Genomic DNA, 57,671 nt, shown 5'->3' on the forward strand with positions numbered 1-57,671 from the left:
AATCACCAGACGGCTCTTCAGGTCTTTGTTCTCTGTCATCAGTGTCAGTGTGCAGGTGTCCACGTGGACACCTAGCTTCTGACCTTCTGCCCCTCGATGGAAGGGCGTCTTTTATTGACCGCTTACGGTACAGCACCCGGGCGTTGGCGAACTCCGGTTGTTGCGTCCCGCGCTGAGCGGGACAGGCAAGCGGCCCGTCGCATTCGTACAGCCGCCGCATACACCCGAGGGTCTCGGGCTCAGCTACATCGGCCTGTCGCTCGACCAAATGCTTTACGTCAAAGCACCGAAGACAGCGGACTCGCTCTGGTCGGTTGAACAGATTCTGCGGGCGGGAAGCTGCGGGGCGCTCGTTTTTTGGACCCAGTATGCTCAAGCGTCATCGTTGCGGCGTCTGCATCTGGCTGCGCAGTCGTCCGAGACACTTTTTATTATGGTGCGACCGCTCGCCGCTGCGCAGGACGCATCCCCAGCGTTGTTGCGGCTGGCGCTCAAACCATCGGCTGACGGATTGACGGTCGACATCGTCAAACGGCGGGGCCCCTCGTGCGCCGAGCCCCTGGCGATTGCCCTTCAGCCTACTCCCGTCCTGCTGTCGCGGCATGTGCGTCTTTCCCGCCAGTCTACGGTTCAGGTTGCCATTGAGCGTCGCCAAAGCGAGGCGGGGCGCGAGTTCACGACGGTAGTACCAAACTTGAACATCGTCCTGTAGAGCGGCCACGCCGGAAGTGCTTATCATGGCCACATCGAACGGAGGCATTCATGTGCTACTCGGCTCAGGTCGTCGCAGATTACCGGAAGTTTGTGCGCACCTTTGGCGCCGTGATGGATATCCACGAGTTCGCGCGCCTGTTCTTTGAGCGCACGGAGGGCGTCAGCAAGGCGAAAATACCAAAGGCTATGGAAGATGCCTTCGCCGAACCGCAGGATGAGGCAGAGCGCGAAATCCATGCTCTTATTGTCCGGTTCACCTCGGTGCAGGCGACAAAGCTCGAGCAGGAGCTGTTCAAACAGCGCAAGCGGTTGGCCGACGCCGAACGCACGTTGCAGACGAAGGTAACCAAAGCCGCAACGGAAAGTCAGCGAATCGCCACCGACAAAATCGCTTGGGCGAAGGGCAAACTCGAAGACCTGCAGCGAACCGAGCCACAAGCGCGCGACTCGCGCATCTTTCCTGGCAACTATGCTCCGGTGATGGTGATGGAAAACGGACAACGGGTAGTCAAACCGATGCCTTACCAGTGCCGCATCGCTGGAAAGCCCGCGTCTTACGATGTCAAATATCCGGGCACGTACAACGCGCGCCGGGATAGTCTCGAAGGTTTTTGGGCACCATGCTTTGGGCGCACGCATGCTGTCCTTCTCGTCGAAGTTTTCTACGAGAATGTGAGCAAGGCAAAGTTCGAGAACACGTTACTTGAAACTCACGAGCGTGATGAGAATGTCGTTCTCGAATTCCGTCCGAGCAACGGCGAGCTGATGCACGTGGCCTGTCTGTGGTCACGATGGAGCGCGCCGGGGGAACCGGACCTGCTTTCATTCGCCGCTATCACAGACGAACCTCCTCCAGAAGTCGCCGCAGCTGGTCATGACCGGTGCATCATTCCTATAAAGCCTGACAATATCGACACGTGGCTTAACCCGGATGCGTCCGACTTGGCCGCGATTTACGCCATACTTGATGACAGGGAGCGGCCGTATTACGAACATCGGTTGGCAGCTTGAGCCATCGAGAAAACAGCGTACAAACCGAGAGCTCGATTCACTTTACGCGCAATGTACCGCGCTCGCCAGAACTTGTGCGACGAGACTCACACGCCCGGCCGATAGATGTTCCCGTACCTGCCACTTGTTTCTCGGGTTTACTCTCCCACAGGCCGAACGACCGGGGAGTAAATTTCGGCACGGAACCGGAATTTCTTGAGCTAGCTACGGCAGGCAACCACGCTGCCATCCTTCGCTGCAGTCAGGAAACTGGACGTCACTGGCCGAGTGGTGATGTTGAGCTATCGAACCACCGGCCCCAAAATCCGATGAACACTGGAGGGACGGGACTCACCGCATGGACGTCTGACCAATTCCTTTCGAATACGAAAACGGCAAGCAAATCACCCGCGCCTCCTCTTCACTGATGTACTCTGAAGCGAATTTGAGCAACTTGATTTCATCAGTCACTTGCGAAAACGCGCCAAATTCCGCTCGAATCTCTTTAAGCACGCTATCCGGAATTTTTCGAACGATATCGAACGCCACTCGATAAGGATGAGCAACTCCTGCATGCGTCGGGCTGATAGCCGGTTCGCGACCCGTGTATGAGGTTATGAATCTTGCATACAAATCTTCAGCAAACTTTACGGCTACGCCTTCGTCCATTGAACTGACCGAGGTGGTCTCGATGTTGACTACAGGATTTAGAAGGTGGACAGACTCGTGACACAATTCGTAGAAAACTTGCTCCCAGGTCGTTACGTCAGCACCAATCCCCACACCGAAGGTCGTGTGGTCGCCACCTGCGGTGCCGATTTGAGACGCCTTTCCGTCTTTCCTGAACTGTGGTGTAGGGAAGATTTGCACGTTGCTGTTCCCGTATTTTTCCTCGACGAGTTCAAGAGTTAGCAAGAAAACCAGCTCTAGCATGCGAGTATTTTCACGACGTTCTTCTCGCGGGCATTCGCTTACATGTTCTCCATTTCTCGATAACTCCTCCGCGAATTGCTCTTTGGTAGGCACCGAGTTATTGGTCGTTTTAATCATCTCTATGACTGCATCGATGAATTTTGAATTTTTCATTTATGGTTTGACGAAAGTAGTCTTGAAAACTGGTTGAACTTGCTGCGTCTATAGTGGAGCGAGTGACTCATCGAGATTGCGCGCGCTACGCTACTGACCCCTCAGTTCGCCGGATTGAGAGTGTGGATGGGGCACAAAAGCGATTGTAAAAGTGCTCGATGACTCTGCGACTGCGGATTTACATAGTCATGCGCTTGCGAAGAGCATGTGTTTGCCATGTCTCGAAATCCAATGCTTTAACGCAGTCTGAAATCGCTCTCGACCAGTGCTGGTGGCCCGATGCCTATGCATGACATCGGGCAGATATCAGCTAGTTGGCTTCTAGGACGCCCGCGACAGAGGTCAAGGCTCGTCTGTTAGCTTCACGCAGGCCACGCTCGAATTCCTCGTCCCTCTAGCTCCTTGCCCGTTTTCTTCGGAGCAGTGTTTGGAACGCCTATGACTAGAAGGTCTTCCGCGCGAGTGACTGCAACGTAGCCGATACGCCCCTCTTCGGTGTGCATGCCTGCAAGGAGTTTCGTGAGGTCTGCCGTCCGGGCAACGAACAGAACTGCGGCGATGCCTTCCCCTTTAGCTTGATGAACTGTGTCCACCCGGATAGCGGCTTCATCGCCTTGCGCAAGGTCTGTTTTCCACAGTGGCTCGTCACCCAGCTTCGCGACGGTCAGATTGCTCGTCCAGGTTGGCGACCGCTTATAGCAGGTCCGGGCCTCCATCTCGTCCAACAGAAGCGCAAGGCGCTTCTTCAACTGTGGGTGCCACTTACCCTTGCCGGGCATTTGCGTATCAGGCAATCCGTTTGCAGCGCTACGTACGAAGCCCCAGAGCACCCGACGAAGAACTTTCACATCTCCTGTCGCTGACGTGTCAAGGATGTCACGATACAAAGTGTTTTCAGGCGAAGCCAGTAACTTCACCAGCCCAGCGGTCGCATTTTCAAATGAAGCCGCGATATCCCCATGCCGGTCCCGGGCCAGGGCGGACAGCGCAAAGCGTTCCGTGGCGCCTTGCCCCACGGCGTGTCCACCTCCTTTGAGCCTATCAACCGTCGACGCGCTCCGGCACAAGACTGCCGCCTCCGCGGCCGTGTATTTGTTGGCCTCAAGAATCGCCTTGAACGTTGTTACGAGCGCATCGACGTTGTCTTCGTCGTATTGAAGGTAAAAGACGCCGTGCGTGCGGTCACAAGCGGTGCGGTATGGCGTCGATTTGGTGACGGCAAAAGAGTTGGATGCATCGACTATAGTCGCGACTGAGCGTCTGTTCTCCGACAAGGGAAAGCAAGTAACACCTGCCGTCTTCGCATAGTCGCGAAGAAAACTTCCATCGGCTCCAGCGAAATCGTAGATGCCCTGATTCGGGTCCCCAACAAGGCTCACAATTGAACCTGCCTCTGAAAGCAACGATATAAGCAGCCCATGCAGAGGACCTATATCCTGCGCTTCATCAACAAGCAAGTGCGGGAAGCGTGTGGCCAAAGCCTTCAGAATTCGAGGCTCCTCGACTAGCGTCAGCAGTGACCAGTAGCGTGCGAGCTCATAGGTGTAGGCTCCCATCTTGCCTACCTTCCTGATTGCAGCCTGTGCCACTCCGCTGTCGACCACAATAGCGGCTCTTCCAGGTGGCTGGACGGCAAATTCGAATTGCCCTAATGACGGCAAGAATTTGATGCGTAGCTCACTGATGTCGTGGGGATAGGTGCCATCGGAGATTTTCGCGCCTCGAAGAAACGGCTCGTTGCCTGTGACAAGAAACGGCGCTCGCGACGCTTCCATCACACGCCCCCCGTGGGGACGCAGGATGTAGCTCGCAAGAAACGCATCAGCGGTTTCAATCAGAACCCGGTCCGCAAAAGGAGGGAGACCGGCGCTCAGCTCGCGGTATCGGCCTCGAAACGTCTCGACGGCAATGTTCGAATATGAGAACAGGGCTATGTAGCCGCGGGCATCCTGCAGCCTGGTCCGAATTTTCAGGAGGCGACGAACCGCGGTCGCCGTCTTTCCACTGCCGGGACACGCGATGACGCAATGGGGTGACAGGTCCGCATTGATAATGTCGGACTGCTCTTTCGTTGGTTGGAATTCCATCTCATTCCGCCACGACGAACTCGAGCGCTTTCACAATGTACCCCGGAACGACAATGTCGCAACCGTCTGAGATGACGGCGTGGGCGAGCGACTGAGCAAAGGCGCCCTTCTGGACTTTCGTCTTTCCTTCGCCACGCTCGAACATTCCCTTGAACAAAGCTTTCGCCCGCTCCTTTTCATCGGCGGCAAGAACTTCGGCCTCAAGCTCCTTTGAGATTACTGGATGGAGTTCCGCGAGGGCCTTGAGCATTGTGGACCGGCTGGTCGCATCAAACGCGATGTCATATTCCAACGTCTTCTGCGCGAAGAACGGTTTCACGAACTCGTCTTCCAGTGCTGCAATACCCTCGGCCGCGCCAGACTTCTTGACCACATCCTCAGGCTGCGGATAGCAATTTGTCGGGTCGCTATCAGTCAGAACGACCACCGGGATTTCCAGCTTGCCCTTGCCGAAAAGCGGAAGAAACGCATCAAAGTTGAGACCCTCCGTGCTGATAACACTCACGGCGTGCTTCTTCAGATTCACTTTGTGCTTCGTCGCGAACGCTTCGAACAAGAACAGCTCGGCCGCCCCCTCAACGAACACAATCCGGCGTGCAAAGAAGATTTCGGCGCGGGTGACGTTCAGATAGCGCTGCAGCTTCTCCTTCTTGGTTTTGTCGAACGCAACTTCCCGGGGAAAGAAGGCTGCCGGCCCGTTGGCAGTGTGATAAACACAGCCGATAGCGTCGATGTCGGCCAAGCTCGCAAAGTTGGGTGAATGGCTAGTGACGAAGACCTGGACCGGCTTCTCGCCAGCCGCTGGCGTCTGCACTGAACTCAGATAGTCCAGAAGCACTGCCTGCAACTGTGGATGAAGGTGCGCCTCCGGTTCTTCGACAATCAGAGCGCAGTACGCAGCCTCCTTGCTCAGGGAGAGCTCTGAGAGAACAACCGCCATGTAGATAAGGTTGTTGAACCCCAAGCCATTCTGCTCTACGTCAAAGCTCTCGACCGCGAGCGAAAGTCTTGCCGCCACACGCTGGAAATCACCGGGACTCAGGTTCAACGCGAGTTTTTGCCGAAGCACCTCGCCGAGCATCTCGCCGTGCCGCTTCGTTATTGCGCTCGCGGTGTCAGCAATCGGCTTGGTTTTCTGCAAATCTTTATCGAGCGTATCAAGCGCGTCGACGACCTCCTTCTGCGTCACGGGGTCGGATAGTCGACGCACCAACCTTGCCAGCTGGCTCGTGCGACTCGGCCTCAGCCCTTGCGCCGGGTCTCGCAGCGGCTGCAGGTAGACGGCACGAAGGTCTTCAAGCATTTCTGTGGTCACCGAGTTTTCCTCGTGAGCGCCACACCAACGTTTTATACGCAGCCGCCCTCCCATGTCCGCTGACGAGCAGCGGACACTGAGATGGGCTTCATACTCAGGGCCCGCGGCACCCTTGAACGGTCGCAGAGCAGTGAGAAAATCAGCTTCATCGTCGACGCTGAGCCCGCGGAAGACATACTCAAACGACGCTTCAGTTGCACGGGCTCCGGTCTTGTCAACGTGCAGGTCGTCCACTGTTAGCCGAAGCGCCCCGTCTTCGCCTGTCGACAGCAACACGCGTAGGGCATCAATGATGGCTGTTTTGCCCGCATTGTTCGGTCCCACCAGAACATTCAGACCTTCCTTAAATCGCACCTCGAGATGCTCGAGGCGCCTGAACCCTTTAATAATAATTTTGAACAGGTACAAGTTAAAGCTCCGTCGCAACGAAAATAGCTGCAATGATATGCAATTCACATATTCTTGAATGCATCGAGTTAAAAATTGGTGTGTACTAAAGTACTATGCAGTGAATGCCGATAATCCAAGGATAAGGTCACGCGAAGTGCCCAAGCATACACTGGATAAGACGAACTTCACCATGCAACTTGGTCGCAAAGGCAGCACGCTTCTACATAACCTTCGAAATCTCTTCGGTGGAAATAACGTCAACGCGGACGACATAGTCCCCACCAGCGAGTTGACGGAGCAGTATCTGGCTACCGCATTTGTCGTTTGGAGATTTGCGCACGAAGTCACCACCTCGACTTCGCACGGCAATGCCGCGATTGCGAATGGTCACTTTGGATACAAGACAGGCGACCATCAGAATCATGTGCGCCATCTGTGCGAGCAGGCGGTACGAAACAGGGATATACGCGGCGCTTTCATGCAGCGCATTGATAGCGCCCGGGCAGATTCTCTCCGGTGGTCGTCTACCGCTCAGCCCGTTCATGACTTCGGTTCGTATTCGGTCTTCAGAAAGTGCGCACCTTGCGTTGGAAGTGGCCGGGTTTCCTGTGGCGGGTGTTCTGGTGGAGGTAGGCGAACCTGCAGCGGATGCGGGGGCAGCGGTTCGCATAACCAGATGGTCACGCGTACGCGCTGGAACGGCCGAAACAACGAAACCTATTCGGAGAATATTCGACGCTCGTGTTCGTCGTGCGGCGGCGGTGGTCGGGTTGTGTGCACGAGTTGCGGGGGCTCTGGAAAGCAGACTTGTCGAGCGTGCTCGGGGCACGGATTTTTCACGGACATTTCCAACGTGCGCTCAGTTGCCACGCCGTGGTGGCACGTTCCCAGGCACAGTGGACTCGCTGCGGAAGCACTGGTCGCGGCACTAGAGCGTAGAGGCGCAGAGGCCGCGCGGGAACTGGTACCTTTTGACCTTGCGGGTACTGAATACAACGAAAGCGATAACTGGGTTGTGCGCTACACCGGTACGGCTGATGTCGTAGAGCTCGGCCTTGATGTCGCCAAAACTCCGTATGCTGTGGCTGCCGTCGGCTTGAACGTCATCCCAATCAAGACTCCGCCGATTTTCGACCAGCTTCTACGCGGCGAATTGAATGACATCGCTGCGACACTGGGGAACGGGACAGACGGCCGTTCCAATATCCGCCGACAGGCGAAACGGCTTTTTGCCGTCTTCCGAAGTGTTCCTGTGCTCGACCAAGCCATGCGGAGTGTTGCCAAGCTCGGGAAAGAGTCGAGGTCGAATCCTGCGCCAGTCGTGGTTCGTGTTGCAGAAGGCTTCATATCGGCCGAGTCTGCAGAGACCTTCGGTATAGTGTTCCTTCATACCCTCGACAAGGTCTCGCCAGCGAACTCACGGGCCGCCTGGGCATTGGTCGCGTTGCTTCCCACCGTTGCGGCGTTTGTCTCGGCTGCCCACAACTTCCTTAGATTCTCTCCGGCACACACATGGCAAGCCCTGCTGCCGCTTTGCGTTGGTATGGGGTTCGCCGGCGCTGTCATGGTCGTCGTTTCGCCAGTTGGTTGGGCATTGAGCGCCACAGTTAGCTCGCTACTGCGGCTCAAGGTACCGGCTGAATACCGGCAGCGCGGTCGTAACTGGGCGCCTCTCAAAACCGCTTGCCTCGTGACGATGTCAGCTTCCTTCACCGGGGCACTTTACGGAGCCGCCGGCGCGATGCATTGGGTTCCACCCATTACCAGTGCGACAACGCCTATTGCAAATTATGCGGTCACTCACACGGCCCAAGAAGGTGGCGTCAACCGGTTCTTCGCGAAATTCTTGGCATCGCGGCAGGCAGATGCAGCGCCCGTTGTCGAGTCGCCCCTCGATACGCGTCGCGAAGTGCAGCGATTTCTAATAGCGCACGGCTATCTTCGTGGGCAGGCAGATGGAACGCTTGGAACGCGTACTAACGCAGCAATTTTGAAGTATGAACGGCATGAGAAGCTTAGTGTCTCGACTCCGATGCCCGAGCTTCTGGCGCACATGAGAACTGACACAGCCACCTCATCCGGGCTGGTCGAGCCCGGCGGGCAGCTTCCCCAGCCAACAAGATGGAAGCCGGATTGAAGCCAGCAGGAATTGAACGGCCAGCTGCGCTGCAGAGCATTAAAGCAAACAATCCCGTAGTTGCGCCCCAGGCGACGTACAACGCTCCCAGCGTTCCGTGCAGTCAGGACGGAACGTATTTTGGCAGCAATGTTTGCAACAACGCCCTCTTGTCGAGCACATGCCAGCGGGAACTGCAGGCATACGAGGCAGCGCAGAGTCGGCTTGGTCACGTCGACAATGGAGTTCGCATCGAGCAGGAACGCTGGATGGACGCGGTCACGCACAGTTGCGGGGATGCGCAATGTCTGACAACAGCATTCGATAAACGAGCCACGGATTTGAATGCACGGTATCGTGGAGGCTAGTGGAGATACTTGCGAGTCGCGAGGCGCTCTGTAATCGGACTATCGAATGGACCTTTGGATTCAACCTTGTGCCCAGTGCGCGGACCTCCACGGCAAGCCGGCCGGCGAGCCGCCGCATCGTGACCTTGTCCTCAACGGCATCGGGACGGTTGAAGATTCGCGGCGAGAGGAGCACTACACTTGCTCGCAGTGCCGGGCGGTGTTTGCTCGCATTTTTGCCGGGCCATCGGCGCACCAAGTTTGGTTGTTGCTGAACGCAGGGCAGCATTAAGGAAGTGCTCGGTAACTGTTGGTGCGTACAGGAAGGCGTCCATCGGACAGCACGCTGGCAAGGCGGCGACGCCATGGCCAGCCGGCGCCTGGACACCCCCATCAACGTGGCCTATTCCAACCACCTTTCGTCGTCGTCCTCTCATGCCAGAGTTTCCCGCAGACCGACAGTCACCAACCCGCCTTGGCCAAGCCCGCCGCCTGCTGGCAATCGCGCAGACTGGGCTGCACTACGCTACCGGCTCCTTCGACAGGGAACGCTACGAGGAGATTGCGAGTATCGCTCACAACCAGATTGCCGAACTAGCGTCGATGGATACAGGCAAAGTCGCTGAGCTATTCTCGTTAGAATCAGGCTACGCGAATCCGAAGCTCGACGTCAGATGTGCAGTCTTTGACGAAGTCGGTCGCATTCTGCTTGTCCGCGAGGCTGCAGACGGACTGTGGTCAATTCCGGGTGGTTGGGCCGACGTAGGTTTGTCGCCGGCGGACAATGCAGCGAAGGAGGCTCGCGAAGAAAGCGGATACACGGTGCATATCGAACGTCTTCTGGCGGTCTGGGACATGAATAAGCATGCTCATCCGCCGTCCGCGTTTCACATTTGGAAATTGGTGTTCCTTGGCGCGACTGAGAAGGCCGGAGCGATAGTCGGCTCTGAGACGGATAGCGTTGATTTTTTCAGTCTCGAAGACCTCCCTCCGCTGTCGCTTGGTCGCATACTGCCCGAGCAGATTCGACGGTTAGCCGAGCTGTATCGCGCCGGGAATGTGGACTTCGACTAGCTCGGCGAATTCCAGCTCGTTTGGGCCGCGCCGTTAGACCATTGTGAGTCGCGGCAACTCGCATTTTGCACTTCGGGGAAAGTACATCTGTCGCTTTATTCTCCCGCGACCAATTCGACAGTCAGATTCGCACTCTTCTCCGATGCACTAGACAAGTTGCTGATAGCGAGCGCGAAGCTTACCGGGTTCCCAGTCTCGTCAGTAAGTCGAAAGCTTGATTTATCGCTTTCGACTTGCTTTCGGCTAGCTCCCGGAATTCGGGACCGAGGCTGTTCACCTTGTCGGGATGGTACTGAGACATGCGTTGACGATAAGCTGCACGGAGCTGCTCGGTAGTAAAAGGTCGGTTCAGTTGGAGGACTCGGCAAGCCTCCTCAACGGGGTCAACCTCTTGTGGTTCCGGGCTCGGTTCGGAATCAGGGCTGCCTGCGTTTGTGCGTGCGGAACCTCCCGTCGCCGGCGTCTTCTTCTGAAAGTGCTCGATGAAGGCGCCTACAACCCAAAAACCGATGAGCGCAAAGATTGCGAGAATGACAAGTTTCATTGCGAGTGCCCCGCGAGCCGAGTCTCGACGATGGCCTGAAGTTCCGTAATGAAAGCCAGTTCTTGCGCGTCGTTGCTTGTACTCCGAAGTTCCTGAATGTGCGACATAAGGTCTTGAAGGTCTGCAAAAGAGAGTGGCGCCTGGGAACGGAGAACGTCGATGAGAGGCACCGAAAGGCCATAGCGTTCGCTCAGCTTCCGGCAAAGATGCGCTCCGTAGGGCAGGCACAGCAACGGCTCCAATAGCGTCTTCCACTGTTCGCCGATTCGATGGCGGTCTGCTCGCTTTCCCGAACGCAGTAGCAAACCTACTGCGGCGGCGTAAAGCGCATAGCCGACTCCGGCTAAGGCAATGAATATCAGGTCGGCTCCGCGCGTTAATACCCAAATGGGAATGACGATGACGACGACTGCCGTTGCAACGAACAAAAGCGGGCGAGCACGCCGCATCGAACGCGCCAATTGGTGTGCGGACACGACGAGGTTGTTCATCGCGCCCTCCTGACTCGGTGCGAACAACTGTACATCCGCCATTGGCCAAAACGACTGAATCGGATTGACGAGGAGCGCGAGGCGTCGACCGAAGGCCGCTCTCCATGACGGGAACCGCAGCCGCATTTCCCTAGGGCCGAGGTACGCGACCCCGTGCCCGGGGCTCTTGAACACTAGAAGTCCGCTTGCAAAGAATAGCCAGATGGAGAGCGCAAGCAGGCGGTTGTAGTCGCCGAGCAGCGTACTCACGCGCCGCGCCGCTTAAAGAGGGACTTAACGCTCGCGAGCATTGCAAGAACCGCAGCAGCGACGAACTTCCACCCGGCAGCAAGGATGCCCACCACCCATTTCCAAGCGCCGGTTTTTACGGCCGCAGCTGCCGCACCGCCAACAATCAATCCGGTGAGACCGTATTCTGCGATTTTGTCGCCGCTCCGGAACTCGGCGTAGGTCTGGTCCGGGTTGAACGCGAAACCATCCAGTTGTGCTTTCAGTTCGGCGACCGATTGGTCCAGGCGCCCCGGGTCGGTCACCAACACCACAGTCGCAACACCTGTCCGCGACAGGACCTTGGTGGTGTAGTTTACGGCTTGCGTTCCGTTGGATTCGTTAAGCGTCGCCCATGACAATCGTTTAGTATCCGGCTCGTAGTGCGGCTCAACTTGCCACCCTATGATGTGCAACTCGGGCCATCCTCGGTTTCGCCGTTCTTCGTTTGAGTGTGCGGTATTTTGCTTGAGTTGCTCAAGAATCGTCTCTGGGTCGATTTTCTCATCGTCGCTTACATGACCGGTATTCTGGTAGCTGACCACGGCAAACCAGCCCTTCATGCCGTCTGGCGCGTACAGGTACGAATTGGTGATGCCGGGGTTATGCATCGCTTCCATCAAACTCGTGGTGTCTGCTGGGTCTAGCGAGACAAAGCCTTGTTTCACTGTCCACGACCCGACCGACGCGATTTGCTGGCTATAAGGACCGTAATGAGGGTTCTTAACTACCGGCTCATCTGCATTCACCGCTGTGATGCATAACAGTAACGACACGGCCAGTATGGCTTGTCTCGCGCCTCGCGCTACCAACGGCATTCTGAACTCCCCTTCGACTAGGCCCTTCATTTCGCTCTCGCTCTTTTGCTCATGGGTTGAAGCAGGCAACTCAGTGCGATGTACGCACTTCGACTCGGCCGGTCAGCACCTCAAGAGAGGCACTTTTTTGGCTCACCTCACGCTGACTGACGGCACGGTCGACGAAAAACTTTAGCCCTGTGGTCTTCCACAAACTTGCATTTCGGTGGCAAACGTTTTCCGCAGTCTCAAACCGCGTACTTACCCGCGGGGTTTTTCCGATAGCGTCGGGAACAACGAGCTGCATTAGAATTCGGGAACTCACGACAGACATATGCCGGCAGCGCCGGTACGGCACCGCAAACGGGGAAGCAGAAACATGAAGAAGAATCGGCTGTTGTTATCGGCGGCGATTGCTGTGCTGGCTGGATGCAGCAGCGTTGGACCGGGATTCGCTAATCACCCGGCGGATTGCGCGCTGGGTATCGCCTGGGCGGATTGTCTTCCGGGAACCAAGGGATATGCGAACGGCGGCGGCAGCCTGCATCGCCAGGAGGCTGCAGATGCGGCAAAGGCGCAGCATGATGCCATAGCGGCACAGTATGAGACCGTACACAAGCAGTGCGAGACCGACATGGCCATCCCGGAGCTGAACCTGCTGCGGGAGAAGGTCGAGTTTTCACGCAAGCTGGACGCCCCGCCGCCGTTCCAGTATGCGTCGCTTGACTCCTTCCCCAGTGCCACCGAGAGGCCGCTCGTCGCGAAGTGGGCTACGCTGCGCGACGCGTGTATCGCGCGCGAGCGCGCGGTTAATCCGGCGCGCGCCAACGCCACCGCGCTGGATGAGTCGTTCATCAGACAGCAGATGTCGTTTGGTTCAGAGGCTGAAGGAAAGGTCAGCGAACTGATTGTCGCGCTGTACCAACAGAAGCTTACCTACGGCGAGTTCGCGCAGCGCCGGTATTCAATCGGAAAAGCCGCCGTCGACGCGGCCCAGCAGTACCGGGAGGCGCGCCTCGTTGAAAACCAGGAGCGACAGCTACAGGCTCAGCAGATTGCCAATCAGCAGTTTGCAAACAGCATGTCGGCGTGGGCGACCTACATGCAGGCGGTCAACGCACGGCAACCGCAGACCGTGCATCTGACGAGCGCACCCGTCCACTGCACGACGATGAACCTCGGCGGCGGCATGGCAAGCACTAACTGCAACTGACCCCTGGAGAAGGGTTGCCCCTCGGTTCTATAGAACTTATGGGGCGAAAATCGTTGTACATCGTCACAAGCACAAAAATACAAATGAAAGAATTGCTAAAAAAGATTTCTGAATCAAAGGCGCTCGCACTTGCCCAGATGACTGGGGTTAGTGTTGTGAGAGTTGAGAAATTGCTTCGCGTAGATATCGATGAGTCAGCAACTCCGTACGAAAAATCGACGGACAAAGATTATTCGCTGTTTGAACAGGTGCATTTTTCGGATGAGTACACAAAGCTGTACAGAGCTACGCTCTACGATTACGGCGTAGAAATAGACGGCGAGCTCATGAGAAATGTCGCGGCGTACAGCAGCCGGGAACTAGAATACCGAATCGATTCGATATCCCGTGATGAAGCATGCGTTCAACTGCGCGGAAGTGCGAATACAAATGCAGCGTTTTTGGCTTCGGCCACACCCGTCGCTATGTTCGACATAGTTGGACTGTCAAATGATGCCGCAGATAAGCTCACGTTTTTGAGTGAACTCGTTCTTGAGGGCTACGTGCTAGAAGAAACCGGGAATCTGAAAACGAGTTTCTTCACGTACTTCTCTGCGATTGAGACGTTGACTTCGGAATTCATTGAGATATTCAAAAAATCAATTCCCAAGGAGCTCCATCATGCCACCGAGCATTTGGCGCTAGATGAGAAGTTACGGATTGTCGCCAGAATAAATGTCAAAGAACTCGAGAAAATTGCGTTGTGGGGCGGTTTAATGGAGTCGTTCAAGAAAGTGAAGGACATACGCAATGACATAGCCCACGGTACACGGCAGACGAAGGTCACTCAAGAAGATGTTGACCAGTGCTTCATCTGTCTTGCTACTATCTACGCATTATTGAAGAAGAAGTGCGAGCGCTTCAAGGATGTTCGAGACCATCTGTATCCGAAGGCAATGCGCCAGCGACTTCCGAAGGATTTTGATACCGGCACTCGTTGAATGGAAGCTTCGTTTGCGAGCAAAGCAAGCAGTGAGATGTGCCGTGCGATTCATTGGGAGAGGCTGGCCTGCATTGACGGTCAGCATGGTTATGGCAACGCCGGAGCATCATCAGCCTGCTCCCAGACGCGCCAGAGACCTCCAAAAGCAGTCGGTTGGTCGCCGGCCAGCCGAATGCGCCGACGCACAGTATCTCACCGAAAAAAACAACGGCCACCTCATCAAGGTGGCCGTTTTTTCTTTCGGAATAACGCTTGGATGGATGTCATCGGCTTGAGCTATCGGGACTCATCACTCAATAAAAGTCTCGCATCCCAAAATCTCACGTTTTGGCTCCTGTCACAGTGGGACGTCGTCAGGATGGGAATTGCGCCGCGATAACTTTGCGCACAATTTCGACCGCGCCATCGTCCGGACAGTCGCGGAAACTTTTCACAAGCTGGGCATCGCAGTTTGGCCTGGGCGACTGGCGCGTGAGTATAACGCTGGGACAACAACTCAGATTCAAATGGACGGAGTTGTGAACACAGGCAAGCGCCGGATACGCCGCAAAATCCAAGTCGGTACCCGCACCATCAAGTATGAGCGTTTCTGACATGACTGCTCGCACGCTGAAAATCTCGATTTTTGACGGAGATTACTTTGACAGCTTGCAAGAGCTGACCCACTTGTGTGACATTGAAGGCAGCGCTACACCATACGACAGCAGACGCTTCGACGCGCTGCAGGAAGCGCTGCGCGTACTCGAAATGAGTGAGGAGCGACACAACAGCCCTCGCTTGGGCGGTCGCTGTTTTACTGTGTTCATTGGCCACAAGGGCGGTGCAGCAACGACCGCTCTCGTGCGGTTGGATGGCTATGGTTTCAAACGTGGCCGCAGGCGCCAATTTCCCGGAAAATTTGTTGATGCGTGTCTTGGCATACACGCCTTTACTTACCCGCACCAGCCTTCCTTCGCGTACCAGCGTAGACAGCACCCGAGTCACATGGGCAGGGCTGCCGAGCGGCGCCAGTTCTGCTCGCAAAATGACGACGCTGTTTCGCTGTTTGATGGCGGGCACGATTCGCTCTTTAAGTCGCATTGCCAACACGCCCCGCGCAGCGAAGCGGTGAAGGGATATATAGTGAGTCACCCGGAAGACCTGTCAGCATGGGAGCAAGTGTATGAAAGTGAGAGAGCTACTGGCACAGCTGGCGCACGCGGACCCCGAAGCCGAAGTGTTTTTTCTGGACCAACACGCAGACGCGAGCGAAGCCGATGCGGTGCAGCAGGTCGATATACAGTCGGAAACCTGGACGCATGAACGCGGACTGTACCGCGGAGAGCCTTATGATTCGCTGCACCCCGGCGACCCCGCCGAGTGTGACAACGACTACACCAGCGTTGTAGCGCGTAGCCTTCGGGTTGTAGTCCTTTCGGCAGGTCCCACCAACCTGCGCTACCCAACCTCATAGTCCGGTAGGGGCCTTGGAGGCAATTCTTTGTTACCGCCATGCAGCATCATACTTCGCCCCCAAGGCTTTGTGCACACGCTCAGCCAGAGCCACTGCGACATCCGGTGTCATAGGGAGTTCACCTTGCGGAGCTTCCTGCATCGCCCAACGCGCCAGCTGACGCACCAACCCTGCGTCGCTACGTTCAATCCGTTCCGGAAGCGCTGTTGGGGGCTGCATCAGTGCTTCGGGGCTTTGCCAGCATGTCGAAATAGCGTTAAACACCGCGTACACCCGGGTGGACGGCATGAGTTCCTCATTGCGGGCATCTCGAATCAAGTCGTCGTATTGCACGTGGTGCTCCCGCGTTAATTGCAGTCAGACGATGCTAGCACAAGACAGGCAGAAGATTCGTACTACTATACTTTGTCGCATCATGCAACAAAGGTTGATTGCACTTTGAAAGTACAAGACCTATTAGCTCAGCTGGAACACCTTGTGCTCAATAGCGTGGGGTCTGTGGAGGACACCCGGCGAGAAGAGCACTTCACCTGCACACAGTGCCGGGCGGCGTTTGCTCGCATTCTTGCTGGACCATCGCCTCAGGGACAGCCTTCCCAATAGACAGACAACCTTTAAGTCATTGACTTATATGAGTCTTCGGTAGGTTTTTGAAAACTCGATTTCATGCCGAACATCACATGCCTGAACTGGTAGCGGCGGCTAACGTTCAGCAGTCGCGCCATTTCCGCGACAGACATGAGCTCGTAGTTGCTCATTTCCCGCCACGGTGATTTCGGTCTATCTCGCATCACGTAGCCCCACCGCAAACAGCTTCCTAGCAATGGCAAGCACGTCGTCGTCTGGGCTCACCGCTATGGGAGCATGCTTCCACCTAGGCAGGCTTTGGGTGACGAGGGTCGCCTCAGCGCCGCGCCCCGTGATAACGACGTCAAAGCGAGCTGTTAGCATACCGTCATCACGCACGAACATGGTTAGTGCGCTAGTCTTTGGATAGGAACCTATGGGCTCAACTCGTTGAAGTGCCTGCGCAACACGCTCCCAAAGCAATTCGCCCGGCACGGCGACATACTGCCCGATGCACACAAGCGGCATTGCGCTCAAGAGGTCATGTGCGAGGTACATACCTGCGTGCAAGTGCACAGTGGTTTCAGTCGCCATCAGGGAGTGTGCCTCCAAGAGTTTTCCGCACGAGCCACCAACATCGATATCGGGTGTCTGGCTCGCGGGTTCTGTGTCTATCCGCCGAACGTGGTCAACAGGGGGCCTCACCGAGACATCCGCCGCCACCGGTCGGGGCCGCTTGTCGACGTTTATAGGGCCGCGCGAATGTCCAGCTTTCCTCAGCGGGGATACGTTGCCTGCATGCGCCGAAGGAACGCCTGGCTGTCGAATCGGGAAGCACTTCCCGAGCCTTCGCCGACCTTTAGCGCACTATCCAGTCGAACTGCATCCGCCTCGCTGTCTGCAATTTTTAATGCCACACGGCAACGCTTTCCACGTCGCATCGACTGCACCGAACTCTTGTCTTCCAGCGAGCCCTCTTCGACCAACCTCCACGAGAAATTTCGCGATTGGTGGCATTGATGATGGCAGGCGTCCCAAAAACTTGCGTAACCGATGACGGTCAAGCGACCGGTCGGCAAGTGTCGTCGGGTAGTACGGTCTGTTACTAACATCGACTGAAAACAGTTCGCCGCGCCGCTCCATGGTCACCAGCCGGCTGCGTGAGATGCCGAACTTCCTGCAAACAAGTCTGGCGACAAAAGCTCCCCATGATGGACTAGCCGGCGCCGCCGCTGGTGTGCTCGCCAATTTGCGTTCTGCCGCCATGCGCGTGCCGTGGGCGCTGTCACGGTGCACGTTGTCCAGCGAGGATTTCGCGCACAATCGCCACAAGGTCATCGTCCGGAACCGCAGTCACGGCTTCCGAAGATAGGCGACTACTTTTTTTGCAACGTCAATAACACTTCTATGTTTGCCAACAGGCGCGGTCTTCGGTTCGCGCGCCGGAGCCAGTGAAAATACTATCTGTATGCGGATGAAGTAATCCTGTGCGAGGATTTGCATGCAAGCTTCCAGGGCCGTCTGTGAGTAGCCTGCCGCCTGGCGTTCAACAAACACGGTGAACGCACGAGCTTCGGGATAAGGCCCGAGCGGCCATTCGTATCCATATGTGTGAAGCGCTTCTGAAGCGCGCTCCCACAACGGTCTTCTGGGGTCAACTTCGGCTACGGCTCTGTAGAGTGGCTCTACATCGCGTGGCTCTACCTCATGTTCACCTTCATAAAGCGTGACCACTGTACGGGACCATTCGGCGGCCCATGTCGCTGCCAGACTGCCGAGATTTTTGTAGTCGCTGTCGTCATTCAACATGTCGAGAGGCCTGCGGTCACCCAAGCTACCTCGCGGTGACGACAGAAAGTCGAGCCGTGACTCCGGCGGTGCGGGCACAAGAATGCGACAGATTGACTGCAGCCGTTTGTGGTCATGTCCGGGTTCTGCCAACAAAGCGGGGTAGTATGGTGCGCCATCGACCTCAATCGCGAATGTGCTTCCATCATCCAACAGTCGAGATAGGCGCTTCTCGCTAACGCCTAGACGCTCGATGAACTCACACGACGGAAGCAACTCGCCCCGCCTGACCATGGCACGCCTTCCCTCAAGCGTTTGCTGCGCAAGCTTTTCGCGTAGCGTCGTTTTCGGCTTCATCACGAGCACCACTGGCACGAACGGACGGCACACGTTACCCGCCAGAGCTTACCCGCATCGCAGGTCCACGGGGTATTGACGGTTTCGCTTGCATCAGCATACGTCAGCAGCCAGAGCACAACTGCTTCAGGGTCACCTTCGCACAAGCTATGCAGTAAAGCCCGTACTTTCATGCTCGTGCTCCTCCGTCCGCGCGCCTCATGAGCTGTCTCGACCCATTGACCCATTGGAGTACACAAATCGGGGCCTAGATTCCGACAACCAGCAATGGGTCGAACGCGGAATTCTCCCATTCAACTTGGCTTAGTTCATCGGCGTACAGTCTATTGCGCGCGTAACCTCTTGGATTTGCAACCACGCGGCACTTACCAACGTTGTAATCAAACGAATCGTGAACGTGCCCGTGGACCCACAAGTCTGCTTGCTCCACCAGAGGTGTCAGGTCGGACACGAAAGCGGCGTTCAGCAAGTCACCGGCGTATCGTGAATGCACAGACTTGCGATGCGGGCCGTGATGTGTGATGACCACGGTCTTACCGGCAAAAGGCGACTCTAATTGTTGTTGCAACCAGGAGCGCGATTTGGTGTGCTCAGAGCGCGCGATTGTCGGAGTGAAGTCCTGCCCCTCATTGACTCGAATTACACTGTGGTCCCGTATGCATCGCTGCGCCTCGCGCATTGCCGCCGGCGCGTGACCGTCTACGGCGTAATCGGTCCAGAGACACGTGCCGAGAATACGCACACCCGGTAGGTTGACTACATCGCGCTCGAGGTAATGAACGCCCGCAGCGGCCGCAACTCGCGTTAGTTCTTTGATAACAGCGTAATAGTGAGCCCCATAACACTCGTGATTTCCGTGAACATAGAATACTGGCACCGGCCAGTTCGCAAACATGCGGATGCCATGGGTATGTGAATGGATGTCGCCGGCTAAAATCAATGCATCTGCATCTGGCGCAGGCGCAATGACCCGGCACCCCGGGAATCGATACAGCATCTCAAGATGCAAATCGGATGCAATCTGGAGGCGCAAGGCTGTTCTCCTAGCAGAATTGGTTGCGGAGCCGCGCGAACACCGAAATCGCTCGCCTGTTAATGCGCTCGGCCAGATGACAAGCATCGTCCACTGATGTCTCTGGTAAAAAGGGAGATGCGTCGGCTCTCCACTGAGCCAGCTTCTGGACCGCAAATCGCTCGGCTTCGGTTACACCCAGTGCAGACAGGCCGACCTCAATCAGCTTTATGTCCGGATGGTCCAGACCGTCCAACGACAGACCGCGTGTTTCGGCAGCTTCGCAGCAGCATAGATATATGGACTCAAAAACACACGTTAAGCGCGTGTGCTTCGAGACACTTGTGGCGTACGCGTCACGTATAAATGCAGCACTCATCCCCATGCGGGGCAGGACGCCTTCAATTTCCGGTCGCCGCCCACGAATGAGGCGCCCCAGCACTAGGCCGGCGCACGCGCATCCTGCCGATGTAAGGAGTAGCAGCATAAGCCGACTTGCGTCGCTTCGAGTCATAACAAGCCTCGCGACGTGAGCGGGACTCCCGTGGCGTTGGCGACAAGCCCTGCGCGGAGTGCTTCCAAAACATGAGGCGCCACAAGCGAGGACTCGCTATCGACAAACAGAAGGTGCGACCCGAGGTCGAAGGGCGCCCCAGACGAGTCGTCTTCCATCATCGTCGACCTCGTTTGCGATGCCAATGTTCGCGGAGTCCCAGAAATGCCACCAGGCAATTTTCTGTCCATCATCAGGTTCTCCTATGAAGGCAGTGCAGCCGCTGAAATGCTGCCCGTGACTTCCTTCAGCATTTTCAGGTCAAGCAGAAGTATTCGAGACTCGTGGACAGCGGCAGCGTCCACCACACAGATGGCTGGTTGTAGCTCGCCTCGGGCCGGGTGCGCGGCAATCAGGTGATGAAGAATCGCCGTCCGCTCGTCTAAATCGCGGGCCATCACTACTTCCACGAATGCGGTGCAAGAAGCGATGCGTAACGCAGCAATAGGCGGGCGAGCTACTTTCGCATCTATGCCGGCAGACGCTAGCGTGTTCAATACGTCGTGTGCCAAATCGCACCACAAAACGAGCTGACGGGTAGCATGAGAAGGCAGCGACTCAATGTCGTCGATTCGCGCTGACAAACTGTCGACCTTCGAGTAGTAGTCGTACTGTTTCTGCTGCGTCGTTTCCATCGGATAGCGGTGCGGCGCCTCGACCAAATCGGACAAATTCACACCGGACAGCCGGTCGTCGCTGGCAAACAATTCCTTTTCAGTGGCGCCAATTGCCTGTGCTAATTCAGCGAGACCTTTCATCTCCTGGTAAATCACACGCCAGGTGCGCTCGCGATGAATTGAGCTTATGCCTATGGTGAGCGGCACGGTGTTGCGAATCGCAATTTCATGTTGCTTCATCTGCTGGACCGTTGGCAGCAACGCTTTGGACAAGGGTGTCTTCAATCCAGCCTCAATGTCCACTGGCGGCGGATGAATGATTGCGTTTAGCTCTTGCGGCAGCTCAGCAGCTTCACCTCGGGAGCCTTGTCGCACCTGTTGCTTTGCCAGATGTCGAGACAGCATTGCGTCGACAGGCATGTCGCCGTCGACGCGAACGCACCGGCCTGAACGTGAAACGACCCGGACGGCCTCCACAGCGATATCGCTGTGAGCGGGTACACGGCCGTGCATCCATACGTCAATGTCGGTGCGATGACGACGAAGCAGCCATTCCAGGTCGTTTGCCTGTGCGAATAATCGGGCATTCGCTCTTCGGTCACTACGTCCCGGCCAGCTGAGCGGGTCTGCGTCCTCAGACCGGTAATGCGCAACCGCTCGCAACGGCGCGCGCACTGGCGAGTTATCTGAGACAACCACTGTCGGTCCATCGAAGGGTGCATCCAGTTGTTCGGTCAGCCAACCCACGGCTTTTCCGTTCTCGATGAAGGAAATCACCGGATGGAATGCCCGCGCCCGATGCCCACGAAGCGTCGGGGATGGAATTCCCGCTTGCCGGCAAAACGCCTCAGCCTGCGGGCGAAAGAGCGGGTCGTCCCACCACGATGATGCGTCGACAAGGTTGAAGTCCGGGCAATGTTCAAGACATTCCGCAACGAGGGGTGAGCTCCAGCCATCAAAGGATGTCCACAGAGTTGTTCCGAGAAATCGCACTCCTTGTAGGACAGCCGCATCCTTCTCCAACACATGTACCGCCGTCCCGGCAGTCAGAGACTTCGCGTATTTGACGGCCTCAATTGGGTCCCACCCTGCCAGTTCGCTTGAGCCCAAGACATAAATTGACGGCAAGCCTGTTGCCACTAAAGCGGGTACTGCTTCATCAAGAAAGCCAAGCCCGCCCGCAACAACCAGGATATCGCAGTCTTTTACTGCTCCGAGCGATTCACGGCGCTCCCCTATGGTTGCGCCCGCCAGCAACTGAATACGCGGGAACGGGTCGTCGCGGTACAGGCGCCAAAGCCCTGACGAGGTGGGCATCCTTCTTCCTCAAGTTTGGGAGGGTATTGCACCCAAAGAAAATCGACTGTGAGCGCGGAAGGCCTGAGCTCAAATGTAGACGTGAAATTTACGCTGGTGTACGAAGTTTGTCTATATAAACTTAGTCTATATGAAGTTGTTCTATACAAAGTTGACCGTAGACTGACTTCATATCGCGTGGGACCATCGGCGCCTTAAAATTTATCTGGCTATCGATGACGTCTCTGGCCGAACGTTTCGCCCAAAATCTCAAGTGGTGCCGCGAAGAACTCGGATGGTCGCAAAGCGAGTTGGCGAGCCGGGCCGAGGTGGACTCGACACTGATTAGCCGCATTGAACGCAATCTGGTTAGCGTTTCACTCGACCGCGCCGCTCGATTTGCTCAAGTCTTAGGGGTGGAGCTGGCGGCGCTGCTTGACACCCCAAAGGGCACGAAGGTCGTGTTTGGCACCCACAGCGAACGTCTCATTTCGAGCGCGCAGGTGATGGCAAATGTGAAGTCGACGCGGGAGGCTGCCGGCCTCAGCCAGAGCGTGGTAGCAAAGCGGGCGACGCTTCAGCGGGGCTATGTATCCGTCCTCGAGAAAGGCGAAACGAAGCTGTATTTGAAGACACTAGAGAAGCTCGCCGCGGCTCTTGAGGTGACGCCCGGGCAGCTTCTCTAGTGGCGGAGGCTAAAAGAAAGGTTCCCGATTGGGGCATGGAATGGCTACAGGCCGATGCTGCACCCGCGGCTTTGAACCCAAGCGCTGGCTACATCCTGCCGCCAACGAAGAAGCTCCTGGTCATAAAGCTGAGCGCGGGGCGGCAGGAGCCAAGGGCGATGTTTTGCTCGCAGTAGGACGTTCTGACGGAAAGCCCCAAATGCGCCGCAAGCTCGTTTGGGTCAAGGTAGATGTGGCTGAGCGGAATTTCGTTTCATGTCATGCGCCGTATAGCGCATTTTTTTTAGACCGCTTGCCTCGAAGGCGCGATAGCTCAAGTCCCGCCCCCTTCCGCCGCCTGTTACAGGCGGACAAAGTAAGTGGGTCGCCAGTGTGAGTTCTCTTTCACGCGCCGCTTTTTTCCTTTTTTGGAACCAGTGCCTGTTCCCCGTGTGCACAACTCCGCTGCCCACACCATAAAGGTGTGGACAGCCGCCCACAGGGCGGTACCGGAGTTGCACACACTCGAACGCCTGACGCGCCGGCTTTGCCGGCTTGCCCTATCCAAAGAGAGAAACAAGGTCAAAACCCGCCCGTCAAGAAACTATGTATAAAAATAACGGGCAACATCGGTCGTCGCACCGACGAACACGAACAGGCCCGACTCGACGTGCGGCAAGAACGCGTCTTGCTGGCTCTTGTTGAAGCGATGCACCTCGTCGACGAACACCAGCGTCTGATGGCCGTTCGCGCGATGGATCTGCGCGGTCTCGACCGCCTCGCGGATATCCTTCACGCCCGACAGCACCGCGGACAACGCGATGAACTGCGCGTCGAACGCATCGGCCATCAGCCGCGCGAGCGTGGTCTTGCCGACGCCGGGCGGGCCCCAGAGGATCATCGAATGGGCCTCGCCCGATTCGAACGCGACCCTGAGCGGCTTGTTCGGACCGAGCAGATGCGACTGGCCGATCACTTCGTCGATATTGCGTGGCCGCAGGCGTTCGGCGAGCGGAACATTGGCACGGGTTTCTTCAAACATGACGTTTTGGGGATAATCTCGGCTTTCCGGGTACGCACCGCGTTCGAGCGGCGCCGCGCAGGACAAGCGGAAAGCCCGCGCACGGCCGCAAGCAGAGGCAACAACGCGGGCAACGTCCTGCATTATGACAGTGACGGCGACCGCGCGATGGCCGACCCGGCGTGCCGACAGCGCATAAATTCACAGCACAGAGCTTCACCGCACCACCAGGAGGAACACACATCAGATGGCACAAGATTCTGTCGCCGGCGAAGCCGGCTCCACCTACGCGCCGCTCTCGCCGGTGCCCGACGCGCGCCGCGCGTTCCGTACCGGCGACGCGTTCGCGCTGTGGTTCTCGCTCGGCATCGGCCTGCTCGTCGCCCAGGCGGGCGCGCTGCTGGTGCCGGGGCTGTCGCTGCCGCATGCGCTCGTCGCGATCGTGCTCGGCAGCGTGATCGGCGTCGTGCTGCTCGCGCTCGCGGGCGTGATCGGCACCGACACCGGGCTCGCGGCGATGTCGTCGCTGCGTCCGACGCTCGGCGTGCGCGGCGCGTCGGTGCCGGCCGTGCTGAACATGGTGCAACTGGTCGGCTGGGGCTCGTTCGAGGTGATCGTGATGCGCGATTCCGCCGATGCGCTCGCGAAGCAGGCTTTCGGCCTGTCGATGCCGCTCGTGTGGACCGTGATCTTTGGCCTGCTCGCAACCTTGCTCGCGATCAGCGGCCCGCTGTCTTTCGTGCGGCGCTTTCTGCGCAAGTGGGGAATCTGGCTGCTGCTCGCGGGCGCCGCGTGGCTCACGTGGAACCTGCTCGCGCGCCACAATCTCGCCGATCTGATGCAGCGTCCCGCCACCGGCGAGATGTCGTTCGGCGGCGCGGTCGACCTCGTGGTCGCGATGCCGCTGTCGTGGCTGCCGCTGATCGCCGACTACACGCGCTTCGGCCGCCGCGCCGGCGAGACGTTCCGCGGCACGCTGTACGGCTATGGCATCGCGAACATCTGGTTCTATGCGCTCGGCGCGGTCTATGGCCTCGCGGCCGGCGGCGGCGATGCATTGCTGACCGGCGCGCTCGCGCAAGCAGGCGGCGGGTTTGCGCTGCTGCTGATCCTGATCGACGAAATCGACAATGCGTTCGCCGATATCCACTCGGCCGCGGTGTCGACCGGCACGTTCTGGACACGCGCGAGCGTGCCGTTGCTGTCGGCCGCGTTCGGCGCACTGTGCACGCTGATCGCGCTGCTCGTGCCGATGGCGAAGTACCAGAATTTCCTGCTGTTGATCGGCTCGGTATTCGCGCCTCTGTTCGGCGTCGTGCTGATGGATCACTTCATCGTGCGCAAGCGTCGCATCGATGCCGCGGTGCTCGCCGATGTGCGCGGCCGCTACGGCTTCTCGGGCGGCTGGCACCTGAGCGCGTTCGTCGCCTGGGCGATCGGCATCGCCTCGTATCAGGTGATCAATCAATGGCTGCCGAATCTCGGCGCGACGCTGCCGTCGCTCGCGATCGGTGCGGCGTGCTACTACGTGTTCGTATCGGCGCGCAAGACTGCGTATGCATGAGCGCATTAGTCTGAGCGCGTTGCGTTAGACGCGGCTGCCAGAAAGTAACGAAGACCTGCAGTTCAATTGCAGGTCTTTTTTTATGACCGTGAAGCCGCCAGCCGCTGTTCGCGCCGCCGGCTATTTTTTCGCGGCTTTGCGCCGACGCGATTCGACCTTTCGACACAGGTCCGTGAGCAGCCAACGGGCGACGGTCTCGGGCCGGTTCGGTGCGTACGACGCGAATTTGCTCTCGTTCGCGAAGTGGACAACGACGGTGCCCGTCATGACGCGATAGGTTCCGGCATAGTTCACGCCGTCCAGTTCCACGCTGAGCGCGTGGGTGGTTTCATATTCCGCGAAAGTCAACGTAAGAGCGATATCTCAAAAACGAGACATTATCGCTACGATTTTTCGGAAGTCAAAAAAGATATGCAATTTGTTGCATATCAAAGTATTACCGACAGGTAATCATTGCGGTTTTCACCGGCGATCGAAATAATGTGCACGTTATGCATGAAAAATCTATGGCGTTATTGCCGTTCGAGGGAAACCGACGGCTCGTCGGCAAAACGTTCAAGCGCGCGGTTGCCTTCCCGATGGGCTTCGGCCTCATCGACAAAGGTTTTTTCGCTGTATGCCACGACCTTGAAACCACTTCCGGCCGACCGTGGAACCGTGATTCCCCAATGCCATCCGCCCTCCTGCTCAAATACATGGAGGGACGGGGAGAAGCGTAAATCGTGCGAAGAAGACAATCTCATGACATGCCTCACCTTTCCAGACATTCGAAGCGACAACCAGCTTCAATCAGTTTAGGCGTTATTTTGTTGCGTTGCAGCAAAAAATTGTTAGAGACTGCGCGCCCAAATCCTGGAAATGATCGTACGCGCTAACTCAGCCCATCAGCGATGCCGGTCTTTACAGTCTCGCACTAAATCATTACGTCTGCCGGCACGAGGATTTGATTTTCATCGCGGCACAGAGCGCGCATGTTGAGCAATCCACGCGCCACGTGCCGCGCACAATAAAAAAGCCGCGCTCGAAAAGCGCGGCTTCGCCGGCGCGCACCGCGCAACTCACCCGTTGATCACATCCGCGCCCTTCGGCACCGTGAACTTGAACGCATCGGACGGCAGTGGCGGATTTTTCTGGATGTTCGAGAACGTCAGCAGCGTGACGTTACCGAACACGTCGTGCAATTCCATCGCTTCCAGATTGCCGTCCTTGAAGCCGATGCCGACGCGCTCGAACTGCGTGTCCTTCGCCTTCGGCGTCAGTTCGAGCCAGTCGATGCCGGCTTTCACGCCCGCGTCGCGCAGCGTGAAATTCTTCTCCAGGTCGTTGCTGCCGAACAGGATCGCCGCCGGGCTCGCGCCGAGCGCGTTGCCGAGCGCGCGCACCGTCACCTGGTTCAGATCCTTGTCATAGACGAAGAGCTTGTCGCCGTCCGCCTGCAACAATTGCGAGTAGGGCTTCTCGTATTGCCAGATGAACTTGCCGGGCCGCGCGAACATGAACGTGCCGCTCGAGGTGGTCGGCTTGCCCGGGTTCGCGGTGGACAGCGCGCCGCTCGCGCCCTGCGCCTTGCTCGGCGCACGCACTTCCTGTTGCACGAAGGTGCCGCGCGCCGAATGGACCTGCGAGACGAAGGCCTTCAGTTGCTCGGTGCCGCTCGCGAACGCGTGCGACGCGACGAACAGCGACGCACCGATCGCGACACTGCCGGCGGCGCGCGCGATCTTGCGCATGCCGCGGCACACGCGCTCGCCGAGGCGCCCCGCTCGACGCTGTCGGGCATCCTGCTGCGCGATTGCTTGCATAGGTATTTCTCCGTTGAGTGAATTCGGTGATGGGCTGTGCCGGGTCGCCGCCCTCGCTGAACACAAAGGGACTGGCCCGGCGTCGAGCCGCAATAGCGCACATGGCGGTATACGCAGCGGCGCTCGCAATAGCCGCAACGGCTTGTTGCGGCTATTCCGCTTCGCGCGCCGGCGCCAGAATCTCGCGATTGCCGTTCGACGACATCGCCGACACCACGCCCGAATTCTCCATCTGTTCGAGCAGACGCGCCGCCCGGTTGTAGCCGATGCGCAGGTGCCGCTGCACCAGTGAAATCGACGCGCGGCGGTTCTTCAGCACGACGTCGACCGCCTGGTCGTATAACGGGTCCGACTCGCCTTCGGTGGACGCGGTTCCCGCCGAGCCTTCGTCGCCCTCGCCGCTCACGCCGCCTTCGAGAATGCCCTCGATATAGTTCGGCTCGCCCTGCTCCTTGAGCTTGTCGACGACGCGATGTACTTCGTCATCCGACACGAACGCGCCGTGCACACGCACCGGCAAACCAGTGCCCGGCGGCAGATACAGCATGTCGCCCATGCCGAGCAGCGACTCGGCGCCCTGCTGGTCGAGAATCGTGCGCGAATCGATTTTCGACGACACCTGGAACGCCATACGGGTCGGCACGTTGGCCTTGATCAAGCCGGTGATCACGTCGACCGACGGACGCTGCGTCGCGAGTATCAGATGGATGCCGGCCGCGCGCGCCTTCTGCGCGATCCGCGCGATCAGCTCTTCGACCTTCTTGCCGACGACCATCATCAGGTCGGCCAGTTCGTCGATGACGATCACGATGTTCGGCAAACGCGTCAGCGGTTCCGGATCGTCCGGCGTGAGGCTGAACGGATTCGGCAGCTTCTCTTCGCGTTTGGCCGCTTCGTCGATCTTGTTGTTGTAGCCGGCGAGGTTACGCACGCCAACCTTGCTCATCAGCTTGTAGCGGCGCTCCATTTCGGCGACCGCCCAGTTCAGCGCATGGCCCGCCTGACGCATGTCGGTGACGACCGGACACAGCAGATGGGGAATGCCTTCGTAGACGCTCATTTCGAGCATCTTCGGATCGATCAGGATCATGCGCACCTGCTCGGCGCTCGCCTTGTACAACAGCGACAGGATCATCGCGTTGATACCGACCGACTTGCCCGAACCGGTCGTGCCGGCGACGAGCAAATGCGGCATCTTCGCGAGGTCCGCGCACACCGGCTTGCCGCCGATGTCCTTGCCGAGACCCATCGTGAGCGGCGACGCGGCATCCGCATACACGGTCGAGCCGAGAATTTCGGACAGGCTCACGGTCTGACGGCGCTGGTTCGGCAGCTCCAACGCCATGTAGTTCTTGCCCGGAATCGTTTCGACGACGCGGATCGACACGAGCGACAGCGAACGCGCGAGGTCCTTCGCGAGGTTGACGATCTGACTGCCCTTCACACCGGTGGCCGGCTCGATTTCATAGCGCGTGACGACCGGGCCCGGATACGCGGCGACCACGCTCACTTCGACGCCGAAGTCCTTCAGCTTCTTCTCGATCAGGCGCGACGTGAATTCGAGCGTGTCCGCGGAAATGGTTTCCTGCGCGGCGGGCGCGGGGTCGAGCAACGAGATGGGCGGCAGCGTGGAGTCGCCGGGCAGATCGGTGAAGAGCGGCACCTGGCGTTCCTTCTCGACACGCTCCGACTTCGCCGGCGTGGCGAGCGGCGGCACGATCACCACGGGCTCGTGCTCCTCGATGCGCACGCGGCCCTTCTCGACCTTGCCTTCGCGCTTGACGGCGGCCGCTTCGCCGAGCTTGCGATCGAGCCCGGCTTCGCGGCGCAGCTTCGCGAACGTCACCGCGGAAATGATCGATTCGCCGACCTTCTCCGCGACCGACAGCCACGAAAACCGGAAGTACAGCGACAATCCGATCCCCAGACCGAGCAGCAGCGCGAGCGTGCCGCCGGTGAAGCCGAGCGCATGCGAGATGCCGCGCGCGACCGCCTCGCCGATCACGCCGCCCGGCGCGCGCGGCAACTGCACTCTCAGCGACCACATGCGCAGCGCCTCGAGGCCGTTGCACGACAGCAGCACGAGCATGAACGCGAACGCGTCCGCGAGCCAGCTGACGCCGCGCGGCGCGTCGTCGTCCTGCGGCTCTTCGTTGCGGGTGATGCGCCTGTAGTTCGCGGAGATGTGGCGGCCGAGCAGCACGATCCACCAGTAGGCGGACAGGCCGAACAGCAGCAGCAGAATGTCCGAGGTCCACGCGCCGACGCGGCCCGCCCAGTTCGAGATATGGTCGACCTGCGCGGCATGGGTCCAGCTCGGGTCGTGCCTGCTGTAGCTGACGAGGGACATCAGCAGGAACACGCCGAGGGCCACCTGCAGAATCCAGCGGATTTCGGTGAAGAGGCGCGACATGCGGTGCGGCAATGCCTGCGCGCTCGCGGTATAGGGAGCTTTTGCCATTGATCCTGTTGCCTGGGGTAGCCGGTTCAGGCTGAAACTGCCGCCGGGAACGCGGCCCGAGCCTCGCCGCGCGCGGCTTCAGGCCCGATCCCGGCTACCGGAAACTTCGATCCGGGCTATTGTAAACGCTGTGTCCCGCGCGAGGCTGTAAATGACGGTAACTTGGCGGTTTGACCACAAATGGATGAGCGACGCGCACTGAATTCGTCGTATCGCGCCGCGTGCTCGCACCGCGCGCCCACGCCGCCACGCTATCGCGGCGATCAGAAAGCTTGATGGCGCAGCCGTAGGCCCCGCCCTTTATAATGCCGGTCTGATACCCATCTACAGTTTCAGTTCAAAAACGCACGGCTACGCCATGGCGAGCCGCGCGCCGTACAAGGATTCGATCATGCCCGCAACTGCAACGAAACACGCCAAGGTTCTGATTCTCGGTTCCGGCCCCGCCGGCTACACGGCGGCGGTTTACGCGGCGCGCGCCAACCTCGCGCCGGTACTCGTCACCGGCCTCGCGCAAGGCGGCCAGCTGATGACCACGACCGACGTCGAAAACTGGCCCGCCGACGCCAACGGCGTGCAAGGCCCGGAACTGATGGCGCGCTTCCTCGAGCACGCCGAGCGCTTCAACACCGAGATCATCTTCGACCACATCCACACGGCGAAGCTCGATGAGAAGCCGATTCGCCTGATCGGCGATTCGGGCGAATACACGTGCGACTCGCTGATCATCTCGACGGGCGCATCGGCGCAATATCTCGGCCTGCCGTCGGAAGAGGCGTTCATGGGCAAGGGCGTGTCGGCCTGCGCCACCTGCGACGGCTTCTTCTATAAGCAGCAGCACGTCGCCGTGATCGGCGGCGGCAATACGGCCGTCGAAGAGGCGCTGTACCTCGCCGGCATCGCGAAGAAGGTCACCGTGATCCATCGCCGTGACAAGTTCCGCGCCGAGCCGATCCTGATCGACCGTCTGCTCGCGAAAGAGAAGGAAGGCGTCGTCGAGATCAAGTGGAACCATGTGCTCGAAGAAGTAACCGGCGACGCCTCCGGCGTCACCGGCCTGCGCATCAAGCACACGCAGACTGGCGAGACCACCGACATCGCGCTGCAGGGCCTGTTCGTCGCGATCGGCCACAAGCCGAACACGGACATCTTCGAAGGCCAGCTCGAGATGAAGAACGGCTACATCATCACCAAGGGCGGCCTGAACGGTTTCGCGACCGCGACGAGCGTGCCGGGTGTGTTCGCCGCCGGCGACGTGCAGGACCATATCTATCGCCAGGCGATCACGAGCGCGGGCACCGGCTGTATGGCCGCGCTCGATGCACAGCGCTATCTCGAGACCATCAACGAGATGGCCGGCGAGCACGCGATGAGCGCGGAAGCGGACCGGTGATCCGCTGATCCGCGGCGCCATACGGCGACACGATGTCGCGACAATGGTCGCGACAGTAAAATGACGGTAGCGCGCAGCGCTGCCGTCATTGGCTCACGAAGGCCGCGGCTGCAATGCCGGCGGCCTTTGTCGTTTTTGCCGCCTCAGCTTCGCACCACCCACCGACCTCTCCGCCTGTATTGCCGACATGCCGAAGAATCAGCCCCATCCGAACGAACCGAAACGCCCGCAAGCCGCCCCGCGCCCCGCACCCGCTACAGCCGCGCCCGCCGTTGCGCCGAAGCTCGATCGCGCGTCCGGGCTCGCCGGACTCGGTGCGTTGCGTGAAGCGTTGAAGGGTGACGCCGAGCGGCGCGAGCGCGAACAGGCGGCGGCGCGAGCGGCGCAGCGCGAAGCGGCCGCCGACGCCGATCTGTTCCGCCGCGAGATCGGCGAAGTCGCGCCGCTCGCGATTCCGCCACGTGCGACGCTCACGCGCAATCCCCCGCCGCCGCTGCCGGTGCAGACGCTGCTCGATGAGGAAGCGGTGCTGCACGAAGCGATTTCCGATGAGTTCGACCCCGAAGTGCTGCTCGAAACCGACGAAACGCTGTCGTATTGCCGCCCCGGCGTGAGCCGCGACGTCGTGCGCAAGCTGCGGCGCGGCGACTGGATCGTGCAGGCGCAGATCGACCTGCACGGCATGCGGCGCGAGGAAGCACGCGAAGCGCTCGCGGAATTCATTCGCGAATCGGTCAAGCGCGGCCTGCGCTGCCTGCGCGTGATTCACGGCAAGGGTTTGGGGTCGATCGGCAAGGAACCGGTGCTGAAAGGCAAAGTGCGCGCGTGGCTCGTGCAGAAAGCCGAAGTGATCGCGTTCTGTCAGGCGCGCCCGCATGACGGCGGCGCCGGCGCGGTGGTCGTGCTGTTGCAGCCGGGATCGTTGCCGCCGCACGGGACAAACCTGAAGGTCTGAGGTCGATTTTTTCGGCCGTCGTTCGTCGTGGGGTAAACGGCCAGCCTGGCCGTCGCGCGGTGGCTCTCGTCGCCACCGTGGATTCGTGCTGTGCAACCTTCAAAGGTGATCGCGATGCCCCTGAAGCTTTATGCCCATCCGTTCTCGTCGTACTGCCAGAAGGCCTTGACCGCGTTGTACGAAAACGGCACGCCGTTCGAGATGCGCGTGCTCGCGTACGACGACCCGCAGATCATGGCCGAATTCGCCGCGCTGTGGCCGATCAAGCGCTTCCCGGTGCTCGTCGACGGCGGACGCACGGTGGTCGAGGCGACCATCATCATCGAATATCTGGGCCTGCAGTATCCGGGGCCTGTCGCGTTGTTGCCGGCCGATCCGCGCGCCGCGCTCGAGGTGCGCATGTTGGACCGCTTCTTCGACAACTACATTTCGACGCCGCAGCAAAAGGTCGTGTTCGATAGCCTGCGTCCCGAAGCCGAGCGCGACGCGCGTGGCGTCGCCGATGCACGCGCGATGCTCGACACCGCTTATGCCTGGCTCAACCGCCACATGGCCGAGCGCGAATGGGCCGCCGGCGACAGCTTCAGCCTCGCCGACTGCGGCGCCGCCCCGTCTCTGTTCTACGCCGACTGGACGCATCCGATCGACCCCGCGTTCGCGCACGTGCGCGCGTACCGGCAGCGGCTGCTCGCGCGGCCGTCGTTCGCCCGCGCGGTCGACGAGGCGCGACCGTATCGGCCGCTATTTCCGCTCGGTGCGCCAGACCGGGATTGAGCCGCGAGCGGCGGTGGCAGATTCGCGCGAACGGGGCACGGCAGACAACCTGATTTCGTGGCTGTAGACTTCCTGTCGTGTCGCAAGCCTGCCCCGCCCTTCTTTTGGCTCACCACCCACAAGGCACACCATGGACCGTTTCGAAGCGATGGAGATCTTCACGCGCGTGGTCGAAGCGAACAGCTTCACCAAGGTCTCGGAATCGCTCGATCTGCCACGCGCGAAGGTCAGCCGCACGATCCAGGCGCTCGAGGAACACGTCGGCGTGCGGCTCCTGAACCGCTCGACGCGTCAGGTCAGCGTGACCGAAGACGGCGCGTCGTTCTACGAGCGCTGCGTGCGCATTCTCGCCGACGTCGCCGATGCCGAGTCGTCGCTATCGAACAAGCGTGAGAATCCGGCCGGCACGATCCGCGTCGACACGTCCGGCACGCTCGCGCGCTCGCTGCTGCTGCCCGCGCTCGACGACTTCTACGAACAATACCCCGCGATCGACGTGCGTCTCGGTCTCGCGGATCGCAACATCGATCTGATCCAGGACGGCGTCGATTGCGTGATTCGCATGGGCACGCTCGAAGAGTCGAGCCTCGTCGCGAAGCGCATCGGGCTTGCGCGCATCGTCACATGCGCGTCGCCCGCATATCTGCAGAAGTTCGGCACGCCGACCACGCTGGCCGAGCTCGGCGAGCATCGCGCGGTCAACTACGTGTCCGCGCGCAGCGGCCGTACCTTCCCGTTCGAATTCGAAGTCGACGGCGAAATCGAGCGCATCGCGATGGACAGCACGCTCGCCGTCAACGACGGCTCCGTCTACATCACCGCGGGCGTGCTGGGCCACGGCATCATCCAGCCGTCGCGCTTCATGGTCGCCGAGCTGATCGAGCAAGGCGCGCTCACGGAGATTCTCGGCAACTACACGAGCCCCGGCACGCCGCTGTCGATCCTGTATGCGCACCGCCGCAATCTGAGTTCGCGGCTGCGCGCGTTCATCGATTGGGTCGGCGAGCTCGCGCGCAGCAATCCGGATTTGCGTTTGCCAGAGTCGGCATGACGGCTGCAAAAAAAGCAAAAGCCCCACGCGCAACTGAACGCATGGGGCTCTTCTGAAGCGACGTCTCTAGCGCGTATGCGACCGCTTACGCAATGCGCTCTTCATTCGCGGGATCGAACAACACCGCCTTCGACGTATCGAACAGCAGCGTCGCGTTCTTCTCCGGTTGCGGGTTCGACGCCGGGTGCACGCGGCTCACGATGCGCTTGCCGTTGACCTGCGCGAACACCAGCGTGTCCGGACCGGTCGGCTCGATCACGTCGACCTTCACTTCGACCGGCTGCAGCTTCGAGTCGTCGCCGTGCGCGCTGCGCGCATCGGTGATGCGCTCCGGACGCAGACCGAGAATCACGTTGTTGCCGACGTGCGAGCGCACCTTCGCCGAATCGAACGGCAGCACCAGCACCTTGCGCGCGATGCCCGTATCGAGTTCGATGCCGACGCCCGAGCCCTGCTCGACCAGCCTGCCTTCGATGAAGTTCATCGGCGGTGCGCCGATGAAGCCCGCGACGAACAGGTTCGAGGGCGAGTCGTAGATTTCCTGCGGCGCGCCGAACTGCTGCACGATGCCGTCCTTCATCACCGCGATGCGGTCGCCGAGCGTCATCGCTTCGATCTGGTCGTGCGTCACGTAGACGATCGTCGTACCGAGGCGCTGATGCAGCAGCTTGATTTCCGAGCGCATTTCGATACGCAGCTTCGCGTCGAGGTTCGACAGCGGCTCGTCGAACAGGAACATCACCGGATCGCGCGCCAGTGCGCGGCCCATTGCGACACGCTGACGCTGGCCGCCCGACAGCTGGCCCGGCTTGCGGTCGAGCAGATGCTTGATCTGCAGCGTGTTAGACACGCGCTCGACGATCTGCGTCTGCTCCTGCTTCGGCACCTTGCGGATGTTCAGGCCGAACGAGATGTTGTCGCGCACCGTCATCGACGGATACAGCGCGTACGACTGGAACACCATCGCGATGTCGCGATCTTTCGGCGACAGGTTGTTGACGGTCTTGCCGTCGATCTGGATCTCGCCCTTGGTCACGGTTTCGAGACCGGCAATCATGTTGAGCAGCGTCGACTTACCGCAGCCCGAGCCGCCGACCAGAATCAGGAACTGGCCGTCTTCGATGTCGATGTTGACACCCTTCAGAACCGGCACCCCGTTCGGGTAGGTCTTGTACACGTCACGGATGGAAAGGCTTGCCATGCTGTGAATCCTCTTGTCTCTGGTACTGCCTGAAAACGTCTGTCTGACGGCGGCGCCCGATCAGTCACGCTGATTGGCCGAAGCGCCGCCGCGCTCTCGGGGGCACGCCCCCGGGGTCGAGCTGGTTAGCCCTTCACCGCGCCCGCGGTCAGGCCGCGCACGAAGTAACGTCCGGCGATGATGTAGACGAGCAGCGTGGGCAGCGCCGCGATGATCGCGCCGGCCATGTCCACGTTGTATTCCTTCACGCCGGTCGAGGTGTTCACGAGATTGTTCAGCGCCACGGTGATCGGCATCGAGTCGACGCCGGAGAACACGATACCGAACAGGAAGTCGTTCCAGATCTGCGTGAATTGCCAGATCAGGCACACCATGAAGATCGGCAGCGACACCGGCAGCAGAATCTTCGTGAAGATCGTGAAGAAACCCGCACCGTCGATACGCGCCGCCTTCACGAGTTCAGCCGGCACGCTCACGTAGAAGTTGCGGAAGAACATCGTGGTGAACGCGATACCGTAGATCACGTGCACGAGCACCAGACCGCTCACCGTGTTCGACAGGCCGAGGATACCTTCGAGGCGCGCCATCGGCAGCAGGATCGCCTGGAACGGGATGAAGCAGCCGACCAGCAGCATCGTGAAGATCGGATCGGCGCCGCGGAAACGCCAGTGCGTGAGCACGTAGCCGTTGAACGCGCCGATGATCGACGAGATCAGCACGGCCGGAATCACCATGCGCACCGAGTTCATGAAGAACGGCTGCATGCCGTCGCAACGCACGCCCGTGCATGCGCCGCTCCACGCCTTGATCCACGGCGCGAAGGTCCAGCTCGTCGGCGGCGTCAGCAGGTTGCCGGTGCGCAGCTGATCGATGTCCTTGAACGACGTCGACAGCATTACGTACAGCGGAAACAGGAAGTACAGCGCGAACAGAAGCAGGGCCGCGTAAATGACGGCACGGCTCATCGCCATCTTAGGTTGCATTGCGGGTGCTCCTCGATTCCAGATACATCAGCGGCACGAGCACGGCCACCACGGTGGCGAGCATCATGATCGACGAGGCCGCGCCGACGCCGAGCTGCCCGCGATTGAACGAAAACGTGTACATGAAGATGGCCGGCAGCGACGACGACGTGCCCGGACCGCCGGCGGTCAGCGCGACGACCAGGTCGAACGTCTTGATGGTGATGTGGCAAAGAATCAGCAGCACGGAGAAGAACACCGGCCGCATGCTCGGAATCACGATCTTGCGGTAGATGGTCGGCAGGCCCGCGCCGTCCATCTGCGCGGCCTTGAAGATTTCACTGTCGACGCCGCGCAAACCGGCGAGGAACAGCGCCATCACGAAGCCGGTGGATTGCCAGACCGCCGCGATCACGATACAGAAGATCGCCCGGTCCGGGTCGCCGAGCCAGTTGAACTCGAAGCTCGTCCAGCCCCAGTCGTGAAACACCTTCTCGATGCCGATGCCCGGCGACAGAATCCATTGCCACGCGGTGCCGGTCACGATGAACGACAGCGCCATCGGATACAGGAACACGGCGCGCAGCGCGCCTTCGTTGCGGATCTGCTGATCGAGCAGGATCGCGAGCAACAGACCCAGACCGATGCAGATACCGATGAACGGAATGCCGAACCAGCCGAGGTTCTCGGCCGAAGTCCAGAACACGTCGTTCTGGAACAGCTCGCGATAGCGGTCGAGACCCGCGAACTCCCAACGAGGCATCAGTCGCGAAGTAGACAGCGACAGATAGCCGGTAATTGCGATAAAGCCATACACGAAGATGAGGCTAATCACGACGCTGGGTGCGAGCACCAGCTTCGGAATATAGCGATCGGCAAGGGCCGCCATGGGCGACGTGCGGCGGGCGACGGTGGCCGTTTTCCCGTTCCCGCTGATGGAAGCAGTCACTACTCGACTCCTGCTGAAACTGTACCGCCGGGCTGCCCGTGCGCGAATGGCGCGGGACCGCGACGGCCTGGGTGTGACTCCATGAAACCCGGGTGAGCCGCGTTGTGCCGGACCGCACTGCGAATCAAAGCAGATGAGGTCCGACCCGACACGGCCCGAAGAGCGCGCCCAGCGCTTCGGATGCAAGCGGCCGGGCGCAACGCTTCGTACTTGCGCTTACTTGGTCTTCGCTGCCTTCGCGAGAGCCTGAACCGCGGTCTTCGAATCTTGCTGCGAGTTCATGAACTTCGTGACGACGTCGGAGATCGCGCCTGCCGCGGCATCCGGCTGAGCCATGCCGTGAGCGAGCGACGGCACATAACCGCCGGCCTTGATCGCGATCTGCTCATCCGCGTACGACTTCTTCGCGCAGTCGTCGAACTTGTCCATCGGCACGCCGAGACGCACCGGGATCGAACCCTTGTACAGGCTGAACTGCTCCTGGAACTCCGGCGACATGATCGTCTTCGCGAGGGAGAGCTGGCCCGGCGTCGCGGCCTTCTGGCCCTTCTGCTGGAAGAACACGAACGAGTCGACGTTGAACGTGTAGGCCTTGTCCGTTTGCGGCACCACCGCGCAGATGTAGTCCGTGCCCGACTTCTTGCCGGCGTTGGTGAACTCGCCCTTCGCCCAGTCGCCCATGAACTGCATGCCGGCCTTGCCGTTGATGACCATCGCCGTGGCGAGGTTCCAGTCACGGCCCGTGCGGCCGGCGTCGAAGTAGCCCTGGATCTTGCGGACCGTGTCGAACACCTGAACCATCTTTTCCGAGGTCAGGGTCTTCTCGTCGAGGTCGACGAGCGCCTTCTTGTAGAAGTCCGCGCCTTCCGACAGCACGACGTCTTCCCACAGCGTCAGGTCTTGCCACGGCTGGCCACCCATCGCGATCGGCTGGATGCCCGCGGCCTTCATCTTGTCGGCCACCGCGAAGAACTCAGGCCACGTGGTCGGCACCTTGCCGCCTGCCTTGTCCAGTGCTGCCTTGTTGATGTACAGCCAGTTCACGCGATGCACCGAGAACGGCGCGCCGACATAGTGGCCGTCCGCTTGCATGATCTTGTCGACTTGCGGCGGCAGGTTCTTCTTCCAGTCGCCCGCGACCGAGTCGATCGGCACCAGCACGCCCTGCGAAGCCCAGTCCTGGATCAGCGGACCCTTGATCTGCGCGGCGCTCGGCGCGTTGCCCGAGATCACCTGCGTCTTCAGTGCCGTCATCGCAGCCGCGCCAGCGCCGCCTGCGACCGCGAAGTCCTTCCACGTGTAGCCCTGCTTCGTCATGTCGTCCTTGAGGACGCCGACGGCCCTGGACTCGCCGCCCGAAGTCCACCAGTGCAGCACTTCGATCGACTCGGCGGCCTGCACGGCCGACACGCCACACATCAGACCCGCAGCGCACAGAGCGCCCATGATCGCGCGAAATTTCATTGCTTATCTCCTCCAGACACCTGAACAAAAAAACGAATGGCCCCTGATGTCGCCAGGGTGCTGTGGTTGGTTCAAACAGGCAAAAACTGGGCGATCGAGCACGGTCGGGAGCATGCGCCAAGGCATGTGCCGGCGGACCGATGTCCGGCCGCTAGACGCTCAAGAGGTGAGTGGTTCGGGATGCAACTGACTGTCTCCTCTTTTGATTTTTGCCTGCCCGCATCGCGCGGCAGACTCGAGGTACCTCATACACCAATCCGACGCCAGCCTGACGTCGGCCACGGAAACGACCCGCAAGCCCGTCGACTCCCCGGCTTTCCGTAAGGTCCGCCGGCACCCTGCTGGCGCGTACCGGAAAGCGTTGCCCCATTGTCCGTTAGCATGCCGGGGACGCCCGCCGATTCGCAAAAAGCGTGCAATTCGTCTGCACAGCGCACGCTTTTTTCTTCGAATTAACGCTACCTCTTGATTTGGATTGTAGTTAAACTACAATTCAGTGTCAAAAAATATTTTATTGGACTACGGTCGCTCTTCCAGGTCGCTGCACGTGCAGTGTCCGATCAGCGCGGCGGCCGTTCAGGACATCGACGGAGACTCATGCATACCGACTCAAGCTTTACCTTCGTTCTCTTCGGCGGCACCGGCGACCTGTCGATGCGCAAGATCCTGCCCGCGCTGTTCGAGGCGCACCGCGCGGGCGGCATGCTCGCCGATAACGGCAAGATCGTCGCGGTCGCGCGGCACATCGCGGATCGCGGCGAGTACCTGCAGTGGGTCGACGGGCACGTCAAGCCGCACGTGTCGAAAAACGGCCTCGACGAAGCCGCGTGGACGAGCTTCCTCGCGCGCATCGAGTTCGTGAAGATCGATCTCGGCAATCCGGATGACTTCGCGCAACTGCGCGACGCGATCCAGGATATGCCCGGCATCCGCGTGTTCTATCTGGCGACCGGTCCGTCGCTGTTCGTGCCGATCTGCCATGCGCTCGCCGCGGTGGGTCTGAATAACAACGCGCGCATCGTGCTCGAGAAGCCGCTCGGCTACGACCTGAAGTCGTCGAACGCAATCAACGACGCGGTCGGCGAAATCTTCGCGGAAGAGCAGATCTACCGGATCGATCATTACCTCGGCAAGGAGCCGGTGCAGAACCTGCTCGCGCTGCGCTTCGGCAATGCGCTGTTCGAGCCGCTGTGGCGCCGCGAGTGGGTCGAGAGCATCCAGATCACGATCGCCGAGGAACTCGGCGTCGAAGCGCGTGGCGATTTCTACGACAATACCGGCGCGCTGCGCGACATGGTGCAGAACCACCTGCTGCAGCTGCTGTCGATCGTCGCGATGGAGCCGCCCCACTCGATGGATTCCGACTCGGTTCGCGACGAGAAGCTGCGCGTGCTGCGCGCGCTAAAACCGGTCGATTCGCAGGAAATCGGCAAGGTCGCGGTGCGCGGCCAGTATCATTCGGGCGTGATCCGCGGCAACACGGTGCCGGCCTACGCGACCGAGCATGGCGTGAAGCCGGACAGCTCGACCGAGACCTTCGTCGCGCTGAAGGTCGAGATCGAGAACTGGCGCTGGGCCGGCGTGCCGTTTTTCCTGCGTACCGGCAAGCGGCTCGCCGATCGCGTCGCCGAGATCGTCGTGAATTTCCGTGCGGTGCCGCATTCGGCGCTTGGCGCGTCGGCGCTGCGCGCGGGCGCGAACCGCCTCGTGATCCGTCTGCAGCCGAACGAGACGATTCGTCTGTACTGTCTCGCGAAGCAGCCCGGCGAGGGTATGAACCTCGCGAGCGTGTACCTCGATCTCGCGTTCGACCGGTTCTTCCGCGAAGGCCAGATGGAGGCGTATCAGCGGCTGCTGCTCGACGTGATTAACGGGCGCCTCGCGCTGTTCGTGCGGCGCGACGAACAGGAAGCCGCATGGCGCTGGGTCGAGCCGATCCTGAACGAATGGAAGGCTTCGACCAAGCCGCCCAAGCCGTACGCGGCCGGCACGTGGGGACCGGCCGCGGCGAGCGCGATGCTCGCCCAGCACGGGACCTGCTGGCTCGAAGAAGAGAATTGAGTTTGATGAATTGACAGACGGCGCCGCGCGCGATGAACATTTCGGCGCGCGGCGCCGGCGACACCACCGACGAACTGAACGGAGTCGCGCCGGTATCGCGTCAGGCATCTGCGGGCCACCCCGCCATGCAGGCATCGCGCGACAGCAGTCAGGCTGATTCCGCAGATCCAACAAGAATGCAGCACGGAGGAGAAGTGATCGAGCTTCACGCTTTCGACGACCAGCGCGCCCAATCCGACGCGCTGGCGAAAGCGGTGGGCGACGCATTACATGCGTCGCTTGCCGCACAGGCGGCCGGCACCGGGACGTCAACCCCGCTCGCGCGCCCGGCCATGCTGGCCGTGTCCGGCGGCAGCAGCCCGCGTCCGTTTCTGCAAACGTTGTCTACGCAGACGTTCGACTGGCCCCGCATCGCGATCACGCTGGTCGACGACCGCTGGGTGCCGGAGACCGATGGCGCGAGCAATGCGCAGCTCGTGCGCGCCACGTTGCTGCAGAACGCCGCGCAACACGCGACCTTCTGGCCGCTCGTCGACATCAGCCAGGATCTGCACTCGCACGTTGCCGCGCTGAACGCGGACGCGCGCTTCGCCACGGCACCCGACGTCGCGGTGCTGGGCATGGGCGAAGACGGCCACACCGCGTCGATCTTCGCCGATGCGCCCGAATGGGATCACGCGATCACCACGACCGAGCGTTTCGTCGCGGTGCATCCGGGCGCGGCGCCGCACGCGCGCGTGAGCTGGTCGCTGTCCGCGCTGAAGGACGTCAAGCATCTGTTTCTGCTGATTGCAGGACCGCGCAAGATGGACGTGCTCAACGCCGCATCCGCTGCGCTACAAAAAAATGCCATCTCGCAACTGGCAAACGACAAGGGAGTGAGACTCGATGTCTACTGGTGTGCAAACTAAAGCTGTGCCGGGCGCGGCCCAGCACGCCGATGGACCGAGGCTGCTGGCCGACATCGGCGGTACCAATGCGCGTTTCGCGCTCGAGACGGGCCCCGGCGAAATCGGTTCGGTGCAGGTCTATCCTTGCGCCGAGTATCCGAGCGTCGCCGACGTCATCAAGACGTATCTGAAGGACACGAAGATCGGCCGCGTCAATCACGCGGCGATCGCGATTGCGAACCCGGTCGACGGCGACCAGGTCAGCATGACCAATCACGACTGGACCTTTTCGATCGAAGCGACGCGCCGCACGCTCGGCTTCGACACGCTGCTCGTCGTCAACGACTTCACCGCGCTCGCGATGGCGCTGCCGGGCCTCACCGACACCCAGCGCGTGCAGGTGGGCGGCGGCCAGCGCCGGCCCAACAGCGTGATCGGCCTGCTCGGCCCCGGCACCGGCATGGGCGTGTCGGGCCTCATCCCCGCCGACGATCGCTGGATCGCGCTCGGCAGCGAAGGCGGCCACGCCACCTTCGCGCCCGCCGACGAACGCGAAGAGATCGTGCTGCACTACGCGCGCAAGAAGTGGTCGCACGTGTCGTTCGAACGGGTGGCCGCGGGTCCGGGCCTCGAGGTGATCTATCGCGCGCTCGCGGGCCGCGACAAGAAACGCGTGCCGGCCAGCGTCAATCCGGCCGATGTGGTCAAGCGCGCGCACGAAGGCGAGCCGCTCGCGGCCGAATCGGTCGACGTGTTCTGCGGCATCCTCGGCACCTTCGCCGGCAATATCGCGGTGACGCTCGGCGCGCTCGGCGGCATCTATATCGGCGGCGGTGTCGTGCCGCGTCTCGGCGAGTTGTTCGCGCGTTCGTCGTTTCGCCAGCGCTTCGAGGCGAAGGGCCGCTTCGAGGCGTATCTGCAGAACGTGCCGACCTACGTGATCACCGCCGAATACCCGGCGTTCCTCGGCGTATCGGCGATTCTCGCGGAGCAGTTGTCGAACCGCGCGGGCGGCAGCTCGTCGGCGGTGTTCGAGCGGATTCGCCAGATGCGCGACGCGCTGACGCCGGCCGAGCGCCGCGTCGCCGACCTCGCGCTGAACCATCCGCGTTCGATCATCAACGATCCGATCGTCGACATCGCGCGCAAGGCCGACGTCAGTCAGCCGACCGTGATCCGCTTCTGCCGCTCGCTCGGCTGCCAGGGGCTGTCCGATTTCAAGCTCAAGCTCGCGACCGGTTTGACCGGCACGATTCCGGTCAGCCATAGCCAGGTGCATCTCGGCGACACCGCGACCGACTTCGGCGCGAAGGTGCTCGACAATACCGTGTCGGCGATCCTGCAGTTGCGCGAGCATCTGAACTTCGAGCACGTGGAACGCGCGATCGACCTGCTGAACGGTGCGCGCCGCATCGAGTTCTACGGGCTCGGCAACTCGAACATCGTCGCGCAAGATGCGCACTACAAGTTCTTCCGCTTCGGTATTCCGACCATCGCGTACGGGGATCTGTACATGCAGGCGGCCTCGGCCGCGCTGCTCGGCAAGGGCGACGTGATCGTCGCGGTGTCGAAGTCGGGGCGCGCGCCCGAGCTGCTGCGCGTGCTCGACGTCGCAATGCAGGCCGGCGCGCAGGTGATCGCGATCACCTCGAGCAACACGCCGCTCGCGAAGCGCGCGACCGTCGCGCTGGAAACCGATCACATCGAGATTCGCGAGTCGCAACTGTCAATGATCTCGCGCATCCTGCACCTCGTGATGATCGACATTCTGGCGGTCGGCGTGGCGATTCGCCGCGCGGTGCCGAGCGATGAAGTGGCCGAGACCGTCGAGAAAGCGCGCGAAGGCGCCGACGACGACGCGACGGCCGTACTCGACTGGCTGAGTCACGGCGCGGCTTCGTCGGCGCGCGACTGAGGCTGACTTAGCGCTGTCCGCTTCGCTTGCGGCGGACGAACCCGCGGCGCGTGCATCGTCTCCGATGCGTACGCCGCGGGTTTTTCTGTTCGGGGGACACGAAAAGCGATCGATAATAAGCGCTCTATCGCTTCAGACGAACCGCGCGTCCATGATCATTCGCCCGCATCTCCACTGGTTCCGCATGCTGCTCGCGTGGCGCGGCTCGGTGCTGCCGCAGTTGCTGCCGCGGCTTTTTCTGATCTTCATCATCTCGATCATTGCGCTCGCCGCGCACGATCATCTGCTGCCCGTCAGCCTGAACCTGAACTCGATCGCGCCGTTCTCGCTGGTCGGCATTGCGCTCGCGGTGTTTCTCGCCTTTCGCAACAACGCGAGCTACGACCGCTGGTGGGAAGCGCGCAAGCTGTGGGGGCAATTGCTCAACGAGTCGCGCTCGCTGACGCGCGAGGCGCTGACGTTGCCATCGCGCGAGTTGCCCAAAGAAGAAGCCGCCGCGTTCCTGGCGATTCTTAGCGCGCTCCCGCATGCGCTGCGTCACCAGTTGCGCAAGACCGAACCGCGCGACGACCTTGCCGCGCGGCTGCCCGGCGCACTGCTCGAACGTGTGATGGGATCACGCTACAAGCCGGCCACGCTGATGCTGTGCCTCGGCGAATGGGTGCAGCGCGCGGCGCGCGCGGGCACTCTCGATCCGATCACGGCGCTCGCGTTCGACCGCAATCTGAACGGACTATCGGACGTGATCGGCGGCTGCGAGCGCATCGCTTCGACGCCGTTGCCGTTCGCGTATTCGGTGATGATCCACCGCACCGTGTACTTCTTCTGCGCGTCGCTGCCGTTCGGGCTCGTCAACAGCATCGGTATTTTCACGCCGGTGTTCGCGGTGTTCGTCGCGTACACGTTCATGGCGCACGAAGCGATCGCGTCGCAGCTCGAAGAACCGTTCGGCACCGACGACAACGACCTCGCGCTCAACACGATGTCCGCAATCATCGAGGATGCGATGCGCGATCTGCGCGGCGAGCCGGCGCTCGCGGCGCCGCAGCCGCGCGCAGACGGGGTTCAATGGGATTGAATCTGCGGCGGGTCGCGCCGCTCGGCGGCCGTCAGTGGTTGCCGGCCGTTTCGGAGAGCCGTTTGATCGTCGCGACGCGCGCGCCGATGATGTCGATACGTCCGCGCTCGTCGACGAGCGGCGTCGATGCCGTCAGATACGCATTCCACGCGCGTTGCGCGTGCACCAGCGTCGGCCGCGACTTCGCCGGCATCTTCGCTTCGAGCACACGGTAGTAGCGGTTCAGATCGAACATCGCGTGTTCGCAACGCGCATCGGCGTTGCACGCGCGCGGCCGGCGCGGCGCCGGACCGCTCGCATCGGCGAGCGCGCTGCGCAGCACGAGCGCGCGGTCGCGCACCGGCTGCAGTTGCATGTCGGCTTCGGAAAGCACGTACATCGAGCCCTGGGTCGTTGCGAACACCGCGGCGAGCAGCTGCTTCTCGGCATCGCGCGACGCGAGCCAGCTCGACTGGCTCTTTTCCCATAGCCTGCGCCGCGCGGGCGGCACCTTCGCGAGCAACTGCTGGTACGCGCTATCGACCGCGGCCATCCAGCCGATGCGCGCATTGTCCATGCACTGCACCTGCCCGATCGTCGTCGACATGTCGGCGCGCGCGAGACACGTGCGCATCGCGGCATCGATCGGATCGGCGGCGGCCACCTCGGCATGCGCCGCCGGACTAGCGATGGCGACGAGCACCAGCGTACCGGCCGTGAGCGCGAAGCTCAGCACGCCGGCCCCGCGCCGCCAAGGCCCGATAGCGGGCAGGCCCGTCAGCAACTTCACCCACGCCATCGTCAGAAGCGCACGCAATCGACGAAATATTCGATGCGCCCGTTGACCATTTCGCCGACGAGCCCATGGATATCCGTATGGAAGCCCGGGAAGCGCTCGTTGAACTCGCGCGCGAAACGCAGATAGTTGACGATCGTCTTGTTGAAGCGCTCGCCCGGAATCAGCAGCGGGATGCCCGGCGGATACGGCGTCAACAGGATCGACGTGACGCGGCCTTCGAGTTCGTCGATCGGTACCCGGTCGATCTCGCGGTGCGCGAGCTTCGCGAATGCGTCGGACGGCTTCATCGCCGGCTCCATGCTCGACAGGTACATCTCGGTCGTCAGACGGGCGATGTCGTTCGCGCGATACACGCTGTGGATCTGCTGGCACAGATCGCGCAGGCCGACACGCTCGTACATCGGATGATGCGCGACGAACTCGGGCAGCACGCGCCACAGCGGCTGGTTGGTGTCGTAGTCGTCCTTGAACTGCTGCAGCTCGGTCACCATCGAGTTCCAGCGGCCCTTCGTGATGCCGATCGTGAACATGATGAAGAACGAGTACAGGCCCGTCTTCTCGACGATGATGCCGTGCTCGGCCAGGTACTTCGTGACGATCGCCGCCGGAATGCCGGTGTCGTCGAAGCCGCCGTCCATGTTGAGACCGGGCGTGACGATCGTCGCCTTGATCGGGTCGAGCATGTTGAAGCCTTCGGCGAGCGGGCCGAAGCCGTGCCACGCGTCGTCCGGACGCAGCATCCAGTCTTCGCGCGAGCCGATGCCTTCCTCGGCGAACTGGTCCGGGCCCCACACCTTGAAGAACCAGTCGTCGCCGTATTCGGTGTCGACCTTGGTCATCGCGCGGCGGAAGTCGAGCGCTTCGGCGATCGATTCCTCCACTAGCGCGGTGCCGCCGGGCGCTTCCATCATCGCCGCGGCGACGTCGCACGAAGCGATGATCGCGTACTGCGGGCTCGTCGACGTATGCATCAGATACGCCTCGTTGAAGCGATGCTTGTCGAAGCGGCTGTTCTTCGAATCCTGCACGACGATCTGCGACGCCTGCGAGATGCCGGCGAGCAGCTTGTGCGTGGAGTGCGTCGCATACACCATCGCGCCGATGCGCGGACGGCCCGCGCCGATCGCGTGCATGTCCTGGTAGAACTCGTGGAATTCAGCGTGCGGCAGCCACGCTTCGTCGAAGTGCAGCGTGTCGAGCCATTCGCCCAACATCTCCTTGATCATCTCGACGTTGTAGACCACGCCGTCGTACGTGCTTTGCGTGATCGTCAGGATGCGCGGCTTCAGGTTCGGGTTCTTCGCGAGCGCTTCGCGCGCGAACGGATTCGCCTCGATCTTCTTGCGGATGTTCTCCGGTTCGAACTCGCTGCGCGGGATCGGGCCGATGATGCCGAAGTTGTTGCGGGTCGGCGTCAGGAACACCGGAATCGCGCCGGTCATCGTGATCGCGTGCAGGATCGACTTGTGGCAGTTGCGGTCGACCAGCACGATGTCGCCCGGCGCAACCGTGCCGTGCCAGACGATCTTGTTCGACGTCGACGTGCCGTTGGTCACGAAGAACACGTGGTCGGCGCTGAAGATGCGCGCGGCGTTGCGCTCCGAGGCCGCGACTGGACCGGTGTGGTCGAGCAGCTGGCCGAGTTCGTCGACCGCGTTGCAGACGTCGGCGCGCAGCATGTTCTCGCCGAAGAACTGGTGGAACATCTGGCCGAGCGGGCTCTTCAGGAACGCGACGCCGCCCGAGTGGCCCGGGCAGTGCCACGAGTACGAACCCTCTTCCGCGTACTGCACCAGTTCCTTGAAGAACGGCGGCGCGAGCGAATCCAGGTACACCTTCGCCTCGCGGATGATATGGCGTGCGACGAACTCCGGCGTGTCCTCGAACATGTGGATGAAGCCGTGCAGTTCGCGCAGGATGTCGTTCGGCAGATGGCGCGAGGTGCGCGTCTCCCCGTACAGGAAAATCGGGATATCGGCATTGCGACGGCGCACTTCGGTCACGAACGCGCGCAGCGCGACGATCGCGGCCGCGAGCTCGGGTGTCTCGCCTTCGACGACCACGTTGTCGACGTACGGCAGCAGTTCGTCGTCGTCGATCGAGAGGATGAAGCACGACGCGCGGCTCGACTGCTGCGCGAACGAGGTCAGATCGCCGTAGCTCGTCAACCCGAGCACTTCCGCGCCTTCTTTCTCGATGGCTTCGGCCAAAGCCCGGATGCCGGAACCCGAGATGTTCTCGGAGCGGAAATCTTCGTCGATGATGACGACGGGGAAACGGAACTTCATGGGCGATTCTCCAAAAAGAAAACGACCGCTGCGTTACCTAGAAAGCGCAGCGGTCACCCGAATAACTGGTGGGTTCAGACGCTGCCGACGTCAGGTCTTCGGCAACGTGACGCCGTGCTGACCTTGATACTTGCCGCCGCGATCCGCGTACGACGTTTCACAAATCTCGTCGCTTTCGAAAAACAGCACCTGGGCGACGCCTTCGTTCGCGTAGATTTTCGCAGGCAAAGGTGTCGTATTCGAGAACTCGAGCGTGACGTGCCCTTCCCATTCCGGCTCGAACGGCGTCACGTTGACGATGATCCCGCAGCGCGCGTACGTCGACTTGCCGAGACACACGGTCAGCACGCTGCGCGGAATGCGGAAGTACTCGACCGTGCGCGCGAGCGCGAACGAGTTCGGCGGGATGATGCAGACGTCGCCCTTGAAATCGACGAAAGATTTCTCGTCGAAGTTCTTCGGATCGACGATCGTCGAGTTGATGTTGGTGAAGATCTTGAATTCGTCGGCGCAGCGGATGTCGTAGCCGTAGCTCGAGGTGCCGTAGCTGACAATCTTCCGGCCGTCTTGTGAGACGCGAACCTGATCGGGCGCAAACGGCTCGATCATCTTGTGCGACTCGGCCATGCGCCGGATCCACTTGTCAGATTTGATGGTCATAGGTGAACGCTGCTCGACGTGAATGTCAGGTGTGACGAAAAGATAGATGAAAACTGCCGGCGGCGCTGCGGCGCTCAGCCGGCGAAGGCCGCTTATTTTACGCGATCACGGAATCGCTGCCGCCGATGGCGTCATGTGCGCCACCGAGCGGTGGCCTGGCGGCGAAAGCGCGCTCGCCGTTCACTGCTGGCGAATCACGCCGCAGGCGATGGCCGTGCCAGCGCCATGCTGAGGGTACGCGTAGGGATCGGTCGCGTCGCGGTGCAGCAAAACCGCGCGCTGCAGCACCGAGCGGATGCCGTCGAGCGACACGTCCGGCGCGACGATGAAGCCGGTGGCCACGCCGTTCGCGTCCGCATGGATATTGCCCAGATCGCCCTCGACGCGCGCGCCGGCCTTGAGCCGTTCGGCGGCCGGTGAAAATACCGGACCGGCGCTGGAGCCGTCGGCGGCGTTGCAGTCGCCGCGCTCGTGCACCTGCAGCGCGTGGTCGCTATTGGGCGGCAAGCCGGTGAGATTGTAGGTGACCTGGACGCCGTCCGAGCGCTCGATGAAGGTCACGAGGCCGTGGGCCTGATTGCCCACGGTGGGCAGCAATTGCGCGTCGGCGCGCTTTTCCTGTGGTCTCAGGAAGACGCCACAGCCGCTCAACAGCACGCAGCCGGCAGTCAGAACGATGAACGCATGTACCGCGTGCCCGTCGATTCGTTTTCCCATGCGATCCTCTTGTCGGCCTGGCGGCCGCCCCTGCGGCCGCCGAGCCGAACTCGTGAAGTCGACATGATACCGCGAGAGCTCGTGAAAATAGGGATCGAGATCGCCCCTAATCCCTTGCCCGAACGGCCGCTCAGGTGTTCTGCACGACGATGTTCGGAAACTTCGAGCTCATGTCGCGCGCGCGTTCGGCGATATGCACCGCGACCTTGCGCGCGATCGAGCGATAGATCTCCGCGATGCGCCCGTTCGGGTCCGCGGCGACCGTCGGATGGCCCGAGTCGGCCTGTTCGCGGATCGTGATGTCGAGCGGCAGGCTGCCGAGCACGTCGACGCCATACTCCTTGCTCATGCGCTCGGCGCCACCGGCGCCGAAGATGTGCTCCTCGTGGCCGCAGTTCGAGCAGATGTGCAGACCCATGTTCTCGACGATGCCGAGGATCGGGATGCCGACCTTTTCGAACATCTTGAGGCCCTTCTTCGCGTCGAGCAGCGCGATGTCCTGCGGCGTCGTGACGATTACGGCGCCCGTGACCGGCACGCGCTGCGCGAGCGTCAGCTGGATGTCGCCGGTGCCGGGCGGCATGTCGACGATCAGGTAGTCGAGTTCGTGCCAGTTGGTCTGGCGCAGCAGCTGTTCGAGCGCCGAGGTCGCCATCGGGCCGCGCCATACCATCGGGTTGTCCGCCTCGATCAGGAAGCCTATCGAGTTGGCCTGCACGCCGTGGCCCGTCATCGGGTTCATCGATTTGTCGTCGGGCGATTCGGGGCGGCCCTCGATGCCGAGCATGGTGGGCAGCGACGGGCCGTAGATGTCGGCGTCGAGAATGCCGACCGACGCGCCCTCGCTCGCCAGCGCGAGCGCGAGATTCACGGCGGTCGTGCTCTTGCCGACGCCACCCTTGCCCGAGGCAACCGCGACGATGTTCTTCACACCGGGCAGCAGCTTCACGCCGCGCTGCACGGTGTGCGCGGCGATCTGCTGGGCTACCTCGACGCGTACGTTCGCGACGCCGGGCACCGCTCGCAACGCGTCGGCGAACTGCTGGCGGATCGCGTCGAACTGGCTTTTCGCCGGATAGCCGAGCATCACCTGAAGGCTGACCGCGTCGCCCTCCACAACCACGTTGCGGATGCTCTTCGCGGCCGCGTACGGCGCGCCCGTGTTGGGGTCTGTGACGGCCGCGACGGCGGCGTCGACCAAAGCCCGATCGATACTCATTGATACTCCGTGGGGAAGAGGTGCGGCGCGGCGAGATGGACGAATCGCCCACGCGGCGGAATTTGCAAGAAATTGTTATGCGGCATTGCGAAAATCTTACGTGCCGGGCACCCTTCGGGGCACGCGGGACGCCGTAGGGTCGCACCGCTGCTTGTTCAGGCATATTGTAGTGTCTGACGGCAGACGGTGCCCGAAGACCCTGCTTCGCTGTCGGACCGCGCGAAGCAAGGCGCAGAAATCGTTCCTGAACTTTCTGAGTGGTCGCTGAATTGCCGTAATGTTCGCTGCATAGACTGACCGCTACCCGCTGGTTTATTCGCACCCGAAAGGAAACCAAGATGAATGCAAGAATCATGACTCGCGTGGCCGTATTCGCTGTGGCAGGCTCACTTGTGGCAGGCTGCGCGACCCAACAGGGCACCAACACAGCAGTCGGCACGGGCGTGGGCGCCGGTGCCGGCGCCGCGCTCGGCGCGATTTTCGGCGGCGGCAAGGGCGCGGCGATCGGCGCGGCCACCGGCGCGGCGGTGGGCGGCATCACCGGCTACAACTGGGACAACATCCGCAACCGCATGTCGGGCGCGACCAAGGGCACCGGCACGCAAATCACCGAGCAGCCGGACGGCTCGCTGAAGCTGAACATCCCGAGTTCGGTCACGTTCGACACCAGCAGCTACGCGATCAAGCCGACGTTCGCGCCGGTACTCGACCAGCTCGCGCAGACGCTGCAGCAGAATCCGGAAGTCGTTGCATCGGTCGTCGGCCATACGGACAACACCGGCTCGCTGCAATACAACCAGACGCTGTCGGTCAACCGCGCGCAGAGCGTGACCGGCTATCTGACGCAACGCGGTATCGCGCCGCAGCGCCTGTCGGCCACCGGCATGGGCCCGAACCAGCCGATCGCCGACAACAACACCGAAGCCGGTCGTGCGGCGAACCGTCGCGTCGAGATCTACCTGCGGGCCACCGCCCAGCACGCGACGCAATAAGCGCAGGTCAAAAGGAGAGAAAGCGCCGCCGGGCCGGCCGGGTGTTGCGGCCACAGAGCCCGGCTGGCGGTCGGAACGAGCCGCCCGACCGGTTTGCCGGCAAATCGAAAAAAACTTCGAACTCTACGGAAAATCCGCGGTCTCTCTTTACGGTACGTGACTGGCGAAGCCGTCACGTCACCATTCTCCTCTTGTCGTTGTTGCTCCGGGGTTTATCGACCCCGGTTTTTTTTGCCCGCGCGGTTTTGCATCTCGCTCGCGGGCGTCGCCCCGGTTGTCCCTCACCGCGGCGCCGATCTCCGTCCGCTCTGCTCGTCCAGGCCGCCGCGTCCCAGCCCGCGTGCGGCGTGCGCCCTGCTAAAATCATCGTTTCGTCCCACCGCAGGCACCCCGATCCTTATGTCAGCACCCGCCACCGACCTCCGCGCAGGCGCGCCGTCAAGCCGCCGCCAGATTCTCGTCACGTCGGCCCTTCCGTATGCGAACGGGCAGATTCATATCGGCCATCTGGTCGAATATATCCAGACGGACATCTGGGTCCGGGCGCTGCGCATGCACGGCCACGAGGTCTACTACGTCGGCGCCGACGACACGCACGGCACGCCGGTCATGCTGCGCGCGGAAAAAGAAGGACTGACGCCGAAACAGCTGATCGATCGCGTGTGGCTGGAGCACAAGCGCGACTTCGACAGCTTCGGCATTTCGTTCGACAACTATTACTCGACCGATTCCGACGAAAACCGCGTGCTCAGCGAAAACGTCTACCTCGCGCTCAAGGAAGCGGGGCTGATCGACGCGCGCGAGATCGAACAGGCGTACGACCCGGTCAAGGAAATGTTCCTGCCGGACCGCTTCATCAAGGGCGAGTGCCCGAAATGCGGCGCCAAAGACCAATACGGCGACAGCTGCGAAGTCTGCGGCTCGACCTACCAGCCCACCGAGCTCGTCAATCCGTACTCGGTCGTCTCGGGCGCGACGCCGATCCGCAAGACCTCGACGCACTACTTCTTCCGCCTGTCCGATCCGCGCTGCGAGAACTTCCTGCGCGCGTGGGTCGGCGGCCTTGCGCAGCCGGAAGCCACCAACAAGATGCGTGAATGGCTCGGCGACGCCGGCGAAGCCAAGCTCGCCGACTGGGACATCTCGCGCGACGCGCCGTACTTCGGCTTCGAGATTCCGGGCGCACCCGGCAAATATTTCTACGTGTGGCTGGACGCACCGGTCGGTTACTACGCGAGCTTCAAGAACCTCGCCGAAAAGCGCGGCCTCGATTTCGACGCGTGGGTCCGCCAGGGGTCGACCGCCGAGCAGTACCACTTCATCGGCAAGGACATCCTGTATTTCCACACGCTGTTCTGGCCCGCGATGCTCGAATTCTCGGGCCATCGCACGCCGACCAACGTGTTCGCGCACGGCTTTCTGACCGTCGACGGCGCGAAGATGTCCAAGTCGCGCGGCACCTTCATCACCGCGCAAAGCGTGATCGACACCGGCCTGAATCCGGAATGGCTGCGCTACTATTTCGCGGCCAAGCTGAACAGCACGATGGAAGACCTCGACCTGAATCTGGACGACTTCCAGGCGCGCGTGAACAGCGATCTGGTCGGCAAGTACGTGAACATCGCGAGCCGCGCGGCCGGCTTCCTGATCAAGCGTTTCGACGGCCGCGTGCAGGACAGCGCGATGCACCATCCGCTGCTCGGCACGCTGCGCGCGGCGCTGCCGCAGATCGCCGCGCACTACGAGGCACGCGAGTACAGCCGCGCGCTGCGTCAAACCATGGAGCTCGCCGACGCGGTCAACGCGTACGTGGATACCGCGAAGCCGTGGGATCAGGCGAAAGACCCGGCCAACGCGGTCGCGCTGCACGAGACCTGCAGCGTCAGCATCGAGGCGTTCCGCCTGCTGTCGCTCGCGCTGAAGCCGGTGCTGCCGAAGCTGGCCGAAGCGGTCGAGGCGTTCCTCGGCATCGAGCCGCTCGTGTGGGCCGACGCCACCGTGCCGCTCAGCTCGGCGCGCCCGATCAACGCGTACAAGCATCTGATGACGCGCGTCGATCCGAAGCAGATCGAGGCGCTGCTCGCGGCCAATCGCGAGTCGCTGCAGGCCACGCCGGAAGCGGCGGCGGCCGACGCGAAGGCGAAGGCGAAGGCCCACGCCAAGGCCGCCGCCGCCGCGAAGGAAGAAGAGTCCGGCATCATCTCGATCGACGACTTCGCGAAAGTCGATCTGCGTATCGCGAAGATCGTCGACTGCAAGGCAGTGGAAGGCTCGGACAAGCTGTTGCAACTGACGCTCGACGTCGGCGAAGAGAAGACCCGCAACGTGTTCTCGGGCATCAAGTCCGCGTATCAGCCCGAGCAGCTGATCGGCAAGCTGACCGTGATGGTCGCGAACCTCGCGCCGCGCAAGATGAAGTTCGGCATGTCCGAAGGCATGGTGCTGGCGGCCTCGGCCGCGGACGAGAAGGCCGAACCGGGCCTCTACGTGCTCGAGCCGCATAGCGGCGCGAAGCCCGGCATGCGCGTGAAGTAACGCGCGGCGCTTTCGGGCGCCCCGACCCACCTCGCAGCACGCAGATATGACGAGAACGGCACGCTTCCAAGGCGTGCCGTTTTTTTATGCTGCCCTCATCACCACGCGATCCGATCGAAGCGCCGCGTGTAGAGCACGTCGGCGCCATAGAACGTGCCGCCGTAGACGACCAGCGACCAGTACCGCGTCAGATTGATCGTTGCCTTGATCGCATTGCTGGCCGACTGCAGCCCCTGCTCGTAGCCGATCACGAGCCACTCGTTGATCGCCTTCGACACCATCACGACTTGCGGATCGGTCAGACCGACATCGCTGCGGCCGATCGAAAACTCGTCGAGCCCGACGGTCTGCGCGATCCGCGCGCCCGTCGCACTGCCGAGCAGCGCGAGCGCGGTCGTCATCGTGCTCTGCTGGCCGAGGTTGTTGCCCTGGTCGGTGCCGTGGCCGAACAGCAGCCACGACAGCTTTTCGTTGTCCGGCACGCTCGGTTCCGACACGAGCCGCGCGACCGGCGCCTGCAGCGTGCCGGTAACCTGCACGCCGGCCTCGACCTGCTGGTTGCGGCGCATCGCGAGGATGTTGATGCCCGGATTCGTGACCGGCCCGTTGAACGTGAAGAAGCCGTTCTCGATCGTGAGCTTGCGGCCGAATGCGGTGTAGGTCGAACCCGGCGTGACGCGCACGTTGCCGACCGCGCGCAGCGGCGTATTCGGCGCGCTCGTCGCGGTGATCGTACCGGCGAGGCCGAGATCGGCGCCCTTGCCGCGGAAGCGGAAGTCGTTGCCGAGGCCGATCTCGATGTTCGCGCGTGGCGCGAACGGGCTCGCCGGCGGCTGACCGCCTTCGGTCGGACGCGGCCGGCCGCCCGAGCGCGTGCCGTCCGGGCGGATGATCACGACGTCGTCGCCGAGGCTCGGCGCGGCCTGCTCGGGCAGATCGAACAGCGCGCGGTCGACCACGAACTTGCCGTCGATCACTGGGCCGCGCTCCACGCCGCCGTTCGAGATGTTCGCGCTGCCCGACAGCGACAGATGGCGGTCCGGCGACGCGAACACATCGAGCTTGTCCGCGACGATGCTCGCGGTCATGTCCGGCTCCGCGCTGTCGAGGCGCACGCGGCCGGTCGCGCGCAGCGTGCCGCTCGCGCCGTGGAACTCGACCTGCTGGAAGTCCACCGTGTTCTGCGACAGCGCGATGCGCACCACGCCGTCCTTCAGTTGCACGCCCTGGCTCACGACCGTCGCGGACAGACCGTCGCCGGTCAGCGAGCCGGTCACGTTCGGCTTCGCGACCGTGCCGCCGAGCGCGAGTTGCAGCGCGAGACGGCCGTCGAGCAGGTAGCTCGGGCCGAGCAGGCCGCCCGTCGTGCGCAGCGACGGCACGTTCGCGTTGACGTTGCCCGACAGCGCGCTCTGCGGATCGACGGTCAACATGCCGTCGCGCAGCACGAGCGGCGTGTGCGCGTCGGCATCGATCACGCCGATGCGGCTCGCCTGCGCATGCACCGTCGCGTTGAGCCGGTTGCCGCCGGTGAATTCGGCGCGCGCGCGGATCGCGCCAATGCCCATCGACGCGAGCCCGCGGCCGATTTCGACCGTCACGTCGCCGCTGCGCCGGCGCAGCTCGATGTGGCCGCTGGCCGTCGCGCCGAGCGAGAAGTCCCAGTCGCCGTCGAACACGAGGTCGGTGCGCACGGCGGGCGGCTCGCCGGTGATCTGGCGACGCAGCTCCTGCAAGTGCGCGAGCGACACATCGGTCAGGCTGCCAGTCGACTGGATGCGGCCGTGATCGAACGCGAACGACTTCAGGGCCAGCACCGAGCCTTCAATCGTCAGGCGCGTCGCGCCGAGCGTCAGGTGGCCCGGCCCGGCACTGACCGCGAGCGGTGATTCGAGATTGAGCGCGGGCGTACCGCGATTCTGCAGACGCGTGACGGCGCCGTCCCAGCGCGAGCCGTCGCGCGTGTCGGTCAGCTTGCCGTTGGCGGCGAGCGTCAGGTCAAGCGGACGGTCCTGCAGCTTGCCGGTCGCGGCGGCTTCGAGCGTGTGTTTCGCACGCGTGCCGGACAGGCGGGCGCTCAGCGTGGCGAGGTCCACGCCGCCCGCGCTCACATTGCGCGCGTCGGTCGTGAACGCGAGCGCGCCGTTCGCGCCGTCGCGCAACTCGGCATGGCCTTGTGCGTGGCCGACGCGGTTGCTCGCGAATACGACGCTGTCGGCCTTGTAATTCAGCGTCACGTTCGGATGCGCGAACGAGCCGGTCACGTCGCCGTCAGCGGCGACCGCACCCGCGAGGCCGAAGCCGAGCCGATCGAGCTGCGGCGCGTCGATGGCGAAGCGCAGCCGGTCGCCGGCCGCGCCGAAGCTGCCTTGCAGATTGACCTGATTGCCCGCTACGGAAAGATTCGCGCGGCTCGGCAGGATTCGCGAGCCGGCCAACTGGATCATGCCGCCGCCCGTCAGCGGCAGATCGTTGTAGACGCTAGGGCCGAGCGTGAATTCGGCGCGCGTCGTGAAGACCGGCGCGAGCACACCGGCCGCGGTGATCGTGGCGGTTACGCGCGCCTCGATCCTGCGCGCGGGTGTGGCCGGGCGCGGGGCCGCGCGCCCGGCTGCGCGATGCGCGGGCGCCGGCGTCCTGCGCTCGAGCACCTCGGTCTGCACCGCCGCCTGAGCGGTGTTCTTCGCGATGGCCGCGGCCTGATCACCGGGCGCCGCGCTCTTCGCGCCAGCGGTGCTGCCCGCGAGCGCCGCGGCCTGCGCTTGCCGCTCGCTCCGCGCGCCGCTCGCGGCGGGCGCGCCGGAACTCGTGACGGGCGTGCGCGCCGGCATCTGCGAGGTCAGCGACAGCGGATCGAAATCGGTCAGTTGCGCCTTCAGGTTGTAGGTCGAGTTCGCATCGTGCTTCAGCGCGCCCGATAGATTGATGCGGCCGCGGCCCGACGTGACGCGCACGTCGTTGAAGCTGATGCGTGCGGGGTCGAACGTGATCTTGCCCTGCGCGCGCAGCGCGGCGGCGGGGTCGGCGAGATCGAGCGTCAGACTCTGGATGTCGTCGTTCAGGCGGATGCTGATCGGGCCGGACAGTTGCGTCGGCCGCACGGTCGCCTGCAGCGCGTTCAGGTCTAGCCGCGCGACGTTCAGATCGAGCTGGCCGTGCCGGCCGCTCAGCGTGCCGCCGCCGGTGAGCGTCGCGTTGCGCACGAGCCGCACGTTCAGATTGGCGATGCTCTGTGTGTGGGCGTCGAGCCGCACGTCGGCGTTCGCGTCGATCAGCGGCAGCAGTTTCTGGTCGATTGCGCCGGCTTTCGCGTTGACGATCGAGATATGGCCGGCGACGGCGAAACCCGCCGCCGGTTCGACCGGCGCGTGATGGCCGCCGAACACGTGGTGCGGATGGCTGGCGGCCGACGGTTCGGCCGCGCTGGCCGCACTCGCTGCGTGGGCTGTGCTGGCCGCGCCGGACTCCACCGGCTGCAACTCCGCGCGCACCGCCAGATCGGCCAACGGCGCACCGGGCGCGAAGGCCTGCGGATTCACATGATCGAAGCTCAGCGTCGCGCGCTGCAACGGCACCGCGGCAAACGGCGCCGCTTCGACCCGCGCGTGGCCGGCGAGCTTCATGCCGCTCGCATCGAGCTCGGCGACCAGTTGCTCGAGCGTGCCGCTCAGGTGACCTGCGACCTGCACCGCTTCATCGTTGACCTTGCCCGCATAACCGACTTCGCCCGTGAGCGGAAACGGCTGCACGCCATCGAGTTTCGCCGCTGCCGTCAGCGCCCCGAACGGCGTCTCGAGCCGGTCGATCGCGGCCTCGTGATGACGCCCGTCGCTGCGTCCATGAAACGCGAAGCTCGACAGCTCCGTCGTCGACGCGCCCTGGTGCAGCAGCAGCCGCTCGACCCGCACGTCGCGGATCTCCAGCTGCATCGGCAATTGCAGATCTTGCGGCAGTTTCATCGGCTCGTTGCTGCTCGGCGACGGCGGGGCCACGCGCGCCTCGATCGTGCCGACGTGCAGGTAATCGATCGTGAACCGCCACGGCTCGCGCGCGAGCGCCCAGCTGCCCGCGACGCGGTCGATCTGGATGTCGGTGCCGTTGCCATCGAGGCTGCGCCAGCGCACGTCGCGCAGTTGCACGCCCTGCGCGAGCGTGCCGCCGTCGAGCGTGCCGGCGAGCCGGCCGCCCAGCAGCTTCACGGCCGCGTGCCACGCATACGC

Annotated in this window: 45 protein-coding genes and 2 pseudogenes (1 of these 47 running past the window's edge); 20 read left to right on the forward strand and 27 right to left on the reverse strand. The window is 61.6% G+C overall.

The annotated features are described in order from the left end of the window. Positions 1-121: 121 nt before the first annotated feature. Positions 122-712: pseudogene (gene imuA, locus AB3X95_RS34195) on the forward strand (translesion DNA synthesis-associated protein ImuA); the annotation flags it as partial. 50 nt (positions 713-762) lie between these two features. Further along, entirely contained in the window at positions 763-1,725 is a 963-nt protein-coding gene (locus AB3X95_RS34200; protein ID WP_368623593.1) for an SOS response-associated peptidase family protein, read from the forward strand. 330 nt (positions 1,726-2,055) lie between these two features. Here AB3X95_RS34200 and AB3X95_RS34205 read toward each other — a convergent pair whose 3' ends face one another. From AB3X95_RS34205 to AB3X95_RS34220, 4 genes are all read right to left on the reverse strand, one after another. Further along, positions 2,056-2,790 carry a hypothetical protein gene (locus AB3X95_RS34205; RefSeq protein ID WP_368623594.1) on the reverse strand — a complete coding sequence of 245 codons (735 nt, stop codon included), beginning with the start codon at positions 2,788-2,790 and terminating at the stop codon, positions 2,056-2,058. Positions 2,791-3,152: 362 nt separating this feature from the next. Then, positions 3,153-4,877, reverse strand: a complete 1,725-nt coding sequence (locus AB3X95_RS34210; RefSeq protein WP_368623595.1) for a UvrD-helicase domain-containing protein — start codon at positions 4,875-4,877, stop codon at positions 3,153-3,155. A gap of 1 nt (position 4,878) precedes the next feature. Next, positions 4,879-6,600: an ATP-dependent endonuclease gene (locus AB3X95_RS34215; RefSeq protein WP_368623596.1), complete on the reverse strand. Its 1,722-nt coding sequence runs from the start codon at positions 6,598-6,600 to the stop codon at positions 4,879-4,881. A 202-nt stretch (positions 6,601-6,802) separates the two neighbouring features. After that, positions 6,803-7,126 (reverse strand): hypothetical protein, encoded by a 324-nt coding sequence (locus AB3X95_RS34220; RefSeq protein ID WP_368623597.1) that lies wholly within the window; start codon positions 7,124-7,126, stop codon positions 6,803-6,805. A gap of 309 nt (positions 7,127-7,435) precedes the next feature. Here AB3X95_RS34220 and AB3X95_RS34225 point away from each other — a divergent pair, with 309 nt between their 5' ends. Together AB3X95_RS34225 and AB3X95_RS34230 are read left to right on the forward strand one after the other, a co-directional pair. Next, positions 7,436-8,719: a peptidoglycan-binding protein gene (locus tag AB3X95_RS34225; protein WP_368623598.1), complete on the forward strand. Its 1,284-nt coding sequence runs from the start codon at positions 7,436-7,438 to the stop codon at positions 8,717-8,719. A 761-nt stretch (positions 8,720-9,480) separates the two neighbouring features. Further along, positions 9,481-10,119 (forward strand): NUDIX hydrolase, encoded by a 639-nt coding sequence (locus AB3X95_RS34230; RefSeq protein WP_368623599.1) that lies wholly within the window; start codon positions 9,481-9,483, stop codon positions 10,117-10,119. A 178-nt stretch (positions 10,120-10,297) separates the two neighbouring features. Here the strand turns inward: AB3X95_RS34230 and AB3X95_RS34235 are convergent, their stop codons facing one another. From AB3X95_RS34235 to AB3X95_RS34245, 3 genes are read right to left on the reverse strand one after another with little or no spacing between them, the layout of a single operon-like run. Then, positions 10,298-10,663, reverse strand: a complete 366-nt coding sequence (locus tag AB3X95_RS34235) for a DnaJ family molecular chaperone (protein WP_368623600.1) — start codon at positions 10,661-10,663, stop codon at positions 10,298-10,300. Further along, positions 10,660-11,403 (reverse strand): hypothetical protein, encoded by a 744-nt coding sequence (locus tag AB3X95_RS34240; RefSeq protein WP_368623601.1) that lies wholly within the window; start codon positions 11,401-11,403, stop codon positions 10,660-10,662. Before AB3X95_RS34240 ends, AB3X95_RS34235 begins: the two co-directional genes overlap by 4 nt. Next, on the reverse strand, positions 11,400-12,269 hold the full coding sequence (locus tag AB3X95_RS34245) for a DUF2167 domain-containing protein (protein ID WP_368623602.1): 870 nt from the start codon (positions 12,267-12,269) through the stop codon (positions 11,400-11,402). Before AB3X95_RS34245 ends, AB3X95_RS34240 begins: the two co-directional genes overlap by 4 nt. A gap of 328 nt (positions 12,270-12,597) precedes the next feature. Here AB3X95_RS34245 and AB3X95_RS34250 point away from each other — a divergent pair, with 328 nt between their 5' ends. Together AB3X95_RS34250 and AB3X95_RS34255 are read left to right on the forward strand one after the other, a co-directional pair. Beyond that, complete coding sequence (locus AB3X95_RS34250) at positions 12,598-13,431, forward strand: hypothetical protein (RefSeq protein WP_368623603.1); 834 nt, start codon at positions 12,598-12,600, stop codon at positions 13,429-13,431. Between the two features lie 83 nt (positions 13,432-13,514). Further along, a complete protein-coding gene (locus AB3X95_RS34255; protein WP_368623604.1) occupies positions 13,515-14,411 on the forward strand; it encodes a hypothetical protein in 897 nt (298 codons plus the stop codon). 575 nt (positions 14,412-14,986) lie between these two features. Here the strand turns inward: AB3X95_RS34255 and AB3X95_RS34260 are convergent. Continuing rightward, positions 14,987-15,472 (reverse strand): DUF6088 family protein, encoded by a 486-nt coding sequence (locus AB3X95_RS34260; RefSeq protein ID WP_368623605.1) that lies wholly within the window; start codon positions 15,470-15,472, stop codon positions 14,987-14,989. 103 nt (positions 15,473-15,575) lie between these two features. On the opposite strand from AB3X95_RS34260, the gene AB3X95_RS34265 reads away from it, so the two are divergent. Beyond that, on the forward strand, positions 15,576-15,866 hold the full coding sequence (locus tag AB3X95_RS34265; RefSeq protein ID WP_368623606.1) for a hypothetical protein: 291 nt from the start codon (positions 15,576-15,578) through the stop codon (positions 15,864-15,866). A 30-nt stretch (positions 15,867-15,896) separates the two neighbouring features. On the opposite strand, the gene AB3X95_RS34270 is transcribed toward AB3X95_RS34265, so the two are convergent. The 5 genes from AB3X95_RS34270 to AB3X95_RS34290 form a co-directional block, all read right to left on the reverse strand. Continuing rightward, positions 15,897-16,199 carry a hypothetical protein gene (locus AB3X95_RS34270; RefSeq protein ID WP_368623607.1) on the reverse strand — a complete coding sequence of 101 codons (303 nt, stop codon included), beginning with the start codon at positions 16,197-16,199 and terminating at the stop codon, positions 15,897-15,899. A 1,010-nt stretch (positions 16,200-17,209) separates the two neighbouring features. Further along, a complete protein-coding gene (locus AB3X95_RS34275) occupies positions 17,210-17,545 on the reverse strand; it encodes a type II toxin-antitoxin system ParD family antitoxin (protein ID WP_368623608.1) in 336 nt (111 codons plus the stop codon). Positions 17,546-17,786: 241 nt separating this feature from the next. Next, positions 17,787-18,578, reverse strand: a complete 792-nt coding sequence (locus AB3X95_RS34280) for a hypothetical protein (RefSeq protein ID WP_368623609.1) — start codon at positions 18,576-18,578, stop codon at positions 17,787-17,789. A 247-nt stretch (positions 18,579-18,825) separates the two neighbouring features. Then, complete coding sequence (locus tag AB3X95_RS34285; protein ID WP_368623610.1) at positions 18,826-19,611, reverse strand: metallophosphoesterase; 786 nt, start codon at positions 19,609-19,611, stop codon at positions 18,826-18,828. A gap of 735 nt (positions 19,612-20,346) precedes the next feature. Continuing rightward, positions 20,347-22,077: a hypothetical protein gene (locus AB3X95_RS34290; protein WP_368623611.1), complete on the reverse strand. Its 1,731-nt coding sequence runs from the start codon at positions 22,075-22,077 to the stop codon at positions 20,347-20,349. A gap of 215 nt (positions 22,078-22,292) precedes the next feature. On the opposite strand from AB3X95_RS34290, the gene AB3X95_RS34295 reads away from it, so the two are divergent. Next, the gene (locus AB3X95_RS34295) at positions 22,293-22,742 is read left to right on the forward strand and encodes a helix-turn-helix domain-containing protein (protein WP_368623612.1); all 450 of its coding nucleotides are present in this window, start codon (positions 22,293-22,295) and stop codon (positions 22,740-22,742) included. Between the two features lie 607 nt (positions 22,743-23,349). Here AB3X95_RS34295 and AB3X95_RS34300 read toward each other — a convergent pair. After that, positions 23,350-23,763: pseudogene (locus AB3X95_RS34300) on the reverse strand (AAA family ATPase); the annotation flags it as partial. A 226-nt stretch (positions 23,764-23,989) separates the two neighbouring features. On the opposite strand from AB3X95_RS34300, the gene cytX reads away from it, so the two are divergent. Beyond that, the gene (cytX, locus tag AB3X95_RS34305) at positions 23,990-25,306 is read left to right on the forward strand and encodes a putative hydroxymethylpyrimidine transporter CytX (RefSeq protein WP_368623613.1); all 1,317 of its coding nucleotides are present in this window, start codon (positions 23,990-23,992) and stop codon (positions 25,304-25,306) included. A 66-nt stretch (positions 25,307-25,372) separates the two neighbouring features. Continuing rightward, positions 25,373-25,756, forward strand: a complete 384-nt coding sequence (locus AB3X95_RS34310) for a hypothetical protein (protein ID WP_368623614.1) — start codon at positions 25,373-25,375, stop codon at positions 25,754-25,756. 62 nt (positions 25,757-25,818) lie between these two features. Here the strand turns inward: AB3X95_RS34310 and AB3X95_RS34315 are convergent, their stop codons facing one another. The 3 genes from AB3X95_RS34315 to AB3X95_RS34325 form a co-directional block, all read right to left on the reverse strand. After that, on the reverse strand, positions 25,819-26,049 hold the full coding sequence (locus tag AB3X95_RS34315; RefSeq protein ID WP_368623615.1) for a hypothetical protein: 231 nt from the start codon (positions 26,047-26,049) through the stop codon (positions 25,819-25,821). Between the two features lie 315 nt (positions 26,050-26,364). Then, positions 26,365-27,108, reverse strand: coding sequence for an outer membrane lipoprotein chaperone LolA (lolA, locus tag AB3X95_RS34320; RefSeq protein WP_176121171.1), 744 nt, complete (start codon positions 27,106-27,108; stop codon positions 26,365-26,367). Between the two features lie 151 nt (positions 27,109-27,259). Further along, a complete protein-coding gene (locus tag AB3X95_RS34325; RefSeq protein WP_176121170.1) occupies positions 27,260-29,569 on the reverse strand; it encodes a DNA translocase FtsK in 2,310 nt (769 codons plus the stop codon). Positions 29,570-29,960: 391 nt separating this feature from the next. Between AB3X95_RS34325 and trxB the strand changes: the two genes are divergently transcribed. The 4 genes from trxB (at position 29,961) to AB3X95_RS34345 (ending at position 33,742) form a co-directional block, all read left to right on the forward strand. Further along, positions 29,961-30,962: a thioredoxin-disulfide reductase gene (gene trxB / locus AB3X95_RS34330; protein WP_176109287.1), complete on the forward strand. Its 1,002-nt coding sequence runs from the start codon at positions 29,961-29,963 to the stop codon at positions 30,960-30,962. A 187-nt stretch (positions 30,963-31,149) separates the two neighbouring features. Beyond that, positions 31,150-31,917, forward strand: coding sequence for a Smr/MutS family protein (locus AB3X95_RS34335; RefSeq protein ID WP_176121169.1), 768 nt, complete (start codon positions 31,150-31,152; stop codon positions 31,915-31,917). Positions 31,918-32,031: 114 nt separating this feature from the next. Then, complete coding sequence (locus AB3X95_RS34340; RefSeq protein WP_176121168.1) at positions 32,032-32,691, forward strand: glutathione S-transferase family protein; 660 nt, start codon at positions 32,032-32,034, stop codon at positions 32,689-32,691. Positions 32,692-32,821: 130 nt separating this feature from the next. Continuing rightward, positions 32,822-33,742, forward strand: a complete 921-nt coding sequence (locus tag AB3X95_RS34345; protein WP_176121167.1) for a LysR family transcriptional regulator — start codon at positions 32,822-32,824, stop codon at positions 33,740-33,742. A gap of 85 nt (positions 33,743-33,827) precedes the next feature. On the opposite strand, the gene AB3X95_RS34350 is transcribed toward AB3X95_RS34345, so the two are convergent. The 4 genes from AB3X95_RS34350 to AB3X95_RS34365 all read right to left on the reverse strand — a co-directional run bounded on the left by AB3X95_RS34350 (position 33,828) and on the right by AB3X95_RS34365 (position 38,318). Continuing rightward, complete coding sequence (locus tag AB3X95_RS34350) at positions 33,828-34,943, reverse strand: ABC transporter ATP-binding protein (RefSeq protein WP_184227854.1); 1,116 nt, start codon at positions 34,941-34,943, stop codon at positions 33,828-33,830. 125 nt (positions 34,944-35,068) lie between these two features. Continuing rightward, on the reverse strand, positions 35,069-35,926 hold the full coding sequence (locus AB3X95_RS34355; protein WP_368623616.1) for a carbohydrate ABC transporter permease: 858 nt from the start codon (positions 35,924-35,926) through the stop codon (positions 35,069-35,071). Beyond that, entirely contained in the window at positions 35,916-36,854 is a 939-nt protein-coding gene (locus tag AB3X95_RS34360; RefSeq protein WP_176121165.1) for a carbohydrate ABC transporter permease, read from the reverse strand. The genes AB3X95_RS34355 and AB3X95_RS34360 overlap by 11 nt, the downstream gene beginning before the upstream one ends. Positions 36,855-37,070: 216 nt before the next feature. Beyond that, positions 37,071-38,318 (reverse strand): ABC transporter substrate-binding protein, encoded by a 1,248-nt coding sequence (locus AB3X95_RS34365; protein ID WP_176109293.1) that lies wholly within the window; start codon positions 38,316-38,318, stop codon positions 37,071-37,073. Between the two features lie 597 nt (positions 38,319-38,915). On the opposite strand from AB3X95_RS34365, the gene zwf reads away from it, so the two are divergent. From zwf to AB3X95_RS34385, 4 genes are all read left to right on the forward strand, one after another. Next, positions 38,916-40,379, forward strand: coding sequence for a glucose-6-phosphate dehydrogenase (gene zwf, locus AB3X95_RS34370; RefSeq protein ID WP_176367018.1), 1,464 nt, complete (start codon positions 38,916-38,918; stop codon positions 40,377-40,379). Between the two features lie 194 nt (positions 40,380-40,573). Continuing rightward, entirely contained in the window at positions 40,574-41,290 is a 717-nt protein-coding gene (gene pgl / locus AB3X95_RS34375; RefSeq protein ID WP_176121343.1) for a 6-phosphogluconolactonase, read from the forward strand. Continuing rightward, positions 41,268-43,184 carry a bifunctional transcriptional regulator/glucokinase gene (locus AB3X95_RS34380; protein ID WP_176121163.1) on the forward strand — a complete coding sequence of 639 codons (1,917 nt, stop codon included), beginning with the start codon at positions 41,268-41,270 and terminating at the stop codon, positions 43,182-43,184. Before pgl ends, AB3X95_RS34380 begins: the two co-directional genes overlap by 23 nt. Positions 43,185-43,335: 151 nt before the next feature. Then, positions 43,336-44,262 (forward strand): bestrophin family protein, encoded by a 927-nt coding sequence (locus AB3X95_RS34385; protein WP_176121162.1) that lies wholly within the window; start codon positions 43,336-43,338, stop codon positions 44,260-44,262. Positions 44,263-44,293: 31 nt separating this feature from the next. On the opposite strand, the gene AB3X95_RS34390 is transcribed toward AB3X95_RS34385, so the two are convergent. The 5 genes from AB3X95_RS34390 to apbC all read right to left on the reverse strand — a co-directional run bounded on the left by AB3X95_RS34390 (position 44,294) and on the right by apbC (position 49,924). After that, a complete protein-coding gene (locus AB3X95_RS34390) occupies positions 44,294-45,040 on the reverse strand; it encodes a lysozyme inhibitor LprI family protein (RefSeq protein WP_176367053.1) in 747 nt (248 codons plus the stop codon). A gap of 2 nt (positions 45,041-45,042) precedes the next feature. After that, a complete protein-coding gene (locus tag AB3X95_RS34395; RefSeq protein ID WP_176109296.1) occupies positions 45,043-47,328 on the reverse strand; it encodes an arginine/lysine/ornithine decarboxylase in 2,286 nt (761 codons plus the stop codon). 90 nt (positions 47,329-47,418) lie between these two features. After that, positions 47,419-47,988 (reverse strand): dCTP deaminase, encoded by a 570-nt coding sequence (gene dcd / locus AB3X95_RS34400; protein ID WP_013088723.1) that lies wholly within the window; start codon positions 47,986-47,988, stop codon positions 47,419-47,421. A gap of 180 nt (positions 47,989-48,168) precedes the next feature. After that, positions 48,169-48,705, reverse strand: a complete 537-nt coding sequence (locus AB3X95_RS34405; protein ID WP_176109298.1) for a superoxide dismutase family protein — start codon at positions 48,703-48,705, stop codon at positions 48,169-48,171. A 130-nt stretch (positions 48,706-48,835) separates the two neighbouring features. Beyond that, positions 48,836-49,924, reverse strand: coding sequence for an iron-sulfur cluster carrier protein ApbC (apbC, locus tag AB3X95_RS34410; RefSeq protein ID WP_368623617.1), 1,089 nt, complete (start codon positions 49,922-49,924; stop codon positions 48,836-48,838). 338 nt (positions 49,925-50,262) lie between these two features. Here apbC and AB3X95_RS34415 point away from each other — a divergent pair, with 338 nt between their 5' ends. After that, positions 50,263-50,916, forward strand: coding sequence for an OmpA family protein (locus AB3X95_RS34415; protein WP_176121160.1), 654 nt, complete (start codon positions 50,263-50,265; stop codon positions 50,914-50,916). Positions 50,917-51,315: 399 nt separating this feature from the next. After that, positions 51,316-53,451, forward strand: coding sequence for a methionine--tRNA ligase (metG, locus tag AB3X95_RS34420; RefSeq protein ID WP_176121159.1), 2,136 nt, complete (start codon positions 51,316-51,318; stop codon positions 53,449-53,451). Positions 53,452-53,549: 98 nt separating this feature from the next. On the opposite strand, the gene AB3X95_RS34425 is transcribed toward metG, so the two are convergent. Continuing rightward, positions 53,550-57,671: the 3' portion of a translocation/assembly module TamB domain-containing protein gene (locus AB3X95_RS34425; protein WP_368623618.1), read on the reverse strand. The gene runs 219 nt beyond the window's last position; 4,122 of the gene's 4,341 nt are visible here — the last part of the coding sequence; the start codon falls outside the window, past its right edge; it ends in the stop codon at positions 53,550-53,552.

This window comes from Paraburkholderia sp. BR13444 (genome assembly GCF_040948755.1).
In the GTDB taxonomy this organism is placed as follows: domain Bacteria; phylum Pseudomonadota; class Gammaproteobacteria; order Burkholderiales; family Burkholderiaceae; genus Paraburkholderia; species Paraburkholderia youngii.

Bases quoted from the DNA above. Each gene is read 5' to 3' on its own strand.
- AB3X95_RS34200 (WP_368623593.1), top strand. From the start codon at position 763: ATGTGCTACTCGGCTCAGGTCGTCGCAGATTACCGGAAGTTTGTGCGC.
- AB3X95_RS34205 (WP_368623594.1), bottom strand. From the start codon at position 2,790: ATGAAAAATTCAAAATTCATCGATGCAGTCATAGAGATGATTAAAACG.
- AB3X95_RS34210 (WP_368623595.1), bottom strand. From the start codon at position 4,877: ATGGAATTCCAACCAACGAAAGAGCAGTCCGACATTATCAATGCGGAC.
- AB3X95_RS34220 (WP_368623597.1), bottom strand. From the start codon at position 7,126: ATGAACGGGCTGAGCGGTAGACGACCACCGGAGAGAATCTGCCCGGGC.
- AB3X95_RS34230 (WP_368623599.1), top strand. From the start codon at position 9,481: ATGCCAGAGTTTCCCGCAGACCGACAGTCACCAACCCGCCTTGGCCAA.
- AB3X95_RS34235 (WP_368623600.1), bottom strand. From the start codon at position 10,663: ATGAAACTTGTCATTCTCGCAATCTTTGCGCTCATCGGTTTTTGGGTT.
- AB3X95_RS34245 (WP_368623602.1), bottom strand. From the start codon at position 12,269: ATGAAGGGCCTAGTCGAAGGGGAGTTCAGAATGCCGTTGGTAGCGCGA.
- AB3X95_RS34250 (WP_368623603.1), top strand. From the start codon at position 12,598: ATGAAGAAGAATCGGCTGTTGTTATCGGCGGCGATTGCTGTGCTGGCT.
- AB3X95_RS34255 (WP_368623604.1), top strand. From the start codon at position 13,515: ATGAAAGAATTGCTAAAAAAGATTTCTGAATCAAAGGCGCTCGCACTT.
- AB3X95_RS34265 (WP_368623606.1), top strand. From the start codon at position 15,576: ATGAAAGTGAGAGAGCTACTGGCACAGCTGGCGCACGCGGACCCCGAA.
- AB3X95_RS34275 (WP_368623608.1), bottom strand. From the start codon at position 17,545: ATGTTAGTAACAGACCGTACTACCCGACGACACTTGCCGACCGGTCGC.
- AB3X95_RS34280 (WP_368623609.1), bottom strand. From the start codon at position 18,578: ATGAAGCCGAAAACGACGCTACGCGAAAAGCTTGCGCAGCAAACGCTT.
- AB3X95_RS34290 (WP_368623611.1), bottom strand. From the start codon at position 22,077: ATGCCCACCTCGTCAGGGCTTTGGCGCCTGTACCGCGACGACCCGTTC.
- AB3X95_RS34295 (WP_368623612.1), top strand. From the start codon at position 22,293: ATGACGTCTCTGGCCGAACGTTTCGCCCAAAATCTCAAGTGGTGCCGC.
- cytX (WP_368623613.1), top strand. From the start codon at position 23,990: ATGGCACAAGATTCTGTCGCCGGCGAAGCCGGCTCCACCTACGCGCCG.
- AB3X95_RS34315 (WP_368623615.1), bottom strand. From the start codon at position 26,049: ATGAGATTGTCTTCTTCGCACGATTTACGCTTCTCCCCGTCCCTCCAT.
- lolA (WP_176121171.1), bottom strand. From the start codon at position 27,108: ATGCAAGCAATCGCGCAGCAGGATGCCCGACAGCGTCGAGCGGGGCGC.
- AB3X95_RS34325 (WP_176121170.1), bottom strand. From the start codon at position 29,569: ATGGCAAAAGCTCCCTATACCGCGAGCGCGCAGGCATTGCCGCACCGC.
- trxB (WP_176109287.1), top strand. From the start codon at position 29,961: ATGCCCGCAACTGCAACGAAACACGCCAAGGTTCTGATTCTCGGTTCC.
- AB3X95_RS34335 (WP_176121169.1), top strand. From the start codon at position 31,150: ATGCCGAAGAATCAGCCCCATCCGAACGAACCGAAACGCCCGCAAGCC.
- AB3X95_RS34340 (WP_176121168.1), top strand. From the start codon at position 32,032: ATGCCCCTGAAGCTTTATGCCCATCCGTTCTCGTCGTACTGCCAGAAG.
- AB3X95_RS34345 (WP_176121167.1), top strand. From the start codon at position 32,822: ATGGACCGTTTCGAAGCGATGGAGATCTTCACGCGCGTGGTCGAAGCG.
- AB3X95_RS34350 (WP_184227854.1), bottom strand. From the start codon at position 34,943: ATGGCAAGCCTTTCCATCCGTGACGTGTACAAGACCTACCCGAACGGG.
- AB3X95_RS34355 (WP_368623616.1), bottom strand. From the start codon at position 35,926: ATGCAACCTAAGATGGCGATGAGCCGTGCCGTCATTTACGCGGCCCTG.
- AB3X95_RS34365 (WP_176109293.1), bottom strand. From the start codon at position 38,318: ATGAAATTTCGCGCGATCATGGGCGCTCTGTGCGCTGCGGGTCTGATG.
- zwf (WP_176367018.1), top strand. From the start codon at position 38,916: ATGCATACCGACTCAAGCTTTACCTTCGTTCTCTTCGGCGGCACCGGC.
- AB3X95_RS34380 (WP_176121163.1), top strand. From the start codon at position 41,268: ATGTCTACTGGTGTGCAAACTAAAGCTGTGCCGGGCGCGGCCCAGCAC.
- AB3X95_RS34385 (WP_176121162.1), top strand. From the start codon at position 43,336: ATGATCATTCGCCCGCATCTCCACTGGTTCCGCATGCTGCTCGCGTGG.
- AB3X95_RS34390 (WP_176367053.1), bottom strand. From the start codon at position 45,040: ATGGCGTGGGTGAAGTTGCTGACGGGCCTGCCCGCTATCGGGCCTTGG.
- AB3X95_RS34395 (WP_176109296.1), bottom strand. From the start codon at position 47,328: ATGAAGTTCCGTTTCCCCGTCGTCATCATCGACGAAGATTTCCGCTCC.
- dcd (WP_013088723.1), bottom strand. From the start codon at position 47,988: ATGACCATCAAATCTGACAAGTGGATCCGGCGCATGGCCGAGTCGCAC.
- AB3X95_RS34405 (WP_176109298.1), bottom strand. From the start codon at position 48,705: ATGGGAAAACGAATCGACGGGCACGCGGTACATGCGTTCATCGTTCTG.
- apbC (WP_368623617.1), bottom strand. From the start codon at position 49,924: ATGAGTATCGATCGGGCTTTGGTCGACGCCGCCGTCGCGGCCGTCACA.
- AB3X95_RS34415 (WP_176121160.1), top strand. From the start codon at position 50,263: ATGAATGCAAGAATCATGACTCGCGTGGCCGTATTCGCTGTGGCAGGC.
- metG (WP_176121159.1), top strand. From the start codon at position 51,316: ATGTCAGCACCCGCCACCGACCTCCGCGCAGGCGCGCCGTCAAGCCGC.